The 56,192-nt window shown below is 71.7% G+C and carries 53 protein-coding genes, 2 tRNA genes and 1 pseudogene (1 of these 56 running past the window's edge); 29 read left to right on the top strand and 27 right to left on the bottom strand.

The window, feature by feature from the left end; genetic code table 11:
* Window positions 1–39 precede the first annotated feature (39 nt).
* Entirely contained in the window at window positions 40–210 is a 171-nt protein-coding gene (locus tag ABD339_RS08920; RefSeq protein WP_344563984.1) for a hypothetical protein, read from the bottom strand.
* A 303-nt stretch (window positions 211–513) separates the two neighbouring features.
* Between ABD339_RS08920 and ABD339_RS08915 the strand changes: the two genes are divergently transcribed.
* The gene (locus tag ABD339_RS08915; protein WP_344563982.1) at window positions 514–1,755 is read left to right on the top strand and encodes a sensor histidine kinase; all 1,242 of its coding nucleotides are present in this window, start codon (window positions 514–516) and stop codon (window positions 1,753–1,755) included.
* On the top strand, window positions 1,746–2,393 hold the full coding sequence (locus ABD339_RS08910; protein ID WP_344563980.1) for a response regulator transcription factor: 648 nt from the start codon (window positions 1,746–1,748) through the stop codon (window positions 2,391–2,393). The genes ABD339_RS08915 and ABD339_RS08910 overlap by 10 nt, the downstream gene beginning before the upstream one ends.
* A gap of 144 nt (window positions 2,394–2,537) precedes the next feature.
* On the opposite strand, the gene ABD339_RS08905 is transcribed toward ABD339_RS08910, so the two are convergent.
* From ABD339_RS08905 to ABD339_RS08880, 6 genes are all read right to left on the bottom strand, one after another.
* Window positions 2,538–3,398, bottom strand: a complete 861-nt coding sequence (locus ABD339_RS08905; RefSeq protein WP_344563978.1) for a hypothetical protein — start codon at window positions 3,396–3,398, stop codon at window positions 2,538–2,540.
* A gap of 207 nt (window positions 3,399–3,605) precedes the next feature.
* Complete coding sequence (locus ABD339_RS08900; RefSeq protein ID WP_344563976.1) at window positions 3,606–6,359, bottom strand: FtsX-like permease family protein; 2,754 nt, start codon at window positions 6,357–6,359, stop codon at window positions 3,606–3,608.
* Window positions 6,359–7,234: an ABC transporter ATP-binding protein gene (locus ABD339_RS08895; RefSeq protein ID WP_425575945.1), complete on the bottom strand. Its 876-nt coding sequence runs from the start codon at window positions 7,232–7,234 to the stop codon at window positions 6,359–6,361. The genes ABD339_RS08900 and ABD339_RS08895 overlap by 1 nt, the downstream gene beginning before the upstream one ends.
* A gap of 248 nt (window positions 7,235–7,482) precedes the next feature.
* The gene (locus ABD339_RS08890) at window positions 7,483–7,740 is read right to left on the bottom strand and encodes a hypothetical protein (protein ID WP_344563972.1); all 258 of its coding nucleotides are present in this window, start codon (window positions 7,738–7,740) and stop codon (window positions 7,483–7,485) included.
* A gap of 169 nt (window positions 7,741–7,909) precedes the next feature.
* Window positions 7,910–8,890, bottom strand: coding sequence for a 3-hydroxyacyl-CoA dehydrogenase family protein (locus ABD339_RS08885; RefSeq protein WP_344563970.1), 981 nt, complete (start codon window positions 8,888–8,890; stop codon window positions 7,910–7,912).
* 167 nt (window positions 8,891–9,057) lie between these two features.
* On the bottom strand, window positions 9,058–9,801 hold the full coding sequence (locus ABD339_RS08880) for an acetoacetate decarboxylase (RefSeq protein WP_344563968.1): 744 nt from the start codon (window positions 9,799–9,801) through the stop codon (window positions 9,058–9,060).
* A gap of 217 nt (window positions 9,802–10,018) precedes the next feature.
* Here ABD339_RS08880 and ABD339_RS08875 point away from each other — a divergent pair, with 217 nt between their 5' ends.
* The 5 genes from ABD339_RS08875 (at window position 10,019) to ABD339_RS08855 (ending at window position 15,915) form a co-directional block, all read left to right on the top strand.
* Window positions 10,019–10,852 (top strand): phosphatase PAP2 family protein, encoded by an 834-nt coding sequence (locus ABD339_RS08875; protein WP_344563964.1) that lies wholly within the window; start codon window positions 10,019–10,021, stop codon window positions 10,850–10,852.
* Between the two features lie 93 nt (window positions 10,853–10,945).
* Complete coding sequence (locus ABD339_RS08870; protein WP_344563962.1) at window positions 10,946–12,658, top strand: bifunctional phosphatase PAP2/diacylglycerol kinase family protein; 1,713 nt, start codon at window positions 10,946–10,948, stop codon at window positions 12,656–12,658.
* Between the two features lie 406 nt (window positions 12,659–13,064).
* Complete coding sequence (locus ABD339_RS08865) at window positions 13,065–13,910, top strand: DUF4097 family beta strand repeat-containing protein (protein WP_344563960.1); 846 nt, start codon at window positions 13,065–13,067, stop codon at window positions 13,908–13,910.
* Window positions 13,911–13,996: 86 nt separating this feature from the next.
* A complete protein-coding gene (locus tag ABD339_RS08860) occupies window positions 13,997–15,085 on the top strand; it encodes an ATP-binding cassette domain-containing protein (protein WP_344563959.1) in 1,089 nt (362 codons plus the stop codon).
* A 38-nt stretch (window positions 15,086–15,123) separates the two neighbouring features.
* Window positions 15,124–15,915 (top strand): ABC transporter permease, encoded by a 792-nt coding sequence (locus ABD339_RS08855; protein WP_344564430.1) that lies wholly within the window; start codon window positions 15,124–15,126, stop codon window positions 15,913–15,915.
* 184 nt (window positions 15,916–16,099) lie between these two features.
* On the opposite strand, the gene ABD339_RS08850 is transcribed toward ABD339_RS08855, so the two are convergent.
* Window positions 16,100–16,519: a hypothetical protein gene (locus ABD339_RS08850; protein WP_344563958.1), complete on the bottom strand. Its 420-nt coding sequence runs from the start codon at window positions 16,517–16,519 to the stop codon at window positions 16,100–16,102.
* A gap of 85 nt (window positions 16,520–16,604) precedes the next feature.
* On the opposite strand from ABD339_RS08850, the gene ABD339_RS08845 reads away from it, so the two are divergent.
* A complete protein-coding gene (locus ABD339_RS08845) occupies window positions 16,605–16,970 on the top strand; it encodes a hypothetical protein (protein WP_344563956.1) in 366 nt (121 codons plus the stop codon).
* A 105-nt stretch (window positions 16,971–17,075) separates the two neighbouring features.
* On the opposite strand, the gene ABD339_RS08840 is transcribed toward ABD339_RS08845, so the two are convergent.
* Entirely contained in the window at window positions 17,076–17,939 is an 864-nt protein-coding gene (locus ABD339_RS08840; protein ID WP_344563954.1) for a hypothetical protein, read from the bottom strand.
* A 134-nt stretch (window positions 17,940–18,073) separates the two neighbouring features.
* Window positions 18,074–19,870, bottom strand: coding sequence for a CocE/NonD family hydrolase (locus tag ABD339_RS08835; protein ID WP_344564429.1), 1,797 nt, complete (start codon window positions 19,868–19,870; stop codon window positions 18,074–18,076).
* 428 nt (window positions 19,871–20,298) lie between these two features.
* Between ABD339_RS08835 and ABD339_RS08830 the strand changes: the two genes are divergently transcribed.
* Window positions 20,299–21,015, top strand: a complete 717-nt coding sequence (locus ABD339_RS08830; RefSeq protein ID WP_344564428.1) for a TetR/AcrR family transcriptional regulator — start codon at window positions 20,299–20,301, stop codon at window positions 21,013–21,015.
* A 1,929-nt stretch (window positions 21,016–22,944) separates the two neighbouring features.
* Here ABD339_RS08830 and ABD339_RS08825 read toward each other — a convergent pair.
* Window positions 22,945–23,073 (bottom strand): hypothetical protein, encoded by a 129-nt coding sequence (locus tag ABD339_RS08825; protein WP_344563952.1) that lies wholly within the window; start codon window positions 23,071–23,073, stop codon window positions 22,945–22,947.
* Window positions 23,073–24,071: a helix-turn-helix transcriptional regulator gene (locus ABD339_RS08820; RefSeq protein ID WP_344563950.1), complete on the bottom strand. Its 999-nt coding sequence runs from the start codon at window positions 24,069–24,071 to the stop codon at window positions 23,073–23,075. Before ABD339_RS08820 ends, ABD339_RS08825 begins: the two co-directional genes overlap by 1 nt.
* A gap of 164 nt (window positions 24,072–24,235) precedes the next feature.
* Between ABD339_RS08820 and ABD339_RS08815 the strand changes: the two genes are divergently transcribed.
* From ABD339_RS08815 to ABD339_RS08805, 3 genes and pseudogenes are all read left to right on the top strand, one after another.
* A complete protein-coding gene (locus ABD339_RS08815) occupies window positions 24,236–25,795 on the top strand; it encodes an MFS transporter (RefSeq protein WP_344563948.1) in 1,560 nt (519 codons plus the stop codon).
* Between the two features lie 109 nt (window positions 25,796–25,904).
* A complete protein-coding gene (locus tag ABD339_RS08810; protein ID WP_344563946.1) occupies window positions 25,905–26,927 on the top strand; it encodes a zinc-dependent alcohol dehydrogenase family protein in 1,023 nt (340 codons plus the stop codon).
* A 328-nt stretch (window positions 26,928–27,255) separates the two neighbouring features.
* Window positions 27,256–27,567 (top strand): annotated as a pseudogene (locus tag ABD339_RS08805) (hypothetical protein).
* Window positions 27,568–27,808: 241 nt separating this feature from the next.
* Here the strand turns inward: ABD339_RS08805 and ABD339_RS08800 are convergent.
* Window positions 27,809–28,780, bottom strand: a complete 972-nt coding sequence (locus ABD339_RS08800) for an SDR family NAD(P)-dependent oxidoreductase (protein ID WP_344563944.1) — start codon at window positions 28,778–28,780, stop codon at window positions 27,809–27,811.
* Window positions 28,781–28,842: 62 nt separating this feature from the next.
* On the opposite strand from ABD339_RS08800, the gene ABD339_RS08795 reads away from it, so the two are divergent.
* Complete coding sequence (locus ABD339_RS08795; protein ID WP_344563942.1) at window positions 28,843–29,418, top strand: TetR/AcrR family transcriptional regulator; 576 nt, start codon at window positions 28,843–28,845, stop codon at window positions 29,416–29,418.
* A 108-nt stretch (window positions 29,419–29,526) separates the two neighbouring features.
* Here the strand turns inward: ABD339_RS08795 and ABD339_RS08790 are convergent, their stop codons facing one another.
* Window positions 29,527–30,084 (bottom strand): hypothetical protein, encoded by a 558-nt coding sequence (locus tag ABD339_RS08790; RefSeq protein ID WP_344563940.1) that lies wholly within the window; start codon window positions 30,082–30,084, stop codon window positions 29,527–29,529.
* 234 nt (window positions 30,085–30,318) lie between these two features.
* On the opposite strand from ABD339_RS08790, the gene ABD339_RS08785 reads away from it, so the two are divergent.
* Together ABD339_RS08785 and ABD339_RS08780 are read left to right on the top strand one after the other, a co-directional pair.
* Window positions 30,319–30,672: a hypothetical protein gene (locus ABD339_RS08785; protein WP_344563938.1), complete on the top strand. Its 354-nt coding sequence runs from the start codon at window positions 30,319–30,321 to the stop codon at window positions 30,670–30,672.
* 219 nt (window positions 30,673–30,891) lie between these two features.
* Entirely contained in the window at window positions 30,892–31,098 is a 207-nt protein-coding gene (locus tag ABD339_RS08780; RefSeq protein WP_344563936.1) for a hypothetical protein, read from the top strand.
* A gap of 60 nt (window positions 31,099–31,158) precedes the next feature.
* Here ABD339_RS08780 and ABD339_RS08775 read toward each other — a convergent pair whose 3' ends face one another.
* The gene (locus ABD339_RS08775; RefSeq protein WP_344563934.1) at window positions 31,159–31,488 is read right to left on the bottom strand and encodes a MerR family transcriptional regulator; all 330 of its coding nucleotides are present in this window, start codon (window positions 31,486–31,488) and stop codon (window positions 31,159–31,161) included.
* 622 nt (window positions 31,489–32,110) lie between these two features.
* Between ABD339_RS08775 and ABD339_RS08770 the strand changes: the two genes are divergently transcribed.
* The 9 genes from ABD339_RS08770 (at window position 32,111) to ABD339_RS08730 (ending at window position 38,515) form a co-directional block, all read left to right on the top strand.
* Complete coding sequence (locus ABD339_RS08770) at window positions 32,111–32,530, top strand: ATP-binding protein (RefSeq protein ID WP_344563933.1); 420 nt, start codon at window positions 32,111–32,113, stop codon at window positions 32,528–32,530.
* A gap of 152 nt (window positions 32,531–32,682) precedes the next feature.
* On the top strand, window positions 32,683–33,141 hold the full coding sequence (locus tag ABD339_RS08765) for a hypothetical protein (RefSeq protein ID WP_344563931.1): 459 nt from the start codon (window positions 32,683–32,685) through the stop codon (window positions 33,139–33,141).
* A 934-nt stretch (window positions 33,142–34,075) separates the two neighbouring features.
* Complete coding sequence (locus ABD339_RS08760; RefSeq protein ID WP_344563929.1) at window positions 34,076–35,293, top strand: helix-turn-helix domain-containing protein; 1,218 nt, start codon at window positions 34,076–34,078, stop codon at window positions 35,291–35,293.
* A gap of 100 nt (window positions 35,294–35,393) precedes the next feature.
* Window positions 35,394–35,672, top strand: coding sequence for a hypothetical protein (locus ABD339_RS08755; protein ID WP_344563926.1), 279 nt, complete (start codon window positions 35,394–35,396; stop codon window positions 35,670–35,672).
* Between the two features lie 287 nt (window positions 35,673–35,959).
* The gene (locus ABD339_RS08750) at window positions 35,960–36,220 is read left to right on the top strand and encodes a hypothetical protein (RefSeq protein WP_344563924.1); all 261 of its coding nucleotides are present in this window, start codon (window positions 35,960–35,962) and stop codon (window positions 36,218–36,220) included.
* Window positions 36,217–36,666, top strand: a complete 450-nt coding sequence (locus ABD339_RS08745) for a hypothetical protein (protein ID WP_344563922.1) — start codon at window positions 36,217–36,219, stop codon at window positions 36,664–36,666. Before ABD339_RS08750 ends, ABD339_RS08745 begins: the two co-directional genes overlap by 4 nt.
* Window positions 36,663–36,941: a hypothetical protein gene (locus tag ABD339_RS08740; RefSeq protein WP_344563920.1), complete on the top strand. Its 279-nt coding sequence runs from the start codon at window positions 36,663–36,665 to the stop codon at window positions 36,939–36,941. Before ABD339_RS08745 ends, ABD339_RS08740 begins: the two co-directional genes overlap by 4 nt.
* A gap of 391 nt (window positions 36,942–37,332) precedes the next feature.
* Window positions 37,333–37,794, top strand: coding sequence for a hypothetical protein (locus ABD339_RS08735; RefSeq protein WP_344564426.1), 462 nt, complete (start codon window positions 37,333–37,335; stop codon window positions 37,792–37,794).
* Between the two features lie 67 nt (window positions 37,795–37,861).
* On the top strand, window positions 37,862–38,515 hold the full coding sequence (locus ABD339_RS08730; RefSeq protein WP_344563918.1) for a class I SAM-dependent methyltransferase: 654 nt from the start codon (window positions 37,862–37,864) through the stop codon (window positions 38,513–38,515).
* Window positions 38,516–38,806: 291 nt separating this feature from the next.
* On the opposite strand, the gene ABD339_RS08725 is transcribed toward ABD339_RS08730, so the two are convergent.
* The 4 genes from ABD339_RS08725 to ABD339_RS08710 all read right to left on the bottom strand — a co-directional run bounded on the left by ABD339_RS08725 (window position 38,807) and on the right by ABD339_RS08710 (window position 43,118).
* Window positions 38,807–38,879: transfer RNA gene (locus ABD339_RS08725), tRNA-Lys, on the bottom strand.
* A 276-nt stretch (window positions 38,880–39,155) separates the two neighbouring features.
* On the bottom strand, window positions 39,156–41,423 hold the full coding sequence (locus ABD339_RS08720) for a DEAD/DEAH box helicase (protein ID WP_344563916.1): 2,268 nt from the start codon (window positions 41,421–41,423) through the stop codon (window positions 39,156–39,158).
* Window positions 41,424–41,848: 425 nt separating this feature from the next.
* The gene (locus tag ABD339_RS08715) at window positions 41,849–42,505 is read right to left on the bottom strand and encodes a hypothetical protein (protein ID WP_344563914.1); all 657 of its coding nucleotides are present in this window, start codon (window positions 42,503–42,505) and stop codon (window positions 41,849–41,851) included.
* Between the two features lie 250 nt (window positions 42,506–42,755).
* Window positions 42,756–43,118 (bottom strand): metallopeptidase family protein, encoded by a 363-nt coding sequence (locus ABD339_RS08710; RefSeq protein ID WP_344563912.1) that lies wholly within the window; start codon window positions 43,116–43,118, stop codon window positions 42,756–42,758.
* A 313-nt stretch (window positions 43,119–43,431) separates the two neighbouring features.
* Between ABD339_RS08710 and ABD339_RS08705 the strand changes: the two genes are divergently transcribed.
* The 4 genes from ABD339_RS08705 to ABD339_RS08690 all read left to right on the top strand — a co-directional run bounded on the left by ABD339_RS08705 (window position 43,432) and on the right by ABD339_RS08690 (window position 48,927).
* Entirely contained in the window at window positions 43,432–45,189 is a 1,758-nt protein-coding gene (locus ABD339_RS08705) for a metallophosphoesterase family protein (RefSeq protein ID WP_344563910.1), read from the top strand.
* 145 nt (window positions 45,190–45,334) lie between these two features.
* Window positions 45,335–45,410, top strand: a tRNA-Glu gene (locus ABD339_RS08700).
* A gap of 653 nt (window positions 45,411–46,063) precedes the next feature.
* Window positions 46,064–46,825, top strand: coding sequence for a hypothetical protein (locus ABD339_RS08695; RefSeq protein WP_344563908.1), 762 nt, complete (start codon window positions 46,064–46,066; stop codon window positions 46,823–46,825).
* Complete coding sequence (locus ABD339_RS08690; protein ID WP_344563906.1) at window positions 46,822–48,927, top strand: SAM-dependent methyltransferase; 2,106 nt, start codon at window positions 46,822–46,824, stop codon at window positions 48,925–48,927. The genes ABD339_RS08695 and ABD339_RS08690 overlap by 4 nt, the downstream gene beginning before the upstream one ends.
* A gap of 478 nt (window positions 48,928–49,405) precedes the next feature.
* Here the strand turns inward: ABD339_RS08690 and ABD339_RS33730 are convergent, their stop codons facing one another.
* The 4 genes from ABD339_RS33730 to ABD339_RS08675 form a co-directional block, all read right to left on the bottom strand.
* A complete protein-coding gene (locus ABD339_RS33730; protein ID WP_425575944.1) occupies window positions 49,406–50,011 on the bottom strand; it encodes a four-carbon acid sugar kinase family protein in 606 nt (201 codons plus the stop codon).
* Complete coding sequence (locus ABD339_RS08685) at window positions 49,984–50,289, bottom strand: hypothetical protein (RefSeq protein WP_344563904.1); 306 nt, start codon at window positions 50,287–50,289, stop codon at window positions 49,984–49,986. Before ABD339_RS08685 ends, ABD339_RS33730 begins: the two co-directional genes overlap by 28 nt.
* A gap of 70 nt (window positions 50,290–50,359) precedes the next feature.
* Window positions 50,360–51,490 (bottom strand): ACR3 family arsenite efflux transporter, encoded by a 1,131-nt coding sequence (gene arsB / locus ABD339_RS08680; protein WP_425575935.1) that lies wholly within the window; start codon window positions 51,488–51,490, stop codon window positions 50,360–50,362.
* Window positions 51,481–51,816 carry an ArsR/SmtB family transcription factor gene (locus ABD339_RS08675; protein WP_344563900.1) on the bottom strand — a complete coding sequence of 112 codons (336 nt, stop codon included), beginning with the start codon at window positions 51,814–51,816 and terminating at the stop codon, window positions 51,481–51,483. The genes arsB and ABD339_RS08675 overlap by 10 nt, the downstream gene beginning before the upstream one ends.
* A 92-nt stretch (window positions 51,817–51,908) precedes the next feature.
* Between ABD339_RS08675 and ABD339_RS08670 the strand changes: the two genes are divergently transcribed.
* The gene (locus ABD339_RS08670) at window positions 51,909–52,322 is read left to right on the top strand and encodes an arsenate reductase ArsC (protein ID WP_344563898.1); all 414 of its coding nucleotides are present in this window, start codon (window positions 51,909–51,911) and stop codon (window positions 52,320–52,322) included.
* A 361-nt stretch (window positions 52,323–52,683) separates the two neighbouring features.
* Here the strand turns inward: ABD339_RS08670 and ABD339_RS08665 are convergent, their stop codons facing one another.
* The 4 genes from ABD339_RS08665 to ABD339_RS08650 all read right to left on the bottom strand — a co-directional run.
* Entirely contained in the window at window positions 52,684–52,875 is a 192-nt protein-coding gene (locus ABD339_RS08665; RefSeq protein WP_344564421.1) for a nuclear transport factor 2 family protein, read from the bottom strand.
* Window positions 52,836–53,147 carry a nuclear transport factor 2 family protein gene (locus ABD339_RS08660; RefSeq protein ID WP_344563897.1) on the bottom strand — a complete coding sequence of 104 codons (312 nt, stop codon included), beginning with the start codon at window positions 53,145–53,147 and terminating at the stop codon, window positions 52,836–52,838. Before ABD339_RS08660 ends, ABD339_RS08665 begins: the two co-directional genes overlap by 40 nt.
* Before the next feature lie 2 nt (window positions 53,148–53,149).
* Window positions 53,150–54,772: an FAD-dependent monooxygenase gene (locus tag ABD339_RS08655; RefSeq protein ID WP_344563896.1), complete on the bottom strand. Its 1,623-nt coding sequence runs from the start codon at window positions 54,770–54,772 to the stop codon at window positions 53,150–53,152.
* A 693-nt stretch (window positions 54,773–55,465) separates the two neighbouring features.
* Window positions 55,466–56,192, bottom strand: partial view of a TetR/AcrR family transcriptional regulator gene (locus ABD339_RS08650; RefSeq protein ID WP_344563894.1) — the 3' portion only. It continues 8 nt past the right edge of the window; only the last 727 of its 735 coding nucleotides appear in the window; its start codon lies off the right edge, out of view; the stop codon is at window positions 55,466–55,468.

Below are 56,192 nucleotides of genomic sequence, written 5' to 3'. Positions count from 1 at the left end.
CGCATGTTCCGTTCGCGCCGCCCACGCACGGGAGTGCGCTCACACATGGGAGCGCCTGTCCCGCAGCGCGTACAGGCCACCCGCGCACGCGAGGGACACCACGCCGCTGGCCACGCTCAGGAGGGCCTGCTGGGCGCCGTCGAACAGGAGGCTGGTGGACACGTTGAAGGCGACAGCGGCGACGAGTACGGCCCAGAGCAGCGGCTTCATGGAATTTCCTTTCAGAGGTACCGACGTATCAGAGGTACTGACGTCATGAGGGGAGCGGGGCGGCGGGTCCGGCTTCCACCGGACCGGGCTCTCACCGGACCGGGCTTCCACCGGACCGGGCTTCCACCGGACCGGGCTTCCACCGGACCGGGCTTCCACCGGACCGGGCTTCCACCGGGGCCCGCCGTCACTGGGATCAACCCTCACATCCCGCCCCGGCCCGCACGAGGGAGTGCCCTCCCGGACCCGGGGTGTAGCCAACTACACCCCCCGGGCGCCCGCGCGGTCGCATAGCCTCGTCCCATGTGGAAGGGCCGGGAGGACAGGGACAGCGCGGGGCGGGCCGCCGAGCAGTTGGGGACGGCCGCCGGGCTCGCGATCCTCACCCTCCTCTTCGTCCCGCTGCTGATGTTCACCGCCGTCGCGGCGGCCACCGTGGTCGGCGCGGGCGTGGTGCCGGAGACGGCCCAACTGCTGCGCCGGACCGCCGGGTTCAAACGGCGGCGGGCGGGCGCCTGGAGCGGTACGGAGATCCCCGAGGCGTACCCCGCACTCACCGGCACCCTCGCCGAACGGGTCCGCACCGCGACCCGCGACCCGGGCACCCACCGGGACCTGCGCTGGCTGGTGGCCCACTACGTGTACGGGCTGGCCCCGGCGCTGGCCGCCCTGCCGCTGAGCGTGCTCACACTGTGCGCGGACGCGGTGTGGTGCGGGCTGCTGCGGCGGCCGTCCCTGACGGCGCGGCTCCTGGTGCTGCTCGCCGACGCCGACGCCCGCTGGTCGCGGGCGCTGCTGGAGCCCACGCCCGAGGCGCGGGAGCGCGCGCGGCTGGCCGAGCGGGTCGCGGAACTGACCGTCACCCGGGAGGGCGCCCTCACCGCGCACGGCGCCGAACTGCGCCGTATCGAGCGCGACTTGCACGACGGTACGCAGGCGCATCTGGTGGCGCTCTCGATGCGGGTCGGGCTGGCGCGGCGCGCGTACGAGAAGGACCCGGAGGCAGCGCACAAGCTCTTGGACGACGCGCAGGACCAGGCCGAGGCAGCGCTGAGCGAACTGCGGCACGTCGTACGCGGCATCCACCCGCCGATCCTCACCGACCGGGGCCTCGTCGGCGCGGTGCGCGCGCTCGCGGCGGGCAGCGGGCTGGAGGTCGCGGTGCGTGCCGACGGGGTGGAGGGCGAGGGGGTGGCGCGCGCGCCCGCCGCCGTCGAGACCGCCGCGTACTTCGTCGTCGCGGAGGCGCTGACCAACGCCGCGAAGCACAGCGGCTCGTCCCGGGCCCGGGTGGACCTCACGCGCGACGCCCGCACGCTGACCGTCTCCGTACGCGACGAGGGCCGCGGCGGCGCGGAGGCCGCTGCCGCGACCGGTTCACCCGGCGCCCGGCCCGGTACCGGACCCGGCAGCGGGGGCGGTAGCGGGGGTGGCAGCGGGCTGCTGGGGGTGCGGCGGCGGGTCGCGGCGCTCGACGGGACCGTGAAAGTGATCAGCCCCGCCGGAGGGCCGACCGTGATCGAAGTGGAGCTGCCGTGCGCGTAGTGGTCGCCGAGGACAACGCGTTGCTGAGAGAGGGCATGGTGCTGCTGCTCAGCTCCGCCGGGCACGAGGTGGTGGCCGTCGCCGCCAGCGGGCCCGAGGTGCTGCCCGCACTGCTCGAACACCGGCCGGACGCGGCCGTGCTCGACGTACGGATGCCGCCCGGCTTCCGCGACGAGGGCCTGCGCGCGGCGCTCGCGGCGCGCAAGGAGATCCCGGACATGCCGGTGCTCGTGCTCTCGCAGTACGTCGAGGAGACCTACGCCGAGGAACTGCTGGGGCGCGGCGCGAGCGGCGTCGGCTATCTGCTCAAGGACCGGGTGGGCCGGGTCGATGAGTTCCTCGACGCCCTGGAACGGGTCGCCGCCGGGGGCACCGCGCTCGACCCCGAGGTGGTCACCGAACTGCTGACCCGGCGCCGCGGCGACCCGCTGGAATCCCTCACCCCGCGCGAGCGCGAGGTGCTCCAGCTGATGGCGGAGGGCCGCGACAACACGACGATCGCCGAGACCCTGGTGGTCTCCGAGCGCGCGGTCAGCAAACACATCGGCAACGTCTTCGCCAAACTCGGCCTCCCCCCGACCGACTCCGGCCACCGCCGCGTCCTCGCGGTGCTCGCGTACTTGAAGTCGGCCGCGTAGGCGGCCCGTGGCCGCACGGAGCACGCAGGCCCGCACAGGCCGCGTAGGCGGCCCGTGGCCGCACGGAGCGCGCAGGCCCGCACAGACCACGGACCACGCAGGCCGCACGGAGCGCGCCGAGCCGACCAGAAACGCGTTCCGAACCTACCTACCACGTTTTCCGCGACTTTTCGGCCTGGGCACCGCTCCGCGTGGAACGGTGGCGGAGTTCTGACAGCTCCGGTAATTCTTCGGCTGTTCTGACGGTGCCGGTGACAGGCCCACCGTGGCGCGCGCCCCGTTCCCCGGCTGCCAGGGCCGGGCCGCCTGCGACACCGTCCGCAGAACGGGCGACGAGTGGGTATTGCCGGTTTCCGCGGATTCACCTCGCGAGAGATCGTCATAGCGTTCCGCGAAATGGAGGTGGTAGTTCTTGCCGGTGGTGCCCGTCACCCACGCACCGCTGACGTACTGATCCTCCGCCCAGTCCTTGGCGAGTTCTTCGATATCGGACCACGTACGCTGCTCCCCGGCAGGGATCGCGCTCCGCCATTTCTCGAAGTCACCGAAAGCTACCGGTTCAATTCCCCGATATCGCAGGCGGTCGCCGGAGTCCCGGGTGGCCTGCAGGTGGATCACGTACGATGCGGCATGAGCGTTGATTTCCTCATCCGTCGACACCTGGATGTATTCGTCACGAGTCATTGTCCGCCAGTCGGCGCATGCCCCCGAGACGCTCGCCTGCAGATGGGATATTTCATGCCCGACAGCTACTGCCGTCGCACGCGCGTCCTTCTGATCCCTGTCGACCCAGATCTTGTCCTCGTAGCAGAGATTTTTCCCTGACGGCGCCCAGCGAATCTCGATGTCCTCGTCGCTGTCACGCGACAGATTGATATCGTCCAGAATTTCCAGCGCCCGCGGTGAAGAATGTAAGTAACGGAACACCTCGTCCCGGACCTCGCCGGGTACAGAATCACCGAACGCTTGTCGCGAGGCGTCTTGGCTGCTGCTGTCGTCGGGCATGGCTGTCGAGTGTCCCCTCGCTCGGAAAACGGAAACACCACATCCTGCCGACATCGCCGGCCACAGGACGAGGTCCCTGTCGGGCAGTCTGCCGACAGACACCAACGCCGTCGCGACATACCGGGTCCACTCGGCCCGGCCCCGCGGCTCGGCCGGTCACCCTCGCATCGATGATCACTCAGCGGGCGGGCGTATCCGCCCGGCTGATCAGCCCTCCGAAAGACGCGCCCCGGGCGACGCGGGACGGCTGCCGCGCAACGTACTCCGCAGGGGCGGAATGCTGCCGCCGAAGGTGGTCAGCAAGACCACGGCGACGATCGACGCGGCCTGGAGCGGCGGCAGATACGGCACCGTACGGGCCATCGCCACGCTGAAGGCGAGGAGGGGGACGGTGGCGACGGCCGCGCCGACCAGCAGGCCCGTCGCCGCTGTGACGGCCGCCTCCAGACGCAGCATGCGGCGCAGCTGGGCGCGGGCCGCACCGGCCAGGCGCAGCAGCCGCAGTTCGGGGCGGCGGCCCACCGAGATGAGGGTGAGGGTGCTCAGGATCGCGATCACCGTGTAGCCGCCGATGGCGGCGACCGCCGCGAGGGTGAGCGTTTCGCCCAGCGCCTGGTCCTCGGCCTCGACCCGCACCGGCGCAGGATCCCGCGTCACGCGGGCGCCCGGCACCGCCGTGCGCAGCGCGCCGGCGACGGCGGCGCGGTCCGCACCGGGCACGGTGGCGACCAGGGCCCGTTCCGGGCCGGGCGCCGAGGTGTGGCGCAGCAGTTGGTCCCGGTGGAAGAGGAAGTCGCCCAGGGCGAGGCCGCGTTCGTAGGTGGCGGCGACCCGCAGCCGGGCCCGCTGCCCGTCGTCGAAGCGGAGCGTCACCGTGGAGCCGGGCCGCAGATCCAGGGAGCGGGCCCGTTCCGTGCTGACGGCGAGCGTGCCGGGCCGCAGCCGCGCCAGGCTCCCCCGGGCCACCCGCGGGTCGAGGGTATGTGTCAGCCCCCCGGGGGTGACGCCGAGGACCGGCAGCCGCTCCAGCTGGGGGGAGCCGGCCTCGCGCCGGGCCAGTACGGCCGTGCCGGGTACGACGGTGGCGGCGGCGCGCACGCCGGGCACCTTCCGGATGCGCCGGTCGGCGCCGTCGGGCAGTCCGCCGTCCGCGCGCACCGCGAGGTCGGCGCGCAGCGCCTGTCCCGCCTGGTCGCCGCCCGCGTGCGTGAGCGTCGCACCGCCGCCCAACTGCACGCCGATGAACGCGGTGACCAGCACGATCGGGGTGATCGCCGCGCCCAGCCGGGGCGCGGCGGCCGTGCCGTTGGCGGCGGCGAGCCGGCCGGCGGCGCCCAGGCGGCGCAGCGGAACGCCGAGCAGCCGCATGGCCCCCTGGGCGATCCACGGCCCCAGCAGGGCGCAGGCGATCACCATCGTGACCGCCGCCGCTCCGGCCGCGGCGGCTGCTGCCTGGCCGTGCTGCGTGGTGGCCGTCCCCGCCGAACTGGCGCCCAGCATCAGCAGCACCAGCCCCGTGGTGCGGCGGGCCTTGCCGGGTGCGGTCTCGCGCAGCGCCTCCATGGGGCGGACCCGCCCGGCACGGGCGCAGGCGAAGAACACGGCCACGCGGGCGATGCCCACGGTGAGCGCCGCCGTGCCCAGCGGGATGAGCGCCAGCCATGCGGGGAAGGGCAGTTCGAGCCCGGCGGGCAGCGCGCCGCGTGCCGACAGCAGCGCGCGCAGCCCCGCGTACAGCGGCAGCGAGGCCACGGCGCCGGCCAGCGCGGCGCCCGCCGCGACGCGCCCCACCTCCCGGCCGACGGCGGCCCGCACCTGCCGGGGCGTGGCTCCGACGGCGCGCAGCAGGCCCAGTTCGTGCGCGCGCTGGCCCAGCGCCTGCGCGAGCGTCGCGGAGACGACGAGCAGCGCGACGAGCACGACCGTCCCCGCCACCGACCCGAGCAGGCCGAGCGTGTGGGCGCGGGCCGGGGCGACGGCAAGGAACTCCGCGTCCCCACGCGCGTCCCCGGCCAGGACGCGCAGCGGCGCCCGATCCCCGTCCGCACGCCGCCCCACGCTGTCGAGGCCCGCCCTCTCCAGGGCGCGGGCCACGCGCGGGGCCAGCACGCCGGCCGCCGTGCCGGGCTCGGCGACGACACCGAGCGCGGCCGGCTCCCCGGGGTGCCCGGCCAGGCGCCGGGCCTCGGCGGCGGTGAAGTAGGCCGCGCCCCGGGGCCCTTCGGCCACCCCGACGACGGTGTACACCGCGTCCTCGCCGCGCACCCGCAGTCCGACCCGGGCGCCGACGCCGCCCCGCCGCCCGGCTTCGGCCCCGCCCGTCTTGAGCGCGGCGAGCGCCGGGCCGCTGAGGACGACCTCGCCGGGCCGCTCCGGCGCCCGGCCCGCCCGGATGCCGTAGGGCGCGAGCCGGGCCGAGTCCCAGGGATGCCCGCCGACGGCGACGGACCGGCCGCCGGAGCCGGGGGCGGGGGCGGGGGCGGGGCCCTCCCCGAAGCCGACTCCGGCACTGACGCCGACGGGGAAGTCCGTGTCGGGCACGACGGAGCGCACCCCGGGCACCCGCCGCACCGTCTCCAGCGCCTTGCCGGGGACCCGGACCCGCGAGGTGAGCCCGGCACGCGCGGTATCGGCGTCACTGCCCCAGGGGGTGACGGTGTAGCGGGTGCTCTGGTCTCCGGAGACGACCAGATCGGCCCCCGCGTACCGCTCGACGCGGGCGTGGCCCAGCCCCGTGGCGGAGAGGGTGAGCGCGAAGGCCCCCAGCAGCACCGAGGTGAGCGCGAGCGCCGCGAACACGGCCGCCCACGCCTTGCGGTGCGTACGGGCCCCCCGTGCGGCAAGCAACTTCGCGGCCCGCACGGGTGCCGGACGCCCGGGGGCGGGGGCCTCATGGACCTCGTGGACCTCATGGGCCTCGCGGGCCTCGCGGGCCTCGCGGGCCTCGTCGCGTGCGCTCATCACCCGCGCTCCCCGTCCCGCGCGCTCATGTCCACCAGCGCGGCGCGCACTTCGTCGGGCCCCGGCCGCGCCAGTCGGCCGACGGTGCGGCCGTGCATGAGGAAGAGCACCTCATCGGCCCAGGCGGCGGCCTCGGGGTCGTGGGTGACCATGACGACGGTGTGGCCCTGGCCGTCCACGGCCTCCCGCAGCAGCGCGAGCACCTCCCGCGCGGTGACGTAGTCGAGCGCCCCGGTGGGCTCGTCGGCGAAGACGATCTCGGGACGGGTGACCAGCGCGCGGGCGATCGCCACGCGCTGGCGCTGGCCGCCGGACAGTTCGGCGGGCGCGTCCTCGGCCCTGCCCGCGAGTCCGACGGCCGCGAGCCCGCGCGACGCGCGGCCGTCCGGCGGCGTGCCGCCCAGCAGCAGGGGCAGCGCCACGTTCTCCGCGACGCTCAGCGACGGCACCAGGTTGTGCGCCTGGAAGACGAACCCGACGCGCTCGCGGCGCAGTCGGGTCAGCGCGGGCTCCTTGAGGGTGGCCAGGTCCGTGCCGCCGATGCGGACCGTGCCGCGGGTGGGCCGGTCGAGCCCGGCCGCGCACTGCAGCAGTGTGGACTTCCCGCAGCCGGAGGGGCCCATCACCGCGAGGAACCGCCCCCGGGGCACCGTCAGGTCGAGCGGGTGCAGTGCCACGCTCCCGCGCCGGTACTCCCGCCCGACCCCCTCCAGCACCAAGGCGTCGGCTGCGTCGGCTGCGTCGGCTGCGTCCACCCGGCCCTGCACCTGTCCCGGCCGCTTCCCCGGTCCCGGCTCCGGCCCACGCCCCGGCTTCGGTCCCCGTCCCGCCCGTTCAGCGGTAGCCGTACCGGCCCCGCGCCGCTCGCCGAACATCTCCACGCCCTCTCCCTGGTCGATCACCTCTCGGTGCCACGGAGAACGCTAGGAACGGGGGGCGCGGGAGGGGAGAGAGCACGGTCCCGGGATCGCGGTGTAGTCAGCTACACCACGCGGGGGCGCCGCCCTCCGGCCCCCGACATGCGAACGGGTATCCCCACCGGCATGCGAACGGGCGTGAGACCGCGCCCGGGGCCGGGCCCCAGGCGGTCTCACGCCCGCTCAGCGCTGGGTCTGCGTCCGCGTCAGTGTCCGCGGACGTGGCTCTGCTGCGGCCCGAAGACGAAGATCACGGAGTCGGAGATGACACGGTCGTCATCCGAAATGTTGACCTTCTTCCACTCCTTGTGGATGTTGGTCCACTCCTTGTGGATGTTGTTGTGCACGTGGTGGTGGTGGTGCTTCGGCTTGGGCCACGTCATGGCCGAGGCCGAACCCACGCCGGCGCCCGCGAGACCGAGGACAGCAGCGCCTACGACAAGGGATCGCGTGATCGCACGCATACGCATGGAACCTCCAGGGGGAGAGAACGAACAATCCCCACAATCCAGCACAGCGACCCGATTTCCCGGAGAGAACATGAACGACACGTCCGAAAGTACACATACGGCCCACCCCGCGCGGACCGCCGCCCGCCACCCGCCGCCCCCTCCCGCGGGCCCCGCGTTCCCGCTACTCGCCCTGAGTGGCGTGCTCGCCGTAGTCGTCGTAGAAGCCCGCGCCCGACTTCGTACCGAGGCGGCCCCGCTCGACATAGCTCCGCAGTACGGCGCGCGGGCCCTCGGGCAGCCGCCCGGGATGCTGGGCGGCGTAGTGCTCCTCGACGGCGAGGGCGACGTCGAGGCCCACCGCGTCCATCGCCCGGAAGGGGCCGGAGCCGCCGCCGTTGACCTGGATCAGCCGGTCGATCTCCTGCGGGGTGGCGACGCCCTCCGCGACGACCGACAGTGCCTCGCGCTTGATGGCGGCCCAGATGCGGTTGTTGATGAAGCCGGTGCTCTCCTTGCGGGCCTCGAACGGGTGGACGCCGTACTCGGGGAGCACCGCCAGCATGAGATCGAGCACGGCCCGGTCGGTGTGTCCGCAGGTCATCACCTCGACGGCGGGCTGCTCCGGCGGCATGTAGAAGTGCGTGTTCAGCACCCGTGCGGGCCGGGTGACACCGTCCAGGAGCAGACGGCTGGCGAACGAGGAGGAGTTGGTCGCCAAGATGGTGTCCGGCGCGCAGAGCCGGTCGAGGTCGGCGAATACCCGCCGCTTCAACTCCAGGTCCTCCGGGACCGCTTCGACCACGAGCCAGGCCCCGGCGACCGCCGCCCCGAGCTCGTCCACGGCCCGCACCTCTCCGGCCTCGGCGCCGCTTCCGGCGTCCCCGTCCGCACCCGCGCCCCCGCCCGCGTCGGCGCCCGCGTCGGCGCGGGCCGCGATCAGGCCCGGCAGGGTCTCGCCGACGTACCGCAGAGCGGCGGCACGCTGGGAAGCGGAGGGGTCGTGGATCCGTACGCTGCCGCCCCGGGTCGCGAACACCAGCGCGATACGCCGGCCGAGCGTGCCGGCGCCGAGCACGGCGACAGGGCGCGCGGCACGGTCGGCGGGGAGTACAGCGGGAGATACGGCGGGAAGTACGGCGGCGTCGATCTCGTCCGCAGCCATGGAACAGCCCCCTTCGTCACGTCACGCTTCATCACGTCACGCTTCATCACGTCACGCCTCATCACGTCACGTGTTCTCGTGTCCCGCGCTCTCGCGTCACGTGTTCTCGTGTCACGCGTTCTCGTGTCCTGCGTTCTCGCGGCGTTCCGGCGCCCCTTCGCGGGCAGTTACAGATCCGCGAGGTAGTTGTACACCGGTTCGAAGGGAGCGAGGGTCAGATCGGTGAGGAGGTAGCAGGACTCGACGACCTCGCGCACCGGCAGATCGGCCAGCGGGGCCATGACGTGTCCGAACAGCTGAAGCCGCGCCGGTCCCCGCCACGCCTGCTTGACGGTGACATCCGTGATCGCCGTCCGCACCAGGTCACAGGCGTAGAGCTGGTCGGGCGGCTTGGGGACGACCTTGAGCGCGAACGTCGGTACGGTCAGCCGCCGCCGGGCCTCCGCCGGGTCCATCGGCTCGTACTTGTAGGGCGTGGTGGCCGTCGCGACCCGCTGCGAGCCGTAGTCGAGGGTGCCGACCATGGCGCCCGCCTCCGTGAACAGCCGGGGCGAGCCCATCGACTTGGGGTAGGCGGCCCACTCCCGCCCGGCCAGCACCGCGCCCGCGCTGTCCAGGTACATCGCGTGCAGATACTCGCCCCGCTCCCCCTCGTAGGAGACCGACAGCGCCTGGCCGCACTCCGTGTAGGAGCCGTAGCCGTCCACGTCGCCCATGTGCATGACCTCGAACCGGACCAGGGGATCGGCCCCCGGCGCCAGCGGTTCGGGCACGGCGGCGCGCAGCGCCTCGGGGTCGGTGCGGTAGACGACGGTGAAGTACTCCCTGTCCACGAAGCGGGGCACGCGCAGCGGATAGGGCGGGGCCGTCAGCGGGACGGCGGGCCTGCGCAGCACCTCTTCGACGTTCACGGCGAACCTCCTCTGGTCCGGGCGGGCGGGGCGGGCGGTCCCGTCCCGGGGCCCGCGGGTGGCGCTCACCGTAACCGGCCACCCGGCCGGACCCGCCCCGCTCGCCCGGCGCCGCCGGTCCCGGTGTACTGGCCGTACGCCGTCCGCCGTACAGGCAGGCCGGTACGCCGTCCGCCGTACAGGCAGGCCGCCCCCGTGCCCGCAAGGAGCCTCCGCGATGACCGGCGAACTTCCGTCCGAAGACCGCGACGGCGCGTCCCCGCTCGACACCCCCGGCCACGAGAGCCTCAGCGTCAGCCGTAAGGGCCGGGTCCGGGGCCGGAGCCGGAGCCGGAGCCGGAGCCAGGAGGAGCGTCCCCGGGCGCTGATCGCCGCGCTGCTCGGGTGCCTGCTGTGTTTCGCCGCCACCTCCGCCCTCGTGCTGGGCAGCGGCGCGGGCTTCGTGGACGGCCCCGTGCTGAACCAGACCGTGGCGCACCGGGCCGATGTGCTCGACGGCCCGATGGCGTTCGTGACCCGCGTCTCGGAGATCCCGCTGCTGCTCCTGTCCGTGCTGGTGGCCTGCTGGCTGGCCTGGCGCGACAGGTCCTGGAGTCCGCTCGTGCTGGTCGGCGGCGCCGGGCTGCTGGCCGTTCTCGTCTCGACGGCCGCCAAGGAACTGACGGAGCGGCACCGTCCGCCCGCCCGGCTGTGGGCGATCCCCGAGGACGGGTTCTGCTACCCCTCCCGGCACACCGTCATCGCCACCGCCGTCCTGCTGATCCTCACCTGGATGCTGGCGGCCCGGCTGGCCTCCCGCGCCGCGCGGGCCGCCGGGTGGCTGGGGGCCGGAGCGCTGTGCTGGCTGGTGGGGGCCAGCCGCGTCTACCTGGCGGTGCACTGGCCGACCGATGTCCTCGGGGGACTGGCCCTCGGCGCCGCCGTCGCCCTCGCGGTCGTCGCCGCGCGGGCCCTGGTCAACGCCGCGCGCCCCACCCCGGGGGCCCCTTCGGGGACCGCCGCGGGGACCGCCCCGGCGTCCGGCCGGGCGGCGGGTCCCGGAAGCGGCTGACCGGCAGGCCGGCGGTGTGGCCTGGGCGTCTGGGGGCACGCTATGTGCCCAGGGCAACTCAGGCCACCAACCGACGGAAGCGAGGGGGCAGCCATGGAGACCCACCGGAGGTCCTGGCTCTCACGGGCCCTGACCACGCGAACGGGCGGCGGCACACCGGGCGGCGGCGCCCCCGGGCCGTTCGCCCCGCTGGCGCGGACGCTGAGCGCCTGGGACCGGTCGGTCTACCGCAGCGTCGCCGTACGCCACTGGCCGCGCGCCGAGGGTTTTTTGCCCCGGCTGAGCAGGTCGGCCGACCACAGCAAGCTGTGGATGGGCGTCGCGGCGGGCATCGTCGCCTCCGGCGCCGGGGGCCCGCGCGCCCGCCGGGGCGCGCTGCGCGGGCTGGCCTCGCTCGCGGCGGCCTCCGCCGTCGTCAACACGGTCGGCAAGGGCGCGTTCAGCCGCGCCCGGCCCGTGCTGGACGAGGTGCCGGTGATACGGCGCCTGAAGCGGCTGCCGCACAGCACCTCCTTCCCCTCCGGGCACTCCGCCTCTGCCGCGGCCTTCGCCACCGGGGTCGCGCTGGAGTCGCGGGGCTGGGGCGCGGCCGTGCTGCCGCTGGCCGGGGCCGTCGCGTTCTCCCGCGTCTACACCGGCGTGCACTACCCCAGCGATGTGCTGGCGGGCGTGGCGATCGGCACGGCCTCGGCGTTCGCCGTGCGCGGCCTGCTCGACGCGCGCCGCCGCATTCCCCCGGCCCAGCCGCTGGTCGAGGCGCCCGAACTGCCCCAGGGGCGCGGGCTGTCCGTGGTCGCCAACCCGGGCTCGGGCTCGGCGGCCTTCGCCGACGAGGTCCAAGAGGCCCTCCCCGAGGCGCGGGTCCTGCACTGGGACCCGGAGCGGGGGCCGCTGTCCGAACTGCTGGACAAGACGGCCCAGCGGGCGGCCGAGGAGGGCGGCGCGCTGGGCGTCTACGGCGGTGACGGCTCGGTCAACGCGGCGGCGCGCGTCGCACACCGGCACGGGGTGCCGCTCGCGGTGCTGCCGGGCGGCACCTACAACCACCTCGCGCAGGACCTGGGCATCTGCACCTGCGCGGACCTGGCGAACGCGGCCGACGAGGGCCACGCGATCGCCGTTGACCTCGGCCGCTTCGCACCACTGCGGACGGCCCCCGGCGGCCCCGATTCCCGGTCGGACCCGGCCTCCAGACCGGCCCCGGACTCCACGTCGGTGCCGGACTCCAGAGAAACCCCCGACGCCCGGGAAACCTTCGACTCCCCTGGCTCCCCCGGCTATTTCGTGAACACCTTCAGCCTGGGCGCGTACGGCGACCTGGTGGAGGTCCGGGAGCGCTGGAGCGGACGGATCGGACCGTGGGCCGCCGGAATCGTCGCGGCCGTCCATGTGCTCCGCCACTCGAAGCCGTTCGAGGTGCGGGTGAACGGGCGGATGCGCTCGCTGTGGCTGCTGTTCGTCGGCAACTGCTCGTACAGCAGCGCCAGCGGCGGCCCCGGTGGCGCCCGGCGCTTCAACCTGGCCGACGGCATGCTCGACATCCACCTCGTCCGCGCGGGCCGCTGGGCCCGCACCCGGCTGGTGGCCTCGGCCCTGGCCGGGGTGCTCCACCGCTCCCCCGTGCACGCCGCCGCGCGGGGCCGCTACCTGCGGCTGACCGGCATTCCCGAGGGCACGCTGTGCTCCTACGACGGGGAGACCGCACCGGCACCCTCGACCCTCCTCCTCGACAAGCCGGGCACGTCGCTGACGGTCTACCGCCCGCTCCCCGCCTGGCTGAGCGGCCAGAGCCTGCCGGACGGCTGAGCGCGGGGTGCCCGCGAGCGGGCGGCACAACCGGATGACACACAGCCAGGCGGATGACACACAGCCAGGCGGCACGACAGGGGCCGGGCCGGCCGAAGCCGACCCGGCCCCTTCGCGCTGCCGCCCCGCCAGCACATGGCGCCCCGCCGGCATCTGCCGCCTATGCCATCGACGGTGCCGATGGCGCGGAGGACGCGGAGGACGCGGAGGACGCGGATCGGATGGCGCCGGTGGCACCGATGGCATCACCGTAGGGCCACGAGGGCGCCACCCAGGCGCGGCCCACTCTCGCATCGGATCCCCTCCCCTCGCACGCAACCCCTATGAGCAGGCACAACGCACGGCCCACCCACTTCGGCGCCATACGGGCTTGCACTTGGCGCCGTTGTGGTGCCACTATGGCGCCATGCCTGAATTCGAGACACCTCAGCCCATCAATGTCACCCTCGACCTGATCGCCGGAACCGTCCGCGTCGTCGCCTCGGAGCGCACCACCACGACCGTCGAGGTCCGCCCGGCCGACAGCGACGAGCCGCAGGACGTACGGGCCGTCGAGCAGACGGAGGTCTCGTACGCCGATGGCACCCTGCGGCTCAAGACCGCCAGGTGGCGCTCGCTGGTGAGCACGAGCGGCTCGCTCGCCGTGCACATCGAACTGCCGGCCGGCTCCCGCCTCCAGGCCACCGCCTCCCTGGGCGACTACACCTGCGAGGGCCGCCTCGGACACTGCGACCTGAAGACCTCGGTGGGCGCCATCCGCGTCGCCGAGGCGGAGACAGTGCGCCTGAAGACCGGCCACGGCGACATCAGCGTCGAGGAGGTCACCGGCACCGCCGAGACGGCCGAGGTCACCGCCGCCGGGCGGATCCACGTCGGCCGGTTCGCGGGACCGGCGAGAGTCAGGAACCGCCTCGGCGACACCACCATCGGCGAGGCGGCCGGCAGCCTGCGGACCAACGCCTCCAGCGGCCGTACGTCCGTGGACATCGCGCACGCCGGGGTGAACGCCGAGACCGCGCAAGGCGGCATTCGCATCGGCGAGGTCGCCCACGGCTCGGCCGTCCTCAAGACCGGCGACGGCGACATCGAGGCGGGCATCCCCGAGGGCACGGCCGCCTGGCTCGATGTGCGCACCCGCCTCGGCGCCGTACGCAACACGCTCGGCGCGGTGGACGGGCCGGTCGAAGCCGAGGAGACCGTCGAGCTGCACGCCCGCACCGGCCTCGGCGACATCCTCGTCCGCCGCCCCTGAACTCCCCGCCCGCGCCCACCCCTCACTCCCGAACTCCGCGCCCGCGCCCCTCACTTCGGTATCCGCCACGGAAGGACCCGACCGTCATGACCGTTCCGCCACCCGCAGGCCGCGCAAGCCGGGCAGGCCGCGCAGGCCGCGCAGGGGCCTCCGCTCCGACAGCGGCGCCCGCTCCCGCCGGAGCCGCGACGTCCGCGGTATCGGCGACACCCGCGAAATCCACAAAATCCGCCATATCCGCCATATCCGCGAGCGGGCTGCGCAAGTCCTACGGCTCCAAGGTCGTGCTCGACGGCATCGACCTGCACATCCCCGAGGGTTCCGTCTTCGCGCTGCTCGGCCCCAACGGCGCGGGCAAGACCACCACGGTGGAGATCCTCTCCACGCTCATCGGCGCCGACGGCGGACGGGCGCGGGTCGCGGGCCACGACGTGGCCCGGGAAGCGGACCTGGTGCGCGGCGCGATCGGCGTCACCGGACAGTTCGCCGCGGTGGACAACCTCCTCAACGCCGAGGAGAACCTGCTGCTCATGGCCGACCTGCACCACCTGGAGCGCCGCGAGGGCCGGCGGCGTGCGGCGGCACTGCTGGAGCGGTTCGAGCTGAGCGAGGCGGCGCGCAAGCCGGTCTCCTCCTTCTCCGGCGGCATGCGGCGCAAGCTCGACCTGGCGATGACGCTGGTCGGCAGCCCGCGCGTCCTCTTCCTCGACGAGCCCACCACCGGCCTCGACCCGCGCAGCCGCCGCACCATGTGGGAGATCATCCGGGGCCTGGTGGCCGATGAAGGCGTCACGATCTTCCTCACCACGCAGTACCTGGAGGAGGCCGACCAGCTCGCCGACCGCATCGCCGTCCTCGACCACGGCACGCTGGTCGCGGAGGGCACGGCCGAGGAGCTGAAGCGCCGGATTCCCGGCGGCCACATCCTGTTGCAGTTCGCCGACGGCGGCCAACTCGACGCCGCCACCGAGCTGTTCGGCGCCGCCGCGCCCGACACCGACGCGCTCACGCTCCAGATCCCCAGCGACGGCGGCATTCCCACTCTGCGGGCCGTGCTCGACGTGCTGTCGGCGGGCGAGGTCGAGCCCGAGACGCTCACCGTCCGCACGCCCGACCTCGACGACGTCTTCCTCGCCCTCACCGCACGCCCCGACCAGAAGGAGACCGTCCGATGAGCACCCCGGCCCACCCCGTCGGCGCCCCGGCCCACCCCATGGGCACCCAGGCGTACGCATTGCGCGACTCGCTGACGATGCTGCGCCGCAACCTCAAGCACGCGCAGCGCTACCCGGCCATGACGATCTCGGTCGTCGCGATGCCCGTCCTGATTCTGCTGCTGTTCAACAACGTCTTCGGCAACGCGCTGGGCTCGGGAATCGGCGGCACTCCGACCGGCGGCGGCCACTACATCGACTACATCGCCCCCGGCATCATCCTGATGGCCGCGACCTCCGGTGCCGTCGCGACGGCCGTGAGCGTGTGCGTGGACATGACGGAGGGCATCGTCAACCGCTTCCGCACGATGGCGATCTCCCGCGCCTCGTTCCTCAGCGGCCATGTCATCGGTACGACGATCCAGACCCTGGTGAGCGTCGCGTTCGTCATCGGCGTCGCCCTGGCGATCGGATTCCGCCCCGACGCCACCCCTGTCGAGTGGCTCGCGGCAGCCGGCCTGCTCGCCCTGCTCGCGCTGGCGCTCAGCTGGTTGTCGGCCGGCATGGGCCTGACGGCCAAGGCCCCGGAGACGGCCAGCAACCTGCCGATGCCGCTCCAGTTCCTGCCCTTCCTCGGCAGCGCCATCGTGCCGCCGGAGTCGATGCCGACGGGCCTGCGCTGGTTCGCCGAGTACCAGCCCTTCACCCCCATCATCGAAACCCTCCGCGGCCTCCTGCTGGGCACCGAGATCGGCACCAGCGGCTACGCGGCCCTCGCCTGGTGCGTGGGCCTGGCCCTCGTCGGCTACCTCTGGGCCCGCACGGTCTTCATCCGCGCAGCGGCCCGCTGAGAGGCTCCCGCCGGACACTGCGCCGGGCACCCCGGTCCTGCGGCACCCGCTCTCTCCTGGAGCGGGTGCCGCAGCCCCTTTCCATGGCAGGGCCACTTTCGCGGGCAGGGGCGCCCAGCACTGTGGACTCACGGCATGACGAAGCCCACGCTCTTCCTCCGCTCGGCGGCCTGCCGGGAAAACGTCACCACCTTGGGGGGTGACGTTTTCGGGGTGCCAGGTCCGCCGCCACCGTCCGCGCCCGCCTGAGCCCGTCACCGTCCCTGGCCAGGCTTCGCTGGTTCGCGCCCTGGCCCTGGGTGGCGAACTGGTTGTACGGAGTGCTGGAGGACGGGTGCGCGTAGGCCGGATTGCCCGCCGGGGAGGGGTGTTGCGGCAGGTGGTCCCGGGGCGAGGTGGCGAGGCCGTGGGGAGCGGGAGTGTGGAACGTCTGCGACGGGTCCGGGTAGGCGGGCATGGCGCCGTAGTTCTGGGCAGGCTGGACATGCTGGACGGCAGCGGCCTGGAATCCGACCGGGGCCCCGTACCGCGGCCCCCCTTGAACAGTCGCCCGGACATTCTGCTGCTGGGCGTACTGATACGCGCCCTCCCCCGTGGGGGACACCCAACCCGCTCACCCCTGAGCACCAAGGCAGTCGGTACGCACGAACACGACCACATCAGGGTGTACTTCGTGCGGCGCGGCGCGGATGACCCCGGGGGGCCCGCACGACCAGGCCGGTGACGCGCTGCGGTCCCTGGTCGCCGGGAATCCACGCGCCGGGCAGGCCGACTCGCCCGCGGCGCAGACCCTCATGGCACACACCAGCATGGTGCAGCGGGCGTGGGCGACCTCGGCCGGCGGTGCGCACGCGTCCCGCAACGCCCTGCTCGAACTGGCCACAGGGCTGGTCCTCGACCACTTCGACGACCGAGAGCCCACCTTTACCCCGGCGCTGGCGCGGACGGCCAAGAATCTGGCCGACGCCCGGCTCACCGCCCCGGAGTCACCGGCTGACGTGACGACGCGGCCGGCGGGCGCATTACCCCGGTGTCCACACCGTGCTCCGGTGTGACCACGGCGGCGGCGTGCGTCACGCCCGGGGCCTCGTCGGCTCCCGGGCGTGGCGCGGATCATCGGTCACCGCTCGCCGGTCATCTTCGACCGGTCACCGGCAGACTCAGGACTTGGCGGAGACCAGTTCGGCGGCACCGTTGTTGATCGTCACATCGACCTGGAGGGTGCCCTTCTTCGCGGTCGCCTCAAGGTCCTCAAGGGTGCAGTTGTCGGCGTCGGTGTTCACGGGGTCGCCGCAGATCGCGCCGCCCTCCATCTTGGTGTCCTCGGCGACGAAGAACGCCTGGTCGCCGACCATCAGCTTGCCCGGTGCCAGGTAGGTGAGGGTGCCGGAGAACGTGCCGTTCGTGTCCTTACGGTCGGGGGCGTCGTCACCACCGGTCGAACCGCCCGTCGAACCGCCCGTCGAGCCACCGGTCGAATCGCTGTTCCCGCCCGTCGAGCCGCTGTCCCCGCCGGTCGAGCCGCTGTCCCCGCCGGTCGAGCCGTTGCCGCCGTCCGTCCCGGCCGAGTCGTCCCCGGGCTCCTCGGGCATGTCCGTCCCGGCGACGATCTCGGTGGCGATGCCCTTCTTGATCGTCACCTGGGCCTCGACCCCGCCGTTCTTGGCCGCCGCGTCCAACTCCTCGACGGTGCAGTCGTTCGGCGCGTTGTCGTCGTCGGTGCCGCAGATGTCGCCGCCCAGGATCCTGGTGTCCTCGGCGACGAAGAACGCCTGGTCCTTCACCTTCAGCTTGCCCGGCGCCAGGTAGGTCACCTTGCCGCTGATGATCTGCTTGCCGCCGGCGCCGCTGAGCGAACGGGAGGAGGCCGCTTCCTTGGTGTCGCCGTGGGAGCCCTTGCCCGAGGCACCGTTGTCGCCGTCACCGGAGCATGCGGTGAGGAAGAGGCTCGTCGCGGCGAGGAAGCCCGCGGCGACGATCGTGCTCTTACGGGTGGCGGTGCGGGTGCGGCCGGTGCGGAACATGGGGGCCCTCTCGGTTCGTTCGTTCGCTCGATGTCGTTCTCTCGCTGGTTTCAAGACGTTCGATGCCGCGCACCGCCAGGAAGTTCATGGGCCCCCGCCGCTGTTGCACAGCGGAGGTATTCGGCCGGTTTCTGTTACAAAGCCTTCCCGGGGCCTTGGGGGCCGGGCGCGGGCGCGGAGGGTGCCGTCGGCGGGGATTCGGGCAGCAGCAGCGCGGAGTCCGCGTGCACGGTGACGCGTACGGGCGTGAGCGCGGTGGCGTCCACCCGGGGCTCCCCGGTGCCGGGGTTGCGCGCGTAGCGCGGGTGGGCGCCCGCGCTGATCTGCCAGCGGATGCGGTGCCCGCGCGCGAAGCGGTACGCCGTGACGCTCATGGGGACGTCCGCGCGCACGGGAGCCCGCACGGATGTGGACCCGGACGTTCCGATGGGCGTTCCGGCGGACGTGCGGCCCAGGCCGTCGCAGACGTTGACGGAGCGGCCCCGCGGATCCACATCGCACAGGCGGGTGAACAGGTCGGCATGGCCGGTGTCCGTGGTGACGCTCAGCCGCGCGGTGACGGGTCCGAAGAGGTCCACGGGTTCGTCCAGCGGCGGGCCGGTGAACGTCAGCACATCGTCCCGGGCCTCCAGTGTGCCGTTGTCGCGCGGTCCGGCGGCGGGCGAGAGCAGCGGGCCGCCCACGGACGGGGTGGGGTCGGCCGGGTCGTAGCGGAAGGACGCCGGCGGCGCGGTGTCCGTGGGGGCCGGGGCCTCCCGGGTGAGGTGGCCCTCCCAAGTGGGATACCACGCGGTGGGGGCCGGAGCCGCCGTGCCGCCGGGCGGCCACGCGCCGAGGTCCCGCCACCGGCCCCCGCCACCGGCGCCCGGCCGACCGCCGTGGGCGGCTTGGCCCCCTTTCTTCCCCATGTCACCGCACTTCCCCATGTCACCGCGCTTTCCCATGTCACCGTGGCCGCCCACGTGCACGCGTACCGGGGTGGGGCGCAGGCCCGAGGGGTCGTCGCACAGGTGCGCGCGCAGCCAGGCGAGGCTTTCGGCGAACACCTCGGGCCACCCCTTCTGCAGCGCGGAGGCGTGGGTCCAGGGGCCGACCAGCAGCGCCGTCTCGCACCCGGCCCGCCGCAGCCGCTCGTACTGCGCGAAGGTCTGGTCCACCAGCGCGTCGTGCCAGCCGGTGATCAGACTGACCGGCACCGCCGACCGCTCCGCCGCCTCGGCCAGCGACGCACCCTGCCAGTAGGGATCTTCGGCGTCCGGGTGCGTCATCACCTCATCCAGCCAGGGGACTTCGCCGCCCAGCGCGGGCACATACGCGCCGCGCAGCGGCCGGGCGGCGACGGCCTCCCGGATACGCCGCTGAAGGCGCAGCGTCGCCTTCACGAACGCGGCCACGCCCCGGTGCTGGTATGTCATGCCCGAGCCGACGGCCAACGCGTTGTCCAGGCGGAGCACGCCGTCCGCGTGGAAGAGGGCGTAGGGGTCGTGCAGCCCCATCTGCACCACCATCGCCTTCAGTTCCGGCGGCGGCTCCAGGGCGAGGGCCCACTGCACATAGCCCAGGTAGCTGGGGCCGACGGTGCCCAGCGTGCCGTTGAACCACGGCTGCTCACGCAGCCAGGAGACCGTGGCCTGCCCGTCGGCCGGCTCGTTGCGCCACAGGTCGAACGTCCCGCCCGATCCGCCGGTGCCCCGGCAGCTCTGGAGCACGACGTGGAAGCCCTGTTCGGCGAAGAGCATGCCGTACATGGGTGACCACGGCAGGCCCCTGCCGTAGGGCGAGCGCACGAGGAGGGTGGGGAAGTCGCCCTCGGCGCGGGGGAAGTAGTGGTCGGTGAGCAGCGTGCTGCCGTCCGCGCCCGGTACCGCCAGCCCCGGCTCCCACCCGGCCGCGTGCCGAGCGGCCGGGAGCCCGCGCCAGGTCGCCCGCATCATCCGCGAGGCGAGCGGCGGTCTCCCCGGCGCGGCCAGGTGCGGGGGTGCGGACGCGCTGGTGCGTACGGGACCGTTCCGGCGTGCTGTCATCAGTACCCCTCCTCTTTTACGTACGTTGTACGAGAATAGAGTAGAGGAGGGAGCCGCCCACACGGGCCACCGCGTTCGAGGCGAGACAAGACGAGACGAGGAGCACGAGGAACGTGACACGTGACGGCGAGACGGGATCCGGGCACGGGCACGGAGAGCCGGGCCCCGGACCCGAGCGCGGAGAGCCGGGCCCCGGACGCGGACCGGCGGAGTCCGGACGCCGACCGGCGGAACCCGGACGCGGGCCCGGCGCGGCGGAGCCCGAACGCGGACCCGAACGCGGACGCGGACGCGGACCGGCGGAACCCGGACGCGCCGAGGCGGGCCCCGCACCCATGGGCGTGGATCCGCACCGGCTCTGGCTGAGTCACCCAGGGCCGCAGCCGCGCAGAGGCCGCAGGCCCGGCTACAGCCGGGAGGCGATCACCGAGGCGGCCGTCGCTCTCGCGGACGCGGAAGGGCTGGAGGCGGTCACCATGCGGCGGGTCGCCGCACAGGTCGGAGCCGGTGTCATGTCGCTCTACAACTACGCCCCGGACAAGGAGACGCTGCTGGAGCTGATGGTCGATCACGTCAGCGGCGAACTGCTGCCCGCCTCGGCCGCCGCCCCGCCCACCGGCGACTGGCGCGCCGACCTGAAGGCCATTGGCCACCTCCAGCGCGCCCTCATGCTGCGCCACCCCTGGCTGCCCACCGCACTCGCCACGCGCCGCACTCCCGGACCCAACGCGCTGGCCTCCCTGGAACACGCGCTCGCCGCGCTGCGGCCCACCGGCCTGGACGGCGCGACGAAGATCGAGATCTTCGCCCAGCTGACCGCGTTCGTGGCCGGGCACGTCCGGTACGAGGTCTCCCAGGCGGCGGCCTCCCGTTCCGCCGAGCGCGGCGCGGCCGAAGCCCGCTACCTCGCCGCCGTCGCGGCCGACGGCCACCACCCGGAACTCGCCGAAGCGCTGGCCACCGCCGGCCGCCGCCCCCTCGCCCCCGAACCCCCCGAGGCCCCCTTCACCCGCTTCCTCAACCGCCTGATCGACGGCCTCGACACCGACTGACCCCCGCCCGGCCGCCCGCCGACCGACGCCGAGTCCGACCGCGAGACCCGTCGAATCACCTCATGTCCCGCCTCGCGCAGGGCACTTGCCCACACTGGCGCATGGCCTGTTCCTCCTGGGGCAGACGGTGGTCTTCAACCGCGGCTGCCGAACGGGCAAGGAACCGATCAGGCCGAACGGGCAAGGAACCGATCAGGGCGCCGCCGTGCCCGGAGCGGCGCAGCGGCGCGCCGGAAAGGAACGGCATATGACGAATCCGCTGGACGCGACGCCCCCGCGGGAAACGCCACCGCCGAGGTACGAAAACGCGGCGGGAGACCCGGTTCCGTGGTACTCGGAGACCGCGGCGAACCCTCTCGGTAGCGCTGCCGGGGACACCACTCGGCCTGTCGCGCATGGCCGATCCGGCTCCGCGAGGCCGTCGCTGGCCCGTCGCAATGACGCGCTGCCGGGGCAGTTGGCGACCCTCGGGCAACTCGGAAGGCAAGGACAGCCGCGAGGACAAGCACGGTAGGCATGCGGCGCCTCTCCGCTCCACAGCCGTGACCTGCGGAGCCTCCGCCGGATCGCGGACCCCGGCCGCGTAGCGGACCGCGGACCCCGGCCGCGTAGCGGATCGCGCGCCCCCGCCCGCCCGGGAGACACGGCCGGGCGGCCTTCGCGCCGCATCTCGGACAGGTGGGCCTTCACCCGCACAGCGCGGCACATGTGCCGCGCCTGGGCGGCGGAGCGGGGCCTCCTGGTCAGGGACACGGTCATGACGAGCGGGACCACCAGCGGCGCGTCCCTGCTGGGTGACCCCGCCCCCGGCGCCTTCGTCACGCCCGGCCGACGCATCCTCGCGCTCGCCCTGACGGACAGTCCGGATTGCCTGACGCTACGTCAACAGGCCGGTGTGCCCGCCCACTTCGCCGCCCGGCCGGAACCGGCGTACACCGCCGAGCCGCGCGCCGTGCTGCACCCGAGCGTGAGTCCGCCCACGCTGGTACCGCCTCCCGGCGCCGCGGCTCACGATGCCCGTGGGCCGGTCACCCGTTCCGCGCGCTCAGCCCGGCCCACCCGATCCACGCCGGCGTCCGCGTCCGGAAGGGGGCTGCTGCGAGGACGGGTAGGGCTGATAGCGCCTACCGGCGTCGGCGTTGGCCCCCCGGGGGGATCTCACGGGCGACGGTGTGCCGTTCGTGGCCCACCGCGATGTCACGTTCGCGCCGTTCCCGGGGGGCGTGACGGGCCGCATGTCGCGGAAGTCGTCCCCCTGCGGCATGACCCCGCTCGGCATGACGGGCCGACGGTTGCGAGCGTCGTCCCGGAGCGGCGTGGCGGGCCGCATGTCGCGGAAGTCGTCCCCGGGCGGCAAGCCGGGCTGCGTACGGAGGGCGTCGTCCCCGAGCGGGTTGCGAGGCGGCACTGCCGCTGCCGAGTAGCGGGGGTGCCGCAAGATCGACTCCAACTCCTGCTGGGCCCCTCGCCGCGCCCTTCCCCTCCTTTGCGCATCCTGCCTCGCCCTGTGCAGGAACAGGCTTTCCTGGGCCACCGTCGTCGGATCGGTTGCCTGTCCTCGTGCGGCCACCCGGCTTTCCGCGACCCTGACGAGGTTGATGTCCTCACGAATGGGGAACGGCCCTTGCTGCTCGAACGCCGCCCGCTCCCACTGCTGGGACCACTGCGCCAACTCCTGCGCCTGCTGCTCCTGTACGTTCGGCTGCGGAGGCTCCGGCGACCTGCCCCCGAACGTGGGACTGTCCACGGCTACCACTCCCTGCTCTCTTGGCCCCAGGCTCTTGGCACTGAAACGCTCTTGGCACGCACCGCTTTTGCCAGTGAACGTTCTGCCCCTGAACGCTTTTACCACTGGCCGTCGGGCACTTGGGGCGCAAGCTCGTTCCCACGCCCCGCACTCCGTTACAACGCGCCCCAGGGCCAACGGGTTCAAGACGACCCCGTGGCGGCGGGGGCGAGGGAGGATTCCGGCCGCTGATCGTCCTCCGTCACCGCCCGCCCGGCCCAGCGGCGGGCGACCGCGGCGCAGGTCATCAGCTGAAGGGTGTGGTACAGCATCAGCGGGATCCAGAGGATCCAGAGGATCCAGAGGATCCAGAGGATCCAGAGGATCCAGAGAAGTCAGCGGAATCGGCGGAATCGGCGGAGTCGGCGGACCGCTCTCCGGGTGTCCGGGCGGAGGCGCCTTCGGTGGCTGCCCAGGAGGCGAGCAGCCGCAGGGCCTCTTCGGAGGAGGAGCCGGGTTCGGCGGCGTAGATGGTCAGGTCGTGCACGGCCCGGCAGGGCAGCGGCAGATCCAGCGCGTGGTAGGTCAGCTCCAGGTCACCGACCTCGGGATGCCTGAGCCGTTTGACACCGTCGTGGCGGATGCGGACCTCGTGCGCGGCCCACTGGGCGCGGAACGCGGGGCTGAGCGTGGACAGCTCGCCGATGAGTTCGCGCAGGCCCCGGTCGTTCGGCTCCCGCCCGGCCTCCGCGCGCAGCAGCGCGGCGGTGACCTGCGAGGCGTCGTCCCAGTCCACGAAGAAACGGCGGGCGGCGGGGTCGAGGAAGTGGAAGCGGGCGATGTTGGGGCGGCCCCGCTTGTCGGTGGTCTCGCTCTCGAACATCGGGGCGTGCACGGCGCGGGCCAGCGCGTTGTGGGCGATGACGTCCATGCGGCCGTTGCGGACGAAGGCCGAGGCCATCGTCATCGAGTCGAGCATCCACTGGACGCGGGGCGGCACCTCGACGTCCTTGCGGCGCGACGGGGCACGGCGGCTGGGGCGGGCCGCCTTGGCCAGGTCGAACAGGTAGGTGCGCTCGTCCTCGTCGAGCCGCAGCGCCTGGGCGACGGCGGCGAGCACGTCCTCGGACACCTCGCTGATGTGGCCCTTCTCCAGCCTCGTGTACCACTCCGTACTCACACCCGCGAGTACGGCGACCTCCTCGCGCCGCAGCCCCGGGACCCGCCGCCGGCCGCTGGTGGGCAGCCCGACCTGTGCCGGGGTGATCCTGGCCCGGCGGCCGGCCAGGAACTCCCGGATGTCGGAGCGGTTGTCGGAGCGAGCGTCCATGTCTCCACGGTAGTCACGCACCGGCACGGAGGGAGGTTGAGCTGGTACCCCCCATAACCTCGACCTTCTCCGCACGCGGGAGAGCGGGTTTCGTGGCGTGGACAGCTTGACCCCGACCCCTTGACCCCGACCCCTTGACCCCGACCCTGTGTGGAGACGAAGGAATGAGCACGCGAGGAGGTGTCCTCGACGACGCCCGCTACGAGGGAAGAGCCAACGGGCCCGAGCCCCGGCGCGGGCGTGCGCACGAGCGCGGACCCGACCGCGAGCACGGGCACGGCCGCGAGCACGACCGCGACGGGCGTGGACGGACCAGGCCCGGTCGGCTGCCGCCCGTGACCTACGTACTGGCCCTGGGCACGTTCCTGATGGGTACGACCGAGTTCGTGGTGGCGGGCCTGCTGCCCGAGATCGCCGGTGACCTGCGGGTGAGCGTGAGCCAGGCGGGCCTGCTGATCACGGTCTTCGCCCTGGGGATGGTCGTCGGCGCGCCGCTGATGGCGATGCTGACGCTGCGGCTGCCCCGGCGCTGGACCCTCATCCTGACCCTGGTCGTGTTCGCGGCCGGACACGCCGTCGTCGCGCTCGGCTCCAGCTTCGCGCTGCTGCTGGGGGCGCGCTTTGTGACGGCGATGGCGACCGGCGCGTTCTGGGCGGTGGCCAACGTGGTCGCCACCCGCGCCGCCGGACCGGCCGCCGGCTCGCGGGCCCTGGGCGTGGTGGGCTCCGGCGCGATGCTCGCCAACGTGGTGGGCGTCCCGCTGGGCGCCTTCGCCGGACAGCTGATGGGCTGGCGGGGCCCGTTCTGGGCCCTCGCGGTCCTCGCCGTCGCCGCCACGGCGCTCATCGCGCGCAGCGTTCCGCACGACGGCCCGGTCCGTGTCCCGCACAACGGTCCGAACGGCGCCCCGCACGACGGCCCGGTCCGTGTCCCGCACAACGGTCCGAACGGCGCCCCGCACGACGGCCCGGTCCGTGTCCCGCACAACGGCCCGGACGGCGCCCCGCACGACGGCCCGGTCCGTGTCCCGCACGACGCCCCGCATGGACGTCGTCGCCCGGAGCGCGCCGCCGTCTCGATCAGGGCCGAGGTGTCGGCCCTGCGCTCGGGCCGCCTGTGGCTGGTGCTGGCGGCCTGCGCGACCACGACCGGCGGCGTGCTGTCCACGTACTCCTACATCGCACCGCTGCTGACCGGCCGGGCCCACCTCGCCGCCGGACTGGTCCCGCTCGTGCTGGTCGGCTTCGGCGTCGGCGCCCTGCTGGGCTTCCTCGTCGGCGGCCGGCTCGGAGACGTGCGCCCGCACGCGACGACCCTCGTGGCGCCGGCGATGACCACCCTCCTGCTGCTGGCGCTCAGCCTGCTGGCCGGCTTCACCGCCCCCACCATCGCCCTCGTCGCCCTGCTGGGACTGTTCGGGCTCGGCGCCAACCCGGTGCTGATCTCCCTGGGCGTCCGTTTCGCCGGTCGGGCCCCCACCCTGGGCTCGGCCCTGACCGTCTCGGCGTTCAACCTGGGCACCGCGGCCGGATCCTGGGTCGCGGGCCGCGCCCTCGACTCCGCCCTCGGCGCGACCGGCCCCGCCGCCGTCGGCACCGTGATCGCGGCGCTGACCTTGATCCCCACGACGGCGGTCGCACTCGCCCAGCGCCGCCGCACGGCGGCCCCCGCCCTCCAGGGCCACCCCGCGGATGCCGACCTCACGCCCATACGGAACCGTTGATTCCACGGTCGGCACGAGGGGCACCCCGACCCCGGCCCCCCTCACCACCCCCGTACCCTCGCCCCCATCCCACCCCCACCCCCACCACGACGTTCAGGGAGCAAACCCCATGCGTGCAACCGTTCTCCACGCCCCCGGCGACGTCCGCGTCGAAGAGGTCGAAGACCCGGAGATCACGACCCCCACGGACGCGGTCATCCGCGTGACCGCCACCTGCGTCTGCGGCTCGGACCTGTGGCCGTACCGGGGCATCGACCCCGTCGCGGACCCGGTACCGATGGGACACGAGTACGTCGGGATCGTCGAGGAGATCGGCAGCGAGGTCGTCAGCATCAAGCCCGGCCAGTACGTCGTCGGCTCCTTCGTCGCCTCCTGCGGCATCTGCGAGATCTGCCGCTCGGGCTACCCCTCCTCCTGCGCGAACCGCGTCTTCATGGCGCAGGTCGGCACCCAGTCCGAGCGCGCCCTGATCCCGCACGCCGACGGCACCCTCGTACCGCTGCCCGGTGCCCCTGACGCGGACCTGATCCCCAGCCTCCTGGCCGCCTCCGACGTGCTGGGCACCGGATGGTTCGGCGCGGTGGCCGCCGAAGCCGGGCCGGGCAAGACCGTCGCGGTCGTCGGCGACGGCGCGGTCGGCCTCCTCGCCGTCCTCGCAGCCCAGCAGCTCGGCGCGGACCGGATCATCGCCATGAGCCGCCACGAGTCCCGGCAGAAGCTGGCCCGCGAGTTCGGCGCCACCGACATCGTCACCGAGCGCGGCGACGACGGCGTGGCCAGGATCAAGGAACTGACCGGGGGCATGGGAGCCCACTCCGTCGTCGAGGCCGTCGGCACCCAGGAATCGATGCAGCAGGCCATCCGCTCCACCCGGCCGGGCGGGCACATGGGATTCGTCGGCGTCAACCACGATGTCGCCCTCAGCGGCGAGGAACTCTTCTTCTCGCAGGTCCACGTGGTCGGCGGCCCGGCCCCGGTGCGCCGCTTCCTGCCCGAACTGATCGACCTGATCTGGCAGCGGAAGATCAACCCCGGCAAGGTCTTCGACCTCACCCTCCCCCTCGACCAGGCCGCCGAGGCGTACCAGGCCATGGACGAACGCCGCGCCATCAAGGCACTGCTCACTTTCTGATCACGCGTGACCGCGTCTGCTGATCGCGCGTGACCACGCCCGACCGCGCCACAACGCGTCGAACACATCTGCACATACCTGAATACGTGTGAACGCATGTGGGGCCCACGGCGGTGGGCCCCACGCGTGTGCCACGCGGGTGAACACGCGTACGGGTAGGAACATTTACGCACGGGAAAGGACACTCACGAGTCGTCCTCCGGCTACGTCGCCCGTAAATCCAAGCGCTCTGTGCCGACTTCGGCCCCCTGGCAGGCGACGGGCGTATCGCCGCGCTGGAGGCCGACATCAAGGCGCGCGGCGTGAACTGGCGAAAGGGGAGGACAGGATGTCCCGGACCGAGGGCGCGCGGCTGTTCCGCGAAGCGTGGATCGCCGGGTGCGCCGACACTTCCCCGGGGAGCCGAAAGCGGGGTACGTGACTCCGTGGGAGAACACCCCCGAGTGGGAGCGCGAGGCCGCGGGCGCCGTCCCCGAGCAGGTGCGGCAGTTCCTCGACCTGAGCGGGGGGGCACGCCGCCCGGCTCACGCGGGAACAGAAGGGCCGGTTCGCCGCCACCTGCTGGACGGCCCAGATGTACAGGCACTTCGACGAGCCGAAGCCGGGCTACGTGGCGAACTGGCCCCAACTCCCCGACTGACAGCGGGAAACGGACTCCGACGTCTTCGAAGCCATCGAGCACGCCGCCCGACGGTAGCCGCACCGCAGCGGCCCGCACGGCGACAGCGCACGGCGACAGCGCACGGCGACAGCGCATGGCGACAGCGCATGGCGACAGCGCACGGCGCAGCCCACAGCAGTGGCGCGCGCCCCGCACGCCGGAGTCGCCGCGCGTTCTTCTTCGGCGGCGCGGGTCCGATCGCCACGGGGAGCCACCCGGGTCAGGCGCGGAGCAAACGGGCCGAGACGGTCCACAGGCGCTCGGCGAGGGCGGGATCGAGCGCCCATTCCTTGACACCGTGAGGGTGCTGCGCGAGGTCGGCGTCGTTCGGCACGGTGTACGCCTCCTGTGCGTCGTCGAGGTAATGGCCGCCGGAGTGCGCGAAGGCCGGGTGGACGGCGGCGACGATGCTCGTCGCCGCTCCCTGCGCGACCGTCTTGTACGTGAAGACGCCTGCGGCCTCGGCCGCGTCGAGGGACTGCCGCTGCCGCGGCGTGAAGTTCCGCTGGAGGCCCGTGGCGACGCCGCCGGGGTTCACGCTGTTGGCCACGATCCCCTCCGATACCCATCGGCGGGTGGCCTCGACGGCGAACAGGGAGTTGGCCGTCTTCGACTGCGCGTAGGCGGTCTGCGGGTCGTAGCCGCGGTGCTCGAAGTGAAGGTCGTCGAAGTCGACGCCCGCACGCATGTGCGCGGTCGAACTCACCGAGACGATCCGGGCTCCACCGCGCTCGGACGCGCCCAGGGCCAGGGCGCGGTGCAGACCGGCGGCGAGGGCGAAATGGCCGAGATGGTTTGTCGCGAACTGCGACTCCCAGCCCTCACGGGTGCGTTCGAGGCCACCGGTGACCACCCCGGCGTTGTTGATCAGAAGGTGCAGCGGGCCACGCCACGCCCCGGCGAATCGGGCGACGGACCCCCTCTCGGCGAGGTCGAGCCGAGCCACGAGGGGCCGGATTCCTCCGGTGGACTTCGCGATCGCCCCGGCGGCAGCGTCGCCGGCGGTGGTGTTGCGGACGGCGAGGGTGACCTCCGCCCCGGTCGCGGTCAACGCGCGAGCGGTCTCGGTCCCGATGCCGGAGGACGCTCCGGTGACGATGGCGCGGACGCCGGTCAGGTCGAGGCCGCGCAGTACGTCGTCCGCCGTGCTGGCGGCGGTGAAGGGTGTGGAGATGAGCGCAGAATCAGCCATAGCCGTACTATACAAAGTAGGCTCAATTTGTATAGTGCGCAGCTCCCTCGTACACTCGCTCCATGAGCAGCCCCGATACCGGCCCCCCAGCCTCGGCGGTCACCGACACCAGTCGGCGGGCCGCCGTTCTGGACGCCGCCATGGTCACGTTCGCGCGCTTCGGCTACCGGAAGACCTCGATGGAGGAAGTGGCGCGGGCGGCCCGTATTTCCCGGCCCGGGCTCTACTTCCTCTTCGCCTCGAAAGAGGCCCTGTTCCGTGCCGCCGCCACCCAGGTCCTGGAACGCGACCTCGTAGCGGTCGAACACGTCCTGGCCGACACGGGACGCCCCCTCCCCGACCGTCTCGCCGAAGCGTTCGACCAGTGGGCGGGCCGCTACATCGGCCCCCTGGCACGCGATGTCCCCGAGGTCATCGGAGCCAACCCCGGCTTGCTCGGCGAGATGGCCGAGACCGCACCACGGCGTTTCGAGGAACTGATCACCGACGCGCTCGCGGCGGAGACAGGGCAGGAGGCGGCGCTCGCGGTCGCCCGGACGATGATCAGCACATCGATCGGCCTCAAACATCAGGCGCCGACCCGGGAGTTCTTCCTTGCACGGCTGAAGACCGCCATCAGCCTCCTGCTGCGCCCGTGAAGCAGCGGCCCGCCCGGCCACGGCGGACGCGCCTTGCGGACACGCCTTGCGGACGCGCCCCCAGCGGCGCCGCCCCCTTGAGGGCGGGAGAAGGCCCGTCGGGATCGGTCAGACCACTTCGCCCTCTTCATCCCCCTCATCCACGCTGTACAGCGCTTCGGTGATCATGCGGGTGGCGAAGTCGGGGTCCTCGGTGACGCGGTTGATGTGCTCGGCGAGCAGGAAGGCGGTGACTTCGAGGGGAGTCATCTCCTCCTCCGTCCAGTCCCCGTACTGCTTGCGCCACAGGTTGGGACTCAGGCCGGTGCCGGCGGCGATGACCAGGCCGGCCATGGTGGGGATGGCCTCGGGCCGTACGCTCCTGGGCATCATGCGCATCGTGGCGATGAGGTTGGGCACCACGTACTCGAAGACGTCCTTGTCGTGGTCCTCGTGGCACTCCCGCAGCCACTTCATGAACATGAAGATGAGCGTGCACGCGCCGTTCAGCACGTCGTTGGCCCCCTCGGGCCCCAACGACGCGGTGTACTGGTCGATCAACTCCCGTTCTTCAGGATCGATTTCGTCCTTGCCCGCGTGAATGCTCTTGAGCCGGGAGTCGATCATCATGAGCGCCGCACCCACATCGCCGGCGGGCGCGTGCTGGGGGCCACAGGGCGAAGTCACGTAATTCCTCCTCAACGGGCCGCGGGTGAGTGCGCGGCGTGACGTGGCGTGTCCGTACCGTAGACGGCCGCTCGGAGGCGGGCGGGTGACTTTCGGCCGTACCGGCGGCGGGATGGCGGGGGGCGGGTAGTGCCCGTACGCCCCGCGCGCCGGGCAACCTGACGCGCATGTCACCGCGACCGGCGCAGGCGCTTCCGGGAACTCGGGCGGCCCCAGGACGCGTCCGTAGAGGGCATGGACAAACGTGTCGAGTCGTCCGGCGCCATCGGCTGTCTGGTGGCCATCGCCGCTGCGGCGGCCGGGTTCGCCGTGTGGCGGCATGGAGCCGGGCCCGGTCTGTCCGGCGGCTTCGAGGGCGAACGGGACTGGAGCCTCCTGTACGGGGAGTTGCCGGTCATGCTGCTCGGAGTCCCCGCGGTCACGCTGGCGGTCTGGCGGCTGACCGGTTCCGCGCTGAGCCGCCGGACGGGCCGGGTCACCCGGACCGTGATCCCGCTCGCGGCGGCCTCCGCCGCTGTGGCGATGCTGGCCTGGGCGAGCCTGGCCTGGCTGGACACCCGCGTCGCACCCTTCGTCCACCCCGGGTAACGGCCGCCGCCGCCCGGACGGCCTCGCGGATCGACGAGGATCGCCGCGCGATGCCGCAGCTCGGCGCGGGACGCCGCGCGGATCGGCGCGGGACGCCGCGCGGATCGCCGCGGGACGCCGCGCGGATCGCCGCGGGACGCCGCGGCTCGTCCGCAATCGGCGGGCCCCGCAAGCTCGTCGTCACCCGCGGGCACTCCGCCGGTCGGCCTGGACCGCTTCTTGGCGGCGTGGGTCCTGCTGGGGCCGTGTCTGGTACGAGACGAACTCCTCCCCCGCATCGGCCCCTTCGCCCTCTACGGGTCGCTGTTCACCATCGGCCTCGTCCACATCGGCCTCGTCCACGTCGGCCTCGCCACCCGCCGCCACTTCCCCGCCTTCGCACCGGCCCCCGAGCCGGTACCCCCCGGGGAGGCCGCCGCTGATTGACACCGACGAGGCTGGCACCGAGGAGGAGGTACCTACGGGGCCGGGTTCACGAAGTCGCGCCTACGAGGCGGTATCGCGGGTGCGAAGCTGTTCGTTGATGCGCTGCGCCTCTTCGAGCTGGTCTTCGAGGATGATGATGCGGCAGGCGGCTTCGACGTGGGTGCCCTCGTCGACGAGCGCGCGGGCGCGGGCGGCGATGCGCAACTGGTAGCGGGAGTAGCGTCGGTGGCCGCCTTCGGAGCGCAGTGGGGTGATCAGGCGGTTCTCGCCGAGCGCGCGGAGGAAGGCGGGGGTGACGCCGAGCATTTCGGCGGCCCGGCCCATGGTGTAGGCGGGGTAGTCCTCGTCGTCCAGGGAGCCGACGGCGGGGCGGGTACTGCGATCGGGCATAGACCTCTTCTTTCGGGCGCATCGAGGGGCCCGGATGCCGTAGAAACTGGCACCCGGGCCCCGAGCTTTCAACACCATCTACCGGCCGACTGCACCGGCCTTCTTATTCCGCCGCTCCGCTTGGGAGGTCGGAGGCGGGGGGATCGCGAATACGTGACCGGGGATCACCTTCCAATCCGGGGTCTGCGGTACCTGGGCGGTGCTGTCTCTCGCCCAGGCGATCCTGATGGCGTCTGCTCCTATCTCATTCCGTTACTCGCTTGTACTGCTGGATTCCGCGGTGACTGCGTGCGGCCCCTGGGGCCGCTCGGCCCGGCAGTCAGCGAGGGGACCCACCGCTTCCGGCCCCGCCGCTCCACTGCCGTTCCGCATCCTGCCTGTCCTGCTCCCACGGCAGTTCGTCTCTGCCGTGCTCTCTTCGACTTCTTCCCGTCGAGAAGAAACATTAACCCCGACACGCACCCATGTCTACATCCGCCACCATAGATTTTCGACGGGGCCGATGGTCGTAGTTCTCCCACCCACAGGGAGGAAAAGATGGCTGTGCGGGACTGGGACCACCCACAGGGGGCATAAGCCCGAACTTCAGCGCCCACAACCGAGACAGACGGGGTGTCAGCGCATGAACAACGACACGAAGACGACCACCACGGAGGCCCCCAGGCGCCCCCTCACCTTGGAAGACGACAGCCCGGCAGGTGTCCCCCGGGCCCGCGATGTCGCCCGCGCCTTCGCCGACAGCCTCACCCCGGCCCCCGCCGCGGAGACGACCGAGACCCTGGCCCTGGTCGTATCCGAACTCGTCACCAACGCCCTGCGCCACGGCGGCGGCCGATACACACTCGAACTCAGCGCCACCGCCGACACGGTGGACGTCGCCGTCAGCGACCTCAACCCGGCGCCCCCGCGTGAACGGGCCCCGGACCTCAACGACGGTACCGGCGGCTTCGGATGGCACATGGTCCGCCGCCTCACCGACAGCGTGACCACCAGCCCCGGCCCCGGACGCGGAAAGACCATCCACGCCCACCTCACCCGTTGACGCGACCCACCGGGCCGCCCGGACCGGACTCCCCGGCGCACGGGAGGGCGCACGCGAGGGCGCGCGGGCGGGAGAACGCCCGAGCCCCGCCGTGTCACCCGTCCGAGTGGCACCCCGCAGCACGCCCCCGCGCGAGAGCTACGCTCGACGCGATGACCGACTTCGCCGACGAGGCGCGTACCCGCAGGGCGCACATGCTGCGCATGGCAGAGGCGCAGGCCGAGGAACCAGATGAGATGCGAGTCCTGCGGGCCCGCGTCCTCGACTACCTCGACAACACCCCGGAGCCGCCGGTCATGGCGTCCTACGGCGTCAGCACAAAAGGCTGCCCGAAATGCCACCGCACGATGTGGCACCAGAAGGACCACGAGGGACACCACTGGGTGTGCGCCTCCTGCGGGCACTTCGAAGAGCTGGTGATGACGTGCCCGAGGTGCGGCGAGGAGATGAAGCCGCCGTTCCTGGAACAGATCGACCGATGGACCTGCCGAACCTGCAAGCTCGTCGCGGCATCGGGGGAGTCCGAGCAGGAAATGCTGCAACGCGACGACGAAGTACGCCAGGCAGTCCGAACGCTGGACGCGGTGATCGAGGACCGGGCCGGGGAGTAGCCCCAGGGGGCCGACGGGGCGGCCGGAAACGGGCGGTTTCAGTCGGCACCGAGGGGCCTGGTGTCACCGAGACCGTCGCGGGAGCTGACCGCGCCCCGCCGTGAAACGGGGACCCGTGGACGCCATCGCACTCGGCGCGCCGCTCGTCGGCGTCGGCGGGCCGACAAGCGCCGTGGTGACGGCCGTGGCTCCAACTCGCCGAACGGCACGCACAACCAGCCGCCGACCAGGCCGAGATCGCACGGCTGCGCGGCATATCACCACGCTGGAAAAGGGCTGGAAGAGGATGCGTCATGACCCGCGCCCAGCACGTACTCGCCCACCGCCGGCGACCTGTACTGCTGGCGCGTGCGTCCTCGTCGCCCTGTCCGGCACCTGGTCGTGATCCGGGCCCGCATCGCTCACGAAGCCGCCCGCGTCCAGCGGCTGGCCGCCGAGGCGGGATGGTGCGGCAATTCCGTCACCACCTTGGCCGGTGACGTCCGCACAACCGCGCGGGTCAGACCAAGGGCGGCACCGGCACACCCAAGGCGCCGGATCCCGGCCGCCCGCTACCGGGTCCACCGAAGCGGGCCGAGGCCCCCTTACCGATCCCGGGCCCGCGGGGGCCGAGCGGCTCGCCGGGCAGGACCGGACGAGCGGGCGCCGACGGGAGCGCCCAGGCGCCGCCCTGGGCCCCGGACGCGCTGGTGTGCAGAAGAGACGGCGCACACACCCGAGCAGGGTGCCCAGCCGCAGAGCGCCGCCGTGATCGACCGCAAACGCTGGTAACCACGAGCCCCCGCCGTTTCCCTCACGGGACGGCGGGGGATTTCGTCATGTCCGGGCACGTCAACGGCCCCCACTCCGGGAGGAGATGGGGGCCGTGTCCGTCGCCGCCGGGTCCGTGGAGGCGTACCGTGCTGAGTGTCCAGGTCAGAACGAGGAGTCCAGTATGCCCGATCACTCTGACATCAGCACCGAGACGTTCGGAATGAGGGTCCGTCGCGCCCGCGAGCGCAACGGTCAGACCCGTGCCGTCGTCGGCGGACTAGTCGGCCGCAGCTCCGAATGGGTAAAGGCCATCGAGAACGGGCGCCTCAAGGTGCCACGGCTGCCCCTCCTGCTGCGCCTGGCCGACGTCCTCGGCGTCAACGATCTCGCCGATCTGACCGGCGACGACCGCGTGACAACCGCGACCCACGCCAAGACCGCCCATGAAGCACTGCCGGCCGTTCGCGCCGCCCTCGCCACATACCAGTTGTCGGGGCACGACGACGCCCCCGAGAGTGCTGACGAGTTGGCCCGCCGGGTCTCCCATGCCTGGCACCTCTGGCACGCGCCAGGCGCACACCGCACCCGGGTCGCCGTCGTCCTCCCCGACCTGCTGGCTGACGCTCAACACTCGGCCCGTGCTCTCGACGGCACGGAGCGCCGTCGAGCCCTGATCTCGTTGTCCGAGACCTACCACCTCGCCCAGCTCTTTCTGTCATTCCAGCCCGCACCGGAGCTAGTCATGCTCACCGGGGACCGGTCGATGGCCGCAGCCCAGGATGCCGACAGTCCTCGTGCGATGGCCGCCGCCGCCTGGTACATGAACCACGTCTTCCGAGATGCTGGCGAGCGGCACGAAGCGCGCGTTGATCTGGCGATGAAGGCTGCCGACCTGCTGCGCCCGGAGTCCTCGCCGGATGACCTCGCAAGGTGGGGAATGCTTCACCTGGCCGCCGCTCTGTCCTACGCGAAGGTAGGCCGCCGCGGTGACGCCGAACGCTTCTGGGATCGCGCCGAGGAAGCGGCCCGACGGCTCGGCCCGAACTACGCTCATCCATACCTGATCTTCGGCCAGGACATGGTGGACGCCTACGCGATCACCATGCAGAGCGATCTCGTCCGGCCGGGCGGCGCAGTGGAAGCGGCGAATGCGATCGAGGTCGATGGGATGCCCTCGGCTACGCGTGTGTCTTTCCACCAGATCGAGTCGGCGCGCGCCTATGCGCTCCAGGGCGAGACGGTGGCAGTGGTGCATCTCCTGAAGCGCGCGTTCGAGACTTCGCCGGAAACGATCAAATACAACCTGTTCGCGCTCGCGACCTTGCGGGAGATCCCTGACCGGGGAATCGTCCGTGACGATGTGCGGTATCTCCGCAGCAAGTTGGGTGTGCCCGCGTAGGTACAACCTGTACCCCTGATGAAGGGGGTACGGACCATACCCCGCCGCTCTCCCTAACATCCTTACTGTCTGTGTCCTCATTACTACAGGGGATGCAGCAATGACGCAGACGACGGAGAGCACGTCGTGGCCCGCCACACCTGGCGCGTACCTGGTGGACACCAGCACGACCAACCTTGGCGGCCGACCGTCCCCGCCGTGGGTGGGCCGCGTGCAGATGCCGCTCGACAGCGGCCGGGTGCAACTGGTGACGCACACCGGCTACGGCTGGCCCGCCGACCCGGAGAACCTGCGCGAGGCCACGGCCGCCGAGCGGGCCGCCTACGACACCTCCCGCGCCCGCTGGATCCGCACCCCCATCCCCGGGGTGCGGCCGTGACGACGATGACGCTCCGCGTCTCCCACGACTCCGGACGCACTTGGGGTCGGCCCCGCACGCTCCGCGAGGACGAGACCACCCAACCCATGCCGCTCTCCCGGCCGCTGGAGTACCCGCCCTGCGCCTGCTCCCGATGCTGCAAGGGCCGTGAGCGCAATGCCACTTGAACCGATCCTGGCTACGCGCCGGCCGGGGTGGTGCGGCCGATGCCCGGCCTGCGACAAGCCGCTGACCGTCATCAAGGTCATCGAGAAAGCGCGCGGCACCGCCCCCGTCACCATCGTCCGGTGCCGCTGCGGCTGCACCACCAGGAAGGCGAGCCGCCCGTGACCGAACCCGAACGCGAGCACGGTGCGGGCGGGCAGGCCGAGCCCGAGCCGTCTGCCCGCCCGGAGTGCGACCAGTACGGCCACATGATCCGCGCCGCCGAGGGCCGCGACGAGACGGACCTCGGGCAGACACTCGCCGACGTGCTCACCCAGCACCGAAAACGACACCACCCCGCCCCCACCAACACCCCCACCACCCGTCTACGGAGTGTCTCGTGAGCAGCGTTTCTGTCCTCACCATGGTCGAACTGCTCATCAACCCCCTCGACGAGCAGCTCCGTGCCGACCAGGACCCGCTGGAAGTGATCCAGCGGCCGGACGTGCAGGCGTACTGGCAGGCCCTCACCCCTCACGACCACATCACCACCCTGGCGGCCCGCGCCTGGGACAGCCGCATCGTCCCCCTGCCCAAAACCTCCATGGTCCCGGAGGCCGTCGCCTACGCGGCCGGACTCCACGAGATGGCCGGCCTCGTGGCCTCGCGCACCGAGTGCGAGGACCGCATCAGGTCCCAGGGCTTGCCCGGCCCGACGATGAGCCTGGCCGCCAACGTCCTGCTCCTGGCCGCCATCCGCCAGGACGTCATAGCCAACGAGAACGTGGGTTGCCCCGTGTGCCGCCAACCCTGGGCACCCCACCCAGCAGACAGGGGCGAGCAGGCGTGATCCTCCCCGAGAAACCGCGCCCGCCCGAGCCCCGGCCCCGGGTCCGGCACCCCCGGATCGCAGCCCGGCTCCGCGACCGCCCCGGCGTCTGGCATCAGATCGCCGACCGCCGTCCCCTCAGATCGGCACACAATCTCGCCACCAGCATCCGCACCGCGTACCGGCACCCGGGCTACCAGCCGCGCGGATCGTTCGAAGCGAAGGTCATCCGCCGCGGGGAGGACGCGACCGTGCTCGCCCGCTGGACCGGCCCGCAGACGAACACGGCGCGATGACCCCACAGCCCCCACCCGCCGGGACCGGTCATTCCCCCGCGACCACCCCGGCGGGTGGGCCCCACCCGCACCAGCTCTGAGGGAGGTGACCCATGACGACGGATCAACCCACCACCGTCCGCACCATGATGTGCAGCTGCGGCGGCGCGATCAGGACCGGCAAGGACGGTCGGCCCAAGTGCAGCAGCTGCGGAACGAAATTCTGACCCGCCCCCGGGCGGCGGCGCGCACAGAGGTCCAGTCCGAAGCGCACCGACCACCCCGGGACGGCCACCCCACCCATTCGAGACAGGAGAGGCACACGTCAGTACAACACGACACCGCCACACCCGAGGCCGACGACTTCGCCGCCCTCCTCGACCCGCCCGACCAGCCTTCCCGTGACCCGCGCATCCTCCTCAACGCGGTACGGCCCCACATCAGCGACCTCACCTACAACGTGCTGGAGTCGCCCGGCTCGGTGGACATCGACCTGTACGAGCGGGAGGTACGCCTCCTGCTCCGCGACACGGTCCCCGTCCGCAGCCTCGCCGAACGCATCCTCGACAACGCGATCATGTACGTCATGACGTCGCTGGAGCGGCCGGACCTCCACCTGGGCGTCGGCAAGACCGTGGACATCGGGGTGCACCAGCTCATCCTCGACACGCCCGTCTACTTCGCCCTGTGCCGCCTGTACAACGAGGGCCGCTACAAGCACCACGCCCCGCTGATCCGGCGCCGCGGAGACGGCACCGTGCTCCGCACCGCCGACGCCATCCGCGCCAACGGCTTCACCCCGGACGAGAAGCTGTGGGCCAGCGACGGGGCGAACTGCTCGCCCTGCGACGACAAGTCGCCCGACAGCCACTGACGCCCGACAAGGTGCCCGCCCCGGCCCTCACCCGCCGGGGCGGGCACGCCCCCGAAAGGACACTCCCGTGCCGGTACCGCACGACATCACGGCCGAGACCGAGCTGTGGAACAGCTACGCCGAGTCCGCCTTCGACCCCGACGCCGGCCCCGTCTTCCGCTGGACCCAGTACAAGGACCACGGCCCCGGCCCCGAACTCCTCGGCGACCCGGCGACCGCGCTGGAGATCGGCTGCGGCACCGGCCGGGCCGTGGCCCACCTCGCCGGACACGGCGTCCGTGCAACGGGCCTGGACCTGTCCCCGGTCATGGTCAAGAAGCTCACCGAACGATGGGCCACCACAGGCGCCACCTTCGTCCAGGGCGAAGTCCTCGGACACCTCGCTGTCGCGGCGGACACCTACGACGCGATCTACTCGGTCTTCGGGTGCGCCTGGTTCGCCGACCCGGGCCGGCTCTTCCCCCTCGTGCGCGCCCGCCTCGCCCCCGGGGGCCGGTTCGTCTTCTCCCAGCCGCCGGCCATCCCCGGCGCCTACGGACCCCAGGGCATGTACAAGGGAGGCTTCGCGGGACCGTCCATGTTCACCTACCGCTACAGTTTCCGCCCGCAGGTCTGGGAACGGCTCCTGCTACGGGCCGGATTCGAGACAGCAGAGGCCACCGTGCTCGACCCGCCCGACCCCGGCCACATCGGCACACTCATCGTCACCGCCCACACCTGAACGCCCCGGCCGGCCGCGTCCCCCGTCGCAGACGACCAGGGCCACGACGACCGTCTGGGGAGGCAAGCCGACGAGCGGCTGCCCCGCCACGCCCCCAGGTGCGGCGGGGCAGTCAAGCCGGCGCCGTCGGATCCTCTCGGTCAGGGATCCGGCGGCGCCTCCGCGTGCGCTCACGCACGCGCACGCTGATCGCTGACGTTTCGGCCGAGCACCGGCCGAGCGGATGATCTATGCGCCCCCCGGAATGCACAAGACCCCAGGCCAGACGGTGTCTGACCTGGGGTCCAGCGGTAGGCCGTGTGGGACTCGAACCCACAACCAATGGATTAAAAGTCCACTGCTCTGCCAATTGAGCTAACGGCCCGCACGAGCAGCATAGCCCGGCCACTCGGCGGGCCTCGAAGGCATTCCCGGTTGAACGCCTTCGAGGCTGGTGTCGAGCGGAAATTCGATACGCGGCGCGGGCCAGGGGCTGGGGGCCGGGGCCGGGGGCCGAGCCGGTGACAAGCACCCGCCCGGGACCCGGCCCCGCCAGCCGCCCACGCAAGCCGTCAGGCCCTCAAGCCGTCAGGCCCTCAAGCCCTCAAGCCCTCAAGGCACAGATCCCCAAGGCCATCAAGTCCCAGGCCGCATCAGGCCGTCAGCCGTTGCGCTTCCAGCGGGGCTTGTCCGCGCGGCGGTCCGAGGTGCGGTCCGAGGTGCGGGGGGCCGGAGCGCGGCTCGGGCCGTAGGAGGTGGTGCGGTGCTCGCCGCCGCGGCCCTGCGGGCGGCGGTCGTCGCGCCGGTCGCGGTTGTGCGGGCGCTCGCCGCTGCGGAACGCCTCGCGGCGGAAGCCACCGCGCTCGCCGCCGCCCTCGCGGCGGTCGTCCCGGCGGAAGCTGCCACGGCCACCGTCCCGGCCGCCCTCGCGGTTGCCGTCCCGACGGTCACGGCCGCCGTCCCGGTCGCCGTCGCGGCGGTCGCGGTTCTGGCCGTAGGGGCGCTCGTCCCGGTCACGCTCGCGGCGGAAGTTGCCGCGGTCGTCGCGGCGGTCGTCCCGTCGGAAGCCGCCTCGGCCACCGTCCCGGCCGCCCTCGCGGTTGCCGTCGCGGCGGTCGTAGGAGCGGGGGCCCCGGTCGCGGTCCCCGCGCTGGTCGCGGTCCCGGTCGCGGCGCTCGCGCTTCTCGCGCTCGGCCCGTTCCGCACGCTCGGCGCGCTCGCGCCGCTCGGCCTCCGCCTTCGCCTCGGCGGCGGCCTCCACGGCCTCGGCCTCGGCGGCGGCGGCGAGTGCCTCGTCGGGGTCATCGCCCCGCTCGCGCGCGGCCCGTGCGGTCAACAGCGTGGCTTCCTCGCGCAGTTCGGCGGCGCGGCGCTGGAGCTGCTCCAGCTGGCGGCCGAGCTGCTTGGCCTCGCGCTCGGCCTGACGGGCCGAGTTGGCCGCCGATTCGGCCTGGACCTCGGTCAGCGAACGGGCGCCTGTGATACGCGCCACATCGTCGTCGAAGACGTCACCGCGCCCGATGAGGTGGCGCGAGGCGTCCACGCCCGCGTCCTCCATCAGCCGGAAGATCTGCCTCCGCTGGTGCGGCAGGGCCAGCGACACGACGGTGCCGGACTCGCCGGCACGCGCGGTACGGCCCGAGCGGTGCAGGTAGTCCTTGTGGTCACCGGCCGGATCGACGTTCAGGACGAGGTCGATGCCATCGACGTGGATACCGCGCGCGGCGACGTCCGTGGCGACCAGGACGTTGACCTTGCCGCTCTTGAAGTCCTCCAGCGTGCGCGTACGGGCGCCCTGGGTCATGCCGCCGTGCAGCGCGTCGGCGCGCACGCCGGACTCGCCGAGCTGCTCGGCGACGCGGTCGGCACCGAGCTGGGTGCGGACGAAGATGATGGTGCGGCCCTTGCGCGCGGCGATCGCGGCGGTGACGGGCGCCTTGTCGCGCGGCTTCACGACGAGCACGTGGTGCGTCATGGTCGTGACGGCGCCCTGTGCCGCGTCCACCTCGTGGATGACCGGCTTGGTGAGGTAGCGCCGCACCAGCGAGTCGATCTCCTTCTCCATCGTGGCGGAGAAGAGCATCCGCTGGCCGCCCTCGGGCACGAGGTTGAGCAGCTCGGTGACCTCGGGCAGGAAGCCCAGGTCGGCCATCTGGTCGGCCTCGTCGAGGATCGCGGTCTCGACGTCGTCCAGCGAGCAGGAGCCACGGTTAATCAGGTCGCGCAGCCGGCCGGGGGTGGCGACGAGGATATCGACGCCGCGCTCCAGCGCGGAGATCTGGTTGGCCATGGACGTGCCACCGCAGACGACCTTGAGCCGCAGGCCCAGGGTGTCGCCGTAGGGCTGGAGCGCGTCCGAGACCTGCATCGCCAGCTCGCGCGTGGGCGTCAGGATGACGCCGCGCGGACGCTTGCGCTGCGTCCGGCCGCCGCTGAGGCGGGTGAGCAGCGGGAGACCGAAGGAGAGGGTCTTGCCGGAGCCGGTGCGCCCACGGCCCAGGACGTCCTTGCCGGCGAGCGCGTCCGGGATGGTCGCGGCCTGGATCGGGAAGGGCGTGGTGACGCCGTTCTGGCTCAGCTTGCGGACGACGGCCTCGGCGAGGCCCAGGTCGGCGAACGTGGGCCCGGCGGGCTCGGCGGACTTCGTGGATTCAGCGGTCTCGGCGACCTCGGCCTCGGCGGGCTGCTCGGCGGCGGGCGCCTCGTCCACGACGGGAGCTTCATCCGCGGCAGGGGCCTCGGCCACAGCAGCGGTCTCGTCCGCAGCGGGAGCCTCGGTGGGCGTCTGGGCCGGCGTCTCAGCAGGCGTCTCAGCGGGAGCCGGGACGGTGGCCGTCTCGGTGGCCGTGGCCTCGGTGACCGTGGTCACGTCGGCCGGCTCGGGGTTGCTGTCCTCGGACAGGACAGTGGCAGTGGTGGTGACAGACATGCGAAATGCGAACCTTCCGGAGTCATTCGGCACGCGCCCAGAACTCCGTGAATTCGCAAACGACCGCCTCAATGCGGTCAGCCACGGCCAGAGAGGAACGCGCCACGCGGCGCGCTGGATAACGGCGCCGGGCAAATGGGATCAAACGATCTACCAGCATACGCGGCACCTGTAGCCGCACGCAAATGGCCCCCTGTCCGCCTCTCCGCACCCTCCCCGGCGCCCTCTCCCACGACCACCCCAGCGGCCCCCGGACGCGAGGTCGGCCTCTCTCTCCGGGCCGGAGGGAGCCGGCAGCGGAGCTTGGTGCGGCCTGGTTGCGCGGAGGGCCGCGCCCGGATGCGAGGGGATGGGCCCGGCCCGGGTCCGCAGGGGGACCCGGGCCGGAGTCCGGAGCCGAGGAAACCACGCCCCATCCCCCACTCTCAGGCCGTGGGGAGCCGGGCGTTGGTGCCTGAGACGCCGGTGCGGCTGGGGGACGCCTCGGTTCTGACGGGCGAGGGGTCGGGGTCCGGCTTGCTCGGGGAGGGCGTGGGGGAAGCGGTGGGGGTGCCCGGACCGCCGCCGCCCGGACCACCGGAGCCGCCCGGTCCGCCCGGCGGGTGCGGGTGCCTGGTCGGCCGGGACCCGCCGCCCGAGGGGGCTCCGGACGTGGACGCCGAGGGGTCGCCCGCGCCCCCTCCGCCTGCTCCGTCCCCGTCGGCGGAACCCTTGTCGCCCTTGCCGTCCGCGCCGCTCTTACGGTGTTTGCCGTGCTTGTCGCGGGCCCCGTCACCGTGCTCGCCCTTGCCGCGGTGCTTGCCGCCGCCACGGCCGTGGCCCTTGCCCCGCTTGTGCTCGCCGTCCTTCCCCTGGCCGCGCCCGGCGCCGTACGCGGATCCGTCGAGGCCGCCCTCGGGGGCCGCCGCGCCTCCGTGGTCGTCGGAGCGGCTCCCCACCGGTGCCGTGCCGCCCTCACCCGCGTCGTCGGCGCCCTGCACTGTCATGCATCCGCTGAGCGTGGAGACCGCCGCGAGTATCAGCGCACTGACGGTCGTACGGGCGACGACGGTGGCGGCGGGTGCGGTACGGGTTCGGCGCACGGCAGGGACCTCCAGCGCGGGGCATCGGCGAGTGCGTTGCCCAACTCCCCGTCACCCCAACAGGTCACGCGCCACGGCGCCCACGGCGCTCGGAACAGCGCGCGCACACCCCCACGAAGCGCCCCCACCCCGCGCCCCTCGGCCGCCCCGCCCCGCCCCGCCCGACCGCGGGCAACGGGCCGGGAAGCCCGCCATCCGGCATCCGGGCACCCCACATCCGGCGGAGCCGCACCGCGCGGTCCCCGTACGGTCACCCGTAGCCGAGCGCGTGCAGCCTCTCGTCATCGATGCCGAAGTGGTGGGCGATCTCGTGCACCACCGTGATCTCGACCTCTTCGACGACCAGTTCCCGGCCGCCCTCTTCCCGTTCGACCATCCGGAGCGTGGGACCCCGGTAGATGGTGATGCGGTCGGGGAGGGCGCCCGCGTACCACTCGCCGCGCTCGGTCAGCGGGGTGCCCTCGTAGAGCCCGAGCAACTCGGGGTCGTCCGCCGAGGGCTCGTCCTCGACGAAGACCGCCACGTTGTCCATCAGCCGCGTCAGCTCCGGCGGAATGCGGTCGAGCGCCTGGGCGACCAGTTCCTCGAACTCCTCGCGCGTCATCTCCAGCACCCGCCCATTGTCGGCCAGGCGCACCCCGGCCACTACCGGCGGGGGGCCACTACCGGCGGGGACCTCGGAGGGGGCCACTACCGGCGGGGACCTCGGAGGGGGCCACTACCGGCGGGGACCTCGGAGGGGGCCACTACCGGCGGGGACCTCGGAGGGAGAGACGGGGCGGAGGAGAGGGGGACGAGACGGGAGGGCAGGGCGGGCCCCGGAACCCGGCAGCGGGCCGGGGCAGCCGCCGGGCAGCCGTCGCACAGCCGCCCGATCGGCGGGTGGGGGCGCATGGAGGAGCCGCGCGAAGGGCATACCGCCCTGCATGGCCAGCGTTGCCACCAAGCCGTTCCGTGCCGCGGCCAGGTCGTTCCGCCTCGTGGCGGGCCGGGCCCGGACGCTGGTCGAGCGGGCCCGCGGCCGGTACCGCGCACACCGCCCCGCCCCCGCCCACACCACGGCCCCCACCACGACTCCCGTCCCCACCACGGCCCTCACCCGCGCCCCGCACCCGTACTGGCGCGCGTCGGGGCTGGTGGCCGTCACCCTTCTCGGGGCGTGGCTGGGGCTGCTGGTCGTGGGGAGCGTCGATACGCCGGTCGGGCCCGTCGATACCCGTATGACGCTGCGCCCCTCCCTGACCGGCGGCACCAAGGTGAACGTCTCGCCGCTGGGCGCCCTGGAACTGCGCAGCCACTACGCGCCGCTGCGCCTGGACGTGGACGTGGACCGGCTCGACCAGGAGCGGGCCTCGGCGCTCGTGGACCACCCCGAGCGCATCGAGGGCCTGGAGGACGAGATCTCCTCGGACGTCGGCTCCGGGGCGCTCGGGCTGGGAGTGCGCTCGGTGGTCGCCGTCGTCACCGGGGCGTGCGCGCTGGGGCTCGTGGTCTACCGGCGCCCGCGCCGGGCGCTGGCGGTGGGCGGGCTCGCGCTGACGCTGCTGGCGGCATGCGGCGCGACGGCGCTGGCGACGTGGAACCCGAAGTCCGTGCTGGAGCCGAAGTTCTCCGGCCTGCTGGCCAGCGCACCGTCCGTGGTGGGCAACGCGCGCAGCATCGCCACCGAGTTCGACGTCTACCAGCGGGAACTGGCCCGGCTGGTCACCAATGTGACCAAGCTGTACGACGCGGCCTCGACGCTCCCCGCCTACGAGCCGGACCCGTCCACGACCCGGGTGCTGCACGTCTCCGACATCCACCTCAACCCCGCCGCCTGGCACATCATCCGCTCCCTGGTCAAGCAGTACGAGATCGACGTCATCATCGACAGCGGCGACACCATGGACCACGGCACCTCCGCCGAGAACGGCTTCCTCGACCCCATCCCGGACCTCGGCGCCCCCTACGTCTGGGTACGCGGCAACCACGACTCGCCCGCCACCCAGCAGGCCGTCAAGAAGCTGGGCCGCCGGCACGGGGCGCGGGTGCACGTGCTGGACTCCGGGGTTCCGGTGAACGTGGCCGGACTGCGGCTGGCCGGCTGGGGCGATCCGCAGTTCACCCCGGACCGCTCCGTCGCCGCCGAGGGCGACCCGGCCGAGGAGACCGAGGGCGGCAAGCTCGCGGCGTCCCTGCGGGCCCAGCGGGATGCCGGGACCCCGGTGGACATCGCCGTCGGCCACAACCCCGTACTCGCCCAGCAGACCGACGGCCTCGTCCCCCTCGCCCTCACCGGGCACACCCACAACCGCAGGACGAAGACCCTGGAACACGGCACCCGGATGATGACGCAGGGCTCCACCGGGGGCAGCGGGTTGCGGGCCGTCGAGGGCAGGACGCCGGACAAGGTGCAGGCATCCGTGCTCTACCTGGACCGGGACTCGCGCCGGCTCCAGGCGTGGGACGAGATCACCCTCGGCGGCCTGGGCCTGTCCAAGGCGGAGGTCGCCCGCCACCTCCCGGAAGAGGTCAAGCCGGGTGCGCCCCCTTCCCCGGCCCTGTCACCGTCCCCGTCCCCGTCCCCGCCGCCGGGTTCGCCGCCCCCTTCCCCCCTTTCCTCGCCTTCTTCACATTCTTCGCCTGCCTGGCCTTCCGCGCGTTCCTCGCGTTCATGGGGAAACAGTCCGGCGACCGGCCGCTGAGCGTCGGGGCCAGTGACCGGCGACGAGTGACCAGCGCTCGGTGGCCGGATCCGGTTCCCGGGAAACCGTTTTGGCGAACCGTCCGCGCATCCCATATGCTGCCGGAGTCCCCCGAAGCGCTGATCAGCGCCAGGGCGGGCCATCGGCCCTCATCGTCTAGTGGCCCAGGACGCCGCCCTTTCAAGGCGGTAGCACGGGTTCGAATCCCGTTGGGGGCACCACTCTTAACCCCTCTGACCTGCGGAAACGCGGCCGGAGGGGTTTTTTCTTGTATTGACGTGTCAGCACGGTGGTGTTGACACCAAGCCTCTCCGCCCCAGGATTCCGGGGCCGGAGAGCGCTCCCTCTCCCGTGGCGACCCCGTTGCTGGAGTATGCGTAGCAGATAGGTCATCGCAGAGTTCCTCAAGTCCGGGTGTTACGCATGGGTCGCCGCAGTTGTCCACGGCACGAAGCGGCACAAGGTGGACCACACCCCTGAACGGTCCCGGGGTGTGGCCGAGGAGTACGGCTGCCCGTACGTCCTGGAAGGGAACAGTGCGCATTGTCGTATCGGGATGGTGGCGCTCAATTGCCCCTCAGCGCCATGCCGCTCTCCTCGGGCATCCGGGCCCCCACCGGGAGGTGCGTCCAGGACTTCTGGGTTCGTGAGGTTTCAAGCACCGTCAAGCGGGACCAACTGAGAGGCTCCGAAGACCTTCGACTCGGAGGCCGTGCAGGTTGAACCAAAGCAGGTGCGGTCGGCGATCACGACGTGACCGACACTGCCAGCACCGTCCATCAGGCGATGTCACCGCTCGCCGATACGATGCCCGGAAGGCGCGCCCCACTCCCGGCGGTGCGGTCAGACGAACCGAGCAAACAGGGGTCAGCGAGTGGGCGCAGTCGAACGGGTATTTCTGGAGTGTGAGCGCGCTCGTGCGGACGGCGATCTGATCCAGCGGGTGTCGGCGAGCGACAAGGAGTACCACTTCCAGAACTGGGTTGGGGAGCGCATTGAAGCGTGCCGCCTCGCCTACGACGAACCGGGTAGAAACACATATCCGGACTTCCGGCTCGTCAACCACCCGGAGGGCTACGAGGTCAAGGGCTTGGAGTTCCCCGGCCGAGAGGCTGACTACGACTCCAACTCCCAGGTTCCTACGGGAAGCCACAACGGCCGCGAAGTCTTCTACGTCTTCGGACGCTACCCCAAGGCCGAACGCGGCGTTGACGAGTATCCGGTCGTCGATCTCGTGATCTGCCACGGCAGCTTCCTGAACGCCGACACCGGCTATGTCCACAAAAACAAGTCATTCCGCGGCTTCGGCTCCTACGGCGACATACTGGTCCGCGACCGGAAAATGTACGTCGTGCCGACGCCATTCGCGCTGGCTGCGGGAACGGCCGGCCTGGCCACACTCATCGCACCCGCCGACTACCAGGTGCAGTCGAGCGAGCTCGTCCAGGTGGGCGAGCTGAATCGTGTCGAGGTCGATGAGGTACTCGTGTCTTACGAGTTCCACATGCAGACCAACGAGATGGTCACGCACAAGGAGCCGAACCCGAACGCCGGAACCGTTCACCAGTTCCGTGCCTACCGATCACGTGGAGCGGGTGACACGAAGACGGTCACGCTGAAGGAGCCTCGTTCGTGACGCCTGTCGTGCCTGTACGGACGGGCCTGGAGTCGGCCTTCCCGGCCGCGATGCTCAGTGCCGTTGGCACGAAGGAGTCCTGGCGCAAGGAAGTCCACCGCCCTGCGACCAGCACACACAAATGGTGGGCCAAGCGCCTCGGCACTGTCTTCCGCGGGATTCTTGCCTCGGCTACGACGCCCGAGGACACCGATGGCGCCGCTGCATACGCATCCCCGCTGGATCTGAAGGGTGCCGTCGTTCTCGATCCCTTCTCTGGCTCTGGTGTCACTGGCGTCGAAGCGCTCAAGCTTGGAGCCCGACCCGTCTGCTTCGATATCAACCCTGTGGCAACCCTGGTCCAGCGCCAGGCAATGCAGCCCTGGAATATGGAGGGCTTGACGGCTGCTTACAAAACCGTCGAGGCTGCCTGCCGCAACGAGATCGACCGCCTCCACCAGACCGAAGACGGCCGGAGCGTCCTATACTATTTCTGGGTCGCGGTTGTTCAGTGCCCCGAATGCTCCGACAGGGTGCGGCTGTTCGACTCTCCGGTGTTCTCCAAAAACGCTTACCCCAAGCGAGTGCCGAAGGCGCAGATCGTCTGCCCTGAGTGCCTGGCTGTTAAGCAGAGCCGGTACGACTTCCGCACCGAAACCTGCCCCAACGGCCACGAGATCAGCCAACGTGGAGCAGTCCGTGGTCAGATGACAACCTGTCGGCAGGGGCACACTTTCAAAATTCTGACCGCTCTCGGCGGCAACAGGCCCATGTTCGAGATGTACGCCAAGATGGTCGCGGGCCCGGACGGCTCGAAGCTCTACGAGAGCATCACCGACTGGGATCGCGACCTGTACGAAAAGTGCGTCGAGCGGCTCGCCGGCCTGCCCGACTCCATGGTCCTGCCGCAGGGCGAACTGGCCCGAGGAAACAACACCGACCAAGCGCTGAAGTGGAACTTCCGCGAATGGCGCGACTTTTTCAACGCGCGTCAGCTGGTCTCGCTCTCGCTGATCGCGACCGCAATCCGAGACTTGCCCGGACCCTCCGCAGAACGCGAAGCCCTGGCGACACTCTTCTCGGGCACCCTTGAGTTCAACAACCTCTTCACATCCTTCAAGGGCGAGGGGACCGGCGCTGTCCGGCACATGTTCAGCCACCATGTCCTCAAGCCGGAGCGCACGCCCCTCGAAGCCCACCCGTGGGGGACACCGAGGTCGTCGGGTTCCTTTTCGACTCTCTATAAGAGTCGGCTGCAGCGTGCGCATGAGTACAAGGTGAAGCCCGCCGATCTCGTCGACCAAGGCACAGGGGTCGAACGTGTCACCGGGCTCGCCAAGCCGCTGGTTGCGACCGTTGTCGACTCATGGAGATCGTTCGAGGCTGCCCAGGGTCAAACCGCCTACGTTGCCACGCGGAACTCGGCGGAGACTGATCTCCCCGATGGGTCCATCGATCTAGTCGTCACAGACCCGCCCTACATGGACAACGTTCACTACGCGGAGCTCGCTGACTTCTTCCACGCCTGGCTTCACGGAATGCGGCCGTACAACGCGTATTCCACGCTGGCGACAACACGGCGAACCGGCGAAGTTCAGCACGCCGATCCGGTGGAGTTCGGCAAGGCCCTCGAAGCTGTCTGGAGCGAGTGCGCTCGGGTCCTGAAGCCGGGTGGTCTCCTCGCCTTCACGTTCCACCAGGCCCGCATCAGCGGGTGGGTGCAGGTAGTCGAGTCACTTCGCCGCGCTAGCTTCGTGATCACCGCTGTCCAACCAGTCAAGGGGGAGATGTCGACGAGTATCGTCAAGGCTGGCGCTCAAGAGCCGTCGAACCTGGACAGCGTGGTTGTCTGTCGTCGAGCAGCCGACGGCGCAACCAACCCGAACGACTCTCTCGAAGAGGCTCTGGCGACCGCGCAGAAGGAGCTGAGCGCGCTGTTGGAGGCCGGTGTGGATGTTGGGGCAGGAGACGTGCGGTCCGTCGTTCGCGGCTCCCTGTTGGCATACCTATCGTCAGCGGGTCCCGGCTTGAACGATGCGGTCACCGCTCAGGTGGACGCGCTAGCTTCAGAGGCAATCGACGCGTTGATCGCCCCGAAACAATCTGCTGCGATCCTCGTCTGACACGAGGAAGAACACGGAGAAGCTACTTGTGCTGTCCGGGGGCGTTAGTGACAGGCGACGCGCCGTGAGTGGTGCTTGAAAGAGGCGCCGAACGGCCTGTTCCGCTGCTCCTCGACCCCCTCGTCATTTACCCCCGCCACCTCCTGCGCCACGTCCGTGCACATGCCGCCCAACCAACTTGATCCGCGACCTTCACCGCCCCTCAGCCGCAGCCCTCCACGCCGCCGCCACGCAAAAGATTACTCAAAGTCACTACCGGTATCGAATTTCAACTCACTCTCGCGACCTTGACAACTGGGGGCAACAAAAGCCATCCGCTCCACTGAGCGAACTCGACTGCCCGACGCCCCTAGACTGAAGAGCCCCGAAAGCATCTGGCGTTGCTTATGCAAGCATTCAGACGCGGTGTTGACACGTCAACACCGCACCCGGATGGAGGCCGATCCAAAGCGACCGAGAGCGATGGAAACCGGATCTATCACCTGCCTCTTCGGTATCCTCGCAGGTCAGCGCGGTAACGATTTCGGGTTCGAATCCCGTTGGGGGCACCCACCAAGACCCTCCTGAACTGCGGAAACGCAATCAGGAGGGTTTTTTGTGCCGTTTCCATGTGGTGACGTGTCAGCACCAGGTGCTGACACGAACAATCAAGAACCGCTGCAACCTGGGCACATTCGGCTTCCAGTCCCTCTTCCGCTCCCGGTGCTCGTGGATCATTTTGCGCGGGCGGGCTCGGAGTATCGCTTCTCTCCGTCGCCGCAGAGGAAGCGGGTCGCTCGAACTGTGGGCCGTCGGCGGCCAGTTGGCATGGGGGCGGGCACACGGACGAACCCGATGGGGTGCCGCGCCATGACGGGGTGCCGGTCGAGGCGGTACATGCCGCCGGAGTAGCCGGCGAAGAGGTTGCTGAACGCGGTGTACCGGCCGAAGTCCGGCTGAGCCGGTGCGATCGGGACCGGGCCGTGGTGGGGGAAGCGCGCTCGTGCAGCAGCTCGATGCCTCTGCCGATGCTGCCGCGGGTGGGGGAGCTGTCGAAGGTGGAGCAGACCTTGTAGATCAGCACTTCCGCGTCGGCCGTGGCGATCTGCCCCAGTTGGGTGCGGACCAGCTCGTCGAAGGCGGCCCCGCCCGGGGAGCGCGAGGTCCGGCGATCCCCACGACATCGCAGTCGGTGGGGAGCGGCTCGCTGCCGTCCCCGACGACGAGTACGGCGTCGAGACCGTGGCGGTGGGCCTCGGCGATCTCTCCCTCATCGACGTCCTTGTCACCGACCGGACGCCCCCCTGAACTGCGGCGTGCTTTCGCGAAGATCGTCGTCGCTTCGCAGCACTCGGCTGAAGCCCGCAGCTTCGCCGAGATCATAGGTACTGGCGCCGCGTAGCGGGCTGAGCGGCTACCTGGCGAGCGATGCCGGACAGGGCACCGGCCCTCCTCAGCTTTCCGACGACGAGGCGACGAGGGACTGGCGACTGAACTTCCGTCGCCAGGCGAGCGATACGTAGACCAGCGCGACCAGGACGGGGACCTCGATCAGGGGTCCGACGACACCCGAGAGCGCCTGGCCGCTGGTGACGCCGAAGGTGGCGATGGCCACGGCGATGGCCAGCTCGAAGTTGTTGCCCGCCGCGGTGAAGGCGAGCGTCGTGGTGCGGTCGTACGCCAGGCCGATCCCCTTGCCGAGGGCGAAGGTGCCGAACCACATCACGGCGAAGTACACGAGCAGCGGCAGTGCGATCCGGGCCACGTCCAGCGGCTGCGAGGTGATGGTCCTCCCCTGGAGGGCGAAGAGAATCACGATCGTGAACAGCAGGCCGTACAGGCCGAATGGACCGATCTTCGGAAGGAACCGGCTCTCGTAGCGCTCGCGCCCCAACTTCTTCTCGCCCAGACGGCGGGTGAGGAACCCGGCCAGCAGCGGCACACCGAGGAAGACGATCACGTTCAGCGCGACGTGCCAGACCGGCACCTCCAGCCCCTGCCCGTTGCCCAGACCCAGCCATCGGGGCAGCAGGTCGAGGTAGAACCAGCCGAGCAGGCTGAAGGCGATGACCTGGAAGACGGAGTTGAGGGCGACGAGGACGGCGGCGGCCTCGCGGTCGCCGCAGGCCAGGTCGTTCCAGATGATGACCATGGCGATGCAGCGGGCGAGCCCGACGATGATCAGGCCCGTGCGGTACTCGGGCAGGTCCGGCAGGAAGATCCAGGCCAGCGCGAACATGACGGCCGGGCCGACGATCCAGTTGATCACCAGCGAGGAGGCCATCAGCCTCTTGTCGCCGGTGACGGTGTCGAGCTTGTCGTAGCGGACCTTGGCCAGGACCGGGTACATCATGACCAGCAGGCCCAGACCGATGGGGAGCGAGATGCCGCCGATCTCCACCTTGCTCAGGGCGTCGCCCAGCCCAGGGACCGCCCGGCCCAGCCCGAGACCGAGAGCCATGGCGAGCAGGATCCACACGGCCAGGAAACGGTCGAGTGTGGAGAGCTTGCCGACGACCCCGGCCTCGCTGGGGCCTGCCTCGGCGGCGAGGGGGGTGTCGGGTTCTGTCCTGGTCACGGGCATGGCCTCTTCCGGTCGGTCTCGATGGTGGTACGGGCGGTCCCGGCCAGCTCGGTGAAGGCGCCGGCCAGCGCATCGAGGACCTCGGGCCGCAGCTTGTAGTAGGTGAACCGCCCGCACGGCTCGGTCTCCACCACTCCTGCCTCCCGCAGTACGCGCAGGTGGTTGGAGAGGTTGGTCTGCCGCGCACCGGTCTCCTCGACCAGGTGGGTGGTGCACAGCGTCTCGCGGGCGAGCAGGGACACGATCCGGAGCCGCAGTGGATCGGCGAGCACACGGACCAGGTCCGCACTCGGCGGGGTCAGCTCAGCCTCGGCTGATGTCAGCATGGACTGATACTCTCACATCAGCGGTGCATGATGTCAGCCACCATTGATGTAGCCAGTAGCGGGTGGCCCGCACTCACGGAAAAGAGAGCCGCATGTCCGACAAGCCCTCCGTCCTGTTCGTCTGCGTGCACAACGCGGGCCGCTCCCAGATGGCCGCTGCCTGGCTGACCCATCTCGCCGGGGACCGCGTGGAGGTCCGCTCCGCCGGTTCGGCGCCCGCCGACGCGATCAACCCGGCAGTCGTCGAGGCCATGCGCGAAGTCGGCATCGACATCGCCGCCGAGACCCCCAAGATCCTCACCGCCGACGCGGTCCAGGCGTCCGACGTCGTGATCACCATGGGCTGCGGGGACGCCTGCCCCGTCTTCCCGGGCAAGCGCTACCTCGACTGGAAGCTGGCGGATCCGGCAGGGCGCGGCGTCGAAGCCGTGCGGCCCCTCCGCGACGAGATCAGAACCCGCATCGAGGGGCTCGTTGCCGAGGTCGCACCGGAGGAAGCCGGGTGACTGTCGGCAACCGGAACGTGAGTCACCGGCAGTGACCTGTAGAGAGCCGACAACACCCGAACCGCAGCAGCCTTCGGCCGCCGCCCCCGCCCCTATGGCGCTGCTGGACAGCGGTTGGACGGCCGCTCATGGACTGTGCAACACGAGGGCGTGCCGTGCCCCCTGGACGCAGGCACATGCTCTGACCAGGCGCGATGTCACCCTGATGCCCTAGGTTCAGCCGGTCGAGGCGTATGTGCCCGATGCGAGGCTTCAGCTGGACCTTGACGTGGCTGCGGTGGCCGCTCGTCGTCGCGGTAGGTGTCTTCTTCGACGCGAGCCACATGTCCAGCCACTCGGCGACCGTGAGCTGAGAGGACCGTCAAGCGGTGCCGCCGTCAGCGCCGCGGACCATGGTTCCGAAGCCGATGAGCACGGTCTGGACGCGCCAGCCCTTATCGGTGCGTGTGTAGGTCATGTCGGCACTCAGATAGACCGAGCGGGGGTTGTCGGCCATGACGGAGCCGACCCACATCAGCCAGTCCCCGGTGGCGGTGTCGCCGTCGATGGTGATGACCGGGTGTTGAGGAAGGTGTGCATGGAGAGCTGGACGAGGGAGGTGGCCTCGGGCAGTACGGCCGCGATCGCCTCCGCGCCGTGGGTCACCTCGCCGTCGAAGCCTTCCCAGCGGGCGTCGGCCGCGAAGATGTCCGGGATCGCGTCGGCATCGACGGTCTTGCCGTTCCATCCTTTGTTGATCGCGTCGGCGTAGCGGGCGGTCAGGTCGCGGATCGCTTCGATGTCTTCGAGGCGGAGGATACGTTCCTCAAGCGTGGTGGCAGTCATGATCAGGACTCCGTTGCTGTGGTCTTGAGGGTGTGGGTGGGCACAGCGGCGGCGTTCAACGCGGTGTTGAGCGCTTGGGTGGGATCGGCCGAAGCGGTGGTGGTGCGCCAGGCGAGGTATCCGTCGGGCCGGACCAGAGCGGCCCCGGTGGATTCGAGGCCATAGGCGGTACGGAAGGCGTTGGGCTCCACCGGCTTCGCGTCGGTGCCGATGCGTACGAACGTGACGGGAATGCCCGACCGCTCGGCGGCACGGGTCGCGGCGGCGGCCCAGCGCTCGTCCTCGGACAGCAGCACCCACTCGCGCCGGAACAGATCCAGCGTCGAGCGCTCCTCGCCCCCGACGGTGACCCACAGGTGCGGGGCCCGGGTGCCGGGCTGGCCGGACCACTCCTCCGGTCGCCGCGCGGGCGGCAGGTCGGCGCCCGCGCCCAGCACCGCGGCCGAGCGGTAGAGCTGGCCGAGTTCGACGGACGCGTCGTCGAGCACCGGCACAGCTGTGCGGGGGGCCGTCAGGTAAGCCTTGTAGTCGGCGCGGGCGAACAACTGGTCATGGCGCAGGTCCGCCACAGGCCGGCGTTCGGCATCGTAGGTGTCCAGAAGCCGGGGCCCAGACCTCCCGGCCAGCACGGCGGCCAGTTTCCAGGCCAGGTTGTGCGCGTCGTCGATTCCGGTGTTGGCGCCGAAACCGCCGCGGTTGGGCGGCAATTGGTGGGCGGCATCGCCGACGAGGAACACCCTGCCGTCGGAGAAGCGGTCAGCGATCAGCCCGGCCAGGTCCCAGCGGCCGGTGGTCACCAATTCGACGGGGATGTCGGTACGGCCGATCGCCTGCCGCACCACCCGCCGTTGCTCGTCGGTGTCACGCTCGATGTCGTCACTGAGCATCAGCACCCACCGCCCGTCGGAGTAGGTGGTCAAGAACGCCTTCAAGTCCGGCTGCTCGATCTCGAACTGGACCACCCCGTGCCGCAGATACTCGTCCAAGGGCGCACGGAACAGGATGCTGCGCTGCACCGACAGCGGACCCGCCCCGTGCCGGGCGATGCCCAGCTTCTCGCGCATGGCGCTGGTCGCGCCGTCCGCGGCCACCACGTACTGGGCGCGCAGGCGGTACTCGTGGCCGTCGTCGCGGCGACGCAGTGTCGCGGTCACGCCGTCGTCGTCCCGGACGAAGCCGATCAGTTCGGTACCCAGCCGCAGGTCCGCGCCCAGCTCGGCCGACCGGTCACGCAGGAGGGGTTCGAGCCTGTCCTGGGTGATCGCGATCGCGTGCACCGGGGAGTCCTCGGCGCCGTAGGCGCCCCCGCCGCCCGGTGTCCACGGATACTCCTCCAGCCACGTACCGGCCAGGCTCTCCACTCGCGCCCGGCGCGGCGGCTTCATGCCCTGCAGCGACGGCGGCACGTCGATCCCCACTTGCCGGAAGTGTTCCACCGTGCGGGTGGTGAAGCCGATCGCCCGCGGATGCGAGGAGCTGCCGTGATGCTTGTCGACCAAGACGACCGGAACGCCGTGCCAGGTCAGGAAGACCGCGGCGGACAGCCCTACCAGGCTGCCGCCGACGATCAATACGGGCACCGCTTCGGTGGTCGTGTCGTCGGCAGCATGGGTGATCTCGTTCATGTACCTGCTCCTTCGCGCGTAGTGAATGGTGCGGCTCTGCACGCCGGTTCGGTCGGCCTCCGGCCGTGGCGCGGCGAAGCTCCGCTGGCCTGCACCGAGAGCGCGCATCCGCCACGGGACCGACCCGGACCCGGCACCATGACGGCCACCGCGGACGGCACGATGCCGGAGCGGGTCGTGCGCCCGCTCGGCCATGCGTTTCCGCGGACTCCTGCCGGTCACCGGGCCGTTCGCCACTCACAGATTAACGAACATGTTCGTCACGAGCAAGGTCGGAACGACCGCGTTCGGGACAGCGGGATCGGAACAACCGCGTTCGGGACAGCGAGTTCGGGCGAGCGGGTTCGGGGCGAGCAGATTCGGCTGCCGCACGGGCTCACCGTGATCACTTCGTGGTGCCGGCACGCCGGGGGCCGCCGAAGCTCCGGGGGACCTCCTCTCCCAGGGACCTCTTCGGGGAGCGAGGATGCGCGTGCGCACCGGAGAGACGGCTGCCTGCGCCGGCGCCCGTCAAGGGACGGGACAGCACCGTGCGGCCGGCCGCGAAGCGGCCACGTCGGCCACCTTCAGCGAGGCGAATGCTTCGTCACGGATAAGGCCGCGACGGGCCGGGACCGGGGCCCGGCACAGCAAGGGGGGCGCGGGCCCGGCGAGCGACGCCCACCGGCGTGGCAGCGGCCGGACCCGCGGGGCTCAGTCGGCCCGGCCGGGCACAGGCGTACCCGTGATGCCATTGACGAGCACGTCGAAGCTCCAGCGCATCCGGTCCTCGGCCGTGCCGCTGACCAGATGCGGTAGGTGCGCGCTGATCGCCGGATGCGTCGTCTCGTCCACAGCGTGCAGCACGCCGACAGCCGCGCTCCAGTCGTCCTCGGAGCGGGGGTCGTGCTCGCGCGTCGCCTGCTCGGCGGCGGTGGCCGTCGCGTCCTGGAGGAGCTTGTCGGCCCCCCAGGCGACCTGCTCGCGGCCGGCGCCGCTGCGGGAGAGGAGGTCGAGGACGCGCTCCACCAGCCGCAGGTAGTTCTCACCGCTCGGCCGGGCGACAAGAGCGGACCGGGCGAGCTGCGGATGCTCGAAGAGCACCAAGGTGTAGGAGGTCATGACGGCGCGGAGCCGGCCGCGCCAGTCCTTGTCGCCCTTGCCACCCTTGCCGCCCTCCCGTCCGGTCAGATCGACCTCGCCGAGCAGGGCGTCCAGGACGGCCGCGTGCAGCTCGGCCGTGTTGGCAACGTACACATAGAGCGAGGCCGGACCGGTGTCCAGCTCCTGCGCCAAGCGGCGCATCGTGACCTTCTCCAGCCCCTCGGCCCGCATGATCCGCACGGCCGTGTCCACGATTCCGCGACGGGACAGGGCAGGCTTGGCCGGACGCTCCCGGCGGCTGACCGGCTCTCTTCTCACACCCACGACGCTCATCGTA

It is taken from the genome of Streptomyces axinellae (assembly GCF_039532135.1).
Lineage (GTDB): Bacteria > Actinomycetota > Actinomycetes > Streptomycetales > Streptomycetaceae > Streptomyces > Streptomyces axinellae.
Note: the sequence above shows the minus strand (reverse complement) of the source record. Positions and strands in the feature narration are given on the sequence as shown.

Bases quoted from the DNA above. Each gene is read 5' to 3' on its own strand.
- arsB (WP_425575935.1), bottom strand. From the start codon at position 51,490: ATGCCCGTGACCAGGACAGAACCCGACACCCCCCTCGCCGCCGAGGCA.
- ABD339_RS08775 (WP_344563934.1), bottom strand. From the start codon at position 31,488: ATGCCCGATCGCAGTACCCGCCCCGCCGTCGGCTCCCTGGACGACGAG.
- ABD339_RS08705 (WP_344563910.1), top strand. From the start codon at position 43,432: ATGGCCAGCGTTGCCACCAAGCCGTTCCGTGCCGCGGCCAGGTCGTTC.
- ABD339_RS08800 (WP_344563944.1), bottom strand. From the start codon at position 28,780: ATGGCTGATTCTGCGCTCATCTCCACACCCTTCACCGCCGCCAGCACG.
- ABD339_RS08810 (WP_344563946.1), top strand. From the start codon at position 25,905: ATGCGTGCAACCGTTCTCCACGCCCCCGGCGACGTCCGCGTCGAAGAG.
- ABD339_RS08915 (WP_344563982.1), top strand. From the start codon at position 514: ATGTGGAAGGGCCGGGAGGACAGGGACAGCGCGGGGCGGGCCGCCGAG.
- ABD339_RS08865 (WP_344563960.1), top strand. From the start codon at position 13,065: ATGCCTGAATTCGAGACACCTCAGCCCATCAATGTCACCCTCGACCTG.
- ABD339_RS08875 (WP_344563964.1), top strand. From the start codon at position 10,019: ATGACCGGCGAACTTCCGTCCGAAGACCGCGACGGCGCGTCCCCGCTC.
- ABD339_RS08675 (WP_344563900.1), bottom strand. From the start codon at position 51,816: ATGCTGACATCAGCCGAGGCTGAGCTGACCCCGCCGAGTGCGGACCTG.
- ABD339_RS08835 (WP_344564429.1), bottom strand. From the start codon at position 19,870: ATGCGGGCGACCTGGCGCGGGCTCCCGGCCGCTCGGCACGCGGCCGGG.
- ABD339_RS08720 (WP_344563916.1), bottom strand. From the start codon at position 41,423: ATGTCTGTCACCACCACTGCCACTGTCCTGTCCGAGGACAGCAACCCC.
- ABD339_RS08855 (WP_344564430.1), top strand. From the start codon at position 15,124: ATGGGCACCCAGGCGTACGCATTGCGCGACTCGCTGACGATGCTGCGC.
- ABD339_RS08660 (WP_344563897.1), bottom strand. From the start codon at position 53,147: ATGACTGCCACCACGCTTGAGGAACGTATCCTCCGCCTCGAAGACATC.
- ABD339_RS08870 (WP_344563962.1), top strand. From the start codon at position 10,946: ATGGAGACCCACCGGAGGTCCTGGCTCTCACGGGCCCTGACCACGCGA.
- ABD339_RS08885 (WP_344563970.1), bottom strand. From the start codon at position 8,890: ATGGCTGCGGACGAGATCGACGCCGCCGTACTTCCCGCCGTATCTCCC.
- ABD339_RS08840 (WP_344563954.1), bottom strand. From the start codon at position 17,939: ATGTTCCGCACCGGCCGCACCCGCACCGCCACCCGTAAGAGCACGATC.
- ABD339_RS08765 (WP_344563931.1), top strand. From the start codon at position 32,683: ATGACCGACTTCGCCGACGAGGCGCGTACCCGCAGGGCGCACATGCTG.
- ABD339_RS08820 (WP_344563950.1), bottom strand. From the start codon at position 24,071: ATGGACGCTCGCTCCGACAACCGCTCCGACATCCGGGAGTTCCTGGCC.
- ABD339_RS08825 (WP_344563952.1), bottom strand. From the start codon at position 23,073: ATGCTGTACCACACCCTTCAGCTGATGACCTGCGCCGCGGTCGCCCGC.
- ABD339_RS08755 (WP_344563926.1), top strand. From the start codon at position 35,394: ATGACGCAGACGACGGAGAGCACGTCGTGGCCCGCCACACCTGGCGCG.
- ABD339_RS08785 (WP_344563938.1), top strand. From the start codon at position 30,319: ATGGACAAACGTGTCGAGTCGTCCGGCGCCATCGGCTGTCTGGTGGCC.
- ABD339_RS08770 (WP_344563933.1), top strand. From the start codon at position 32,111: ATGAACAACGACACGAAGACGACCACCACGGAGGCCCCCAGGCGCCCC.
- ABD339_RS08890 (WP_344563972.1), bottom strand. From the start codon at position 7,740: ATGCGTGCGATCACGCGATCCCTTGTCGTAGGCGCTGCTGTCCTCGGT.
- ABD339_RS08815 (WP_344563948.1), top strand. From the start codon at position 24,236: ATGAGCACGCGAGGAGGTGTCCTCGACGACGCCCGCTACGAGGGAAGA.
- ABD339_RS08900 (WP_344563976.1), bottom strand. From the start codon at position 6,359: ATGAGCGCACGCGACGAGGCCCGCGAGGCCCGCGAGGCCCGCGAGGCC.
- ABD339_RS08685 (WP_344563904.1), bottom strand. From the start codon at position 50,289: ATGATCTCGGCGAAGCTGCGGGCTTCAGCCGAGTGCTGCGAAGCGACG.
- ABD339_RS08905 (WP_344563978.1), bottom strand. From the start codon at position 3,398: ATGCCCGACGACAGCAGCAGCCAAGACGCCTCGCGACAAGCGTTCGGT.
- ABD339_RS08760 (WP_344563929.1), top strand. From the start codon at position 34,076: ATGCCCGATCACTCTGACATCAGCACCGAGACGTTCGGAATGAGGGTC.
- ABD339_RS08845 (WP_344563956.1), top strand. From the start codon at position 16,605: ATGACCCCGGGGGGCCCGCACGACCAGGCCGGTGACGCGCTGCGGTCC.
- ABD339_RS08920 (WP_344563984.1), bottom strand. From the start codon at position 210: ATGAAGCCGCTGCTCTGGGCCGTACTCGTCGCCGCTGTCGCCTTCAAC.
- ABD339_RS08655 (WP_344563896.1), bottom strand. From the start codon at position 54,772: ATGAACGAGATCACCCATGCTGCCGACGACACGACCACCGAAGCGGTG.
- ABD339_RS08670 (WP_344563898.1), top strand. From the start codon at position 51,909: ATGTCCGACAAGCCCTCCGTCCTGTTCGTCTGCGTGCACAACGCGGGC.
- ABD339_RS08795 (WP_344563942.1), top strand. From the start codon at position 28,843: ATGAGCAGCCCCGATACCGGCCCCCCAGCCTCGGCGGTCACCGACACC.
- ABD339_RS08830 (WP_344564428.1), top strand. From the start codon at position 20,299: ATGGGCGTGGATCCGCACCGGCTCTGGCTGAGTCACCCAGGGCCGCAG.
- ABD339_RS08895 (WP_425575945.1), bottom strand. From the start codon at position 7,234: ATGTTCGGCGAGCGGCGCGGGGCCGGTACGGCTACCGCTGAACGGGCG.
- ABD339_RS08860 (WP_344563959.1), top strand. From the start codon at position 13,997: ATGACCGTTCCGCCACCCGCAGGCCGCGCAAGCCGGGCAGGCCGCGCA.